Source organism: Sphingobium wenxiniae (genome assembly GCF_007830065.1).
GTDB lineage: Bacteria > Pseudomonadota > Alphaproteobacteria > Sphingomonadales > Sphingomonadaceae > Sphingobium > Sphingobium wenxiniae.
Genome location: NZ_VLKK01000015.1, coordinates 1 through 55832, shown reverse-complemented (window position 1 = coordinate 55832; position 55832 = coordinate 1). Strand labels below are relative to the sequence as shown.

51 protein-coding genes and 1 pseudogene are annotated in these 55832 nt (G+C 64.6%); 32 read left to right on the top strand and 20 right to left on the bottom strand.

From position 1 onward, the window contains the following. Nucleotide 1: 1 nt before the first annotated feature. The 7 genes from IQ35_RS16135 (at nucleotide 2) to IQ35_RS16110 (ending at nucleotide 6913) form a co-directional block, all read left to right on the top strand. The gene (locus tag IQ35_RS16135; RefSeq protein ID WP_145074866.1) at nucleotides 2-895 is read left to right on the top strand and encodes a hypothetical protein; all 894 of its coding nucleotides are present in this window, start codon (nucleotides 2-4) and stop codon (nucleotides 893-895) included. A gap of 169 nt (nucleotides 896-1064) precedes the next feature. Continuing rightward, on the top strand, nucleotides 1065-3215 hold the full coding sequence (locus tag IQ35_RS16130) for a catalase (RefSeq protein ID WP_145074863.1): 2151 nt from the start codon (nucleotides 1065-1067) through the stop codon (nucleotides 3213-3215). 14 nt (nucleotides 3216-3229) lie between these two features. Further along, complete coding sequence (locus tag IQ35_RS21095) at nucleotides 3230-3376, top strand: hypothetical protein (protein WP_158636682.1); 147 nt, start codon at nucleotides 3230-3232, stop codon at nucleotides 3374-3376. Nucleotides 3377-3522: 146 nt separating this feature from the next. Then, on the top strand, nucleotides 3523-4062 hold the full coding sequence (locus IQ35_RS16125) for a glycoside hydrolase family 108 protein (protein ID WP_145074860.1): 540 nt from the start codon (nucleotides 3523-3525) through the stop codon (nucleotides 4060-4062). Between the two features lie 12 nt (nucleotides 4063-4074). Further along, on the top strand, nucleotides 4075-4347 hold the full coding sequence (locus IQ35_RS16120; RefSeq protein WP_021245188.1) for a 3TM-type holin: 273 nt from the start codon (nucleotides 4075-4077) through the stop codon (nucleotides 4345-4347). A 190-nt stretch (nucleotides 4348-4537) separates the two neighbouring features. Then, complete coding sequence (locus IQ35_RS16115; protein WP_145074857.1) at nucleotides 4538-5455, top strand: EamA family transporter; 918 nt, start codon at nucleotides 4538-4540, stop codon at nucleotides 5453-5455. 222 nt (nucleotides 5456-5677) lie between these two features. Next, the gene (locus IQ35_RS16110) at nucleotides 5678-6913 is read left to right on the top strand and encodes an MBL fold metallo-hydrolase (RefSeq protein ID WP_031291140.1); all 1236 of its coding nucleotides are present in this window, start codon (nucleotides 5678-5680) and stop codon (nucleotides 6911-6913) included. Between the two features lie 178 nt (nucleotides 6914-7091). Here the strand turns inward: IQ35_RS16110 and IQ35_RS16105 are convergent, their stop codons facing one another. After that, on the bottom strand, nucleotides 7092-7595 hold the full coding sequence (locus tag IQ35_RS16105; RefSeq protein ID WP_031291139.1) for a DUF3617 domain-containing protein: 504 nt from the start codon (nucleotides 7593-7595) through the stop codon (nucleotides 7092-7094). 126 nt (nucleotides 7596-7721) lie between these two features. Further along, nucleotides 7722-8300, bottom strand: a complete 579-nt coding sequence (locus IQ35_RS16100) for a DUF3617 domain-containing protein (protein WP_021245184.1) — start codon at nucleotides 8298-8300, stop codon at nucleotides 7722-7724. Nucleotides 8301-8366: 66 nt separating this feature from the next. Here IQ35_RS16100 and uvrB point away from each other — a divergent pair, with 66 nt between their 5' ends. Then, nucleotides 8367-10550: an excinuclease ABC subunit UvrB gene (gene uvrB / locus IQ35_RS16095; protein WP_145074854.1), complete on the top strand. Its 2184-nt coding sequence runs from the start codon at nucleotides 8367-8369 to the stop codon at nucleotides 10548-10550. Nucleotides 10551-10621: 71 nt separating this feature from the next. Here uvrB and IQ35_RS16090 read toward each other — a convergent pair whose 3' ends face one another. Continuing rightward, nucleotides 10622-11020, bottom strand: coding sequence for a DUF1489 family protein (locus tag IQ35_RS16090; RefSeq protein WP_021245182.1), 399 nt, complete (start codon nucleotides 11018-11020; stop codon nucleotides 10622-10624). Between the two features lie 22 nt (nucleotides 11021-11042). Then, nucleotides 11043-12488, bottom strand: coding sequence for a magnesium transporter (gene mgtE / locus IQ35_RS16085; RefSeq protein WP_021245181.1), 1446 nt, complete (start codon nucleotides 12486-12488; stop codon nucleotides 11043-11045). 169 nt (nucleotides 12489-12657) lie between these two features. Between mgtE and IQ35_RS16080 the strand changes: the two genes are divergently transcribed. Beyond that, nucleotides 12658-13110 carry a peptidylprolyl isomerase gene (locus IQ35_RS16080; protein WP_021245180.1) on the top strand — a complete coding sequence of 151 codons (453 nt, stop codon included), beginning with the start codon at nucleotides 12658-12660 and terminating at the stop codon, nucleotides 13108-13110. On the opposite strand, the gene IQ35_RS16075 is transcribed toward IQ35_RS16080, so the two are convergent. Both IQ35_RS16075 and IQ35_RS21590 read right to left on the bottom strand, forming a co-directional pair. Next, nucleotides 13097-13792 (bottom strand): hypothetical protein, encoded by a 696-nt coding sequence (locus IQ35_RS16075; RefSeq protein WP_021245179.1) that lies wholly within the window; start codon nucleotides 13790-13792, stop codon nucleotides 13097-13099. The genes IQ35_RS16080 and IQ35_RS16075 overlap by 14 nt on opposite strands. 5 nt (nucleotides 13793-13797) lie before the next feature. Continuing rightward, nucleotides 13798-14352, bottom strand: coding sequence for a single stranded DNA-binding domain-containing protein (locus IQ35_RS21590; protein ID WP_242003373.1), 555 nt, complete (start codon nucleotides 14350-14352; stop codon nucleotides 13798-13800). 311 nt (nucleotides 14353-14663) lie between these two features. On the opposite strand from IQ35_RS21590, the gene IQ35_RS16065 reads away from it, so the two are divergent. Continuing rightward, a complete protein-coding gene (locus IQ35_RS16065; protein WP_145074852.1) occupies nucleotides 14664-15218 on the top strand; it encodes an outer membrane protein in 555 nt (184 codons plus the stop codon). 190 nt (nucleotides 15219-15408) lie between these two features. On the opposite strand, the gene ppc is transcribed toward IQ35_RS16065, so the two are convergent. Further along, nucleotides 15409-18111, bottom strand: coding sequence for a phosphoenolpyruvate carboxylase (gene ppc, locus IQ35_RS16060; protein ID WP_145074849.1), 2703 nt, complete (start codon nucleotides 18109-18111; stop codon nucleotides 15409-15411). A gap of 113 nt (nucleotides 18112-18224) precedes the next feature. Between ppc and IQ35_RS16055 the strand changes: the two genes are divergently transcribed. Both IQ35_RS16055 and IQ35_RS16050 read left to right on the top strand, forming a co-directional pair. Next, nucleotides 18225-19679, top strand: coding sequence for a helicase HerA domain-containing protein (locus IQ35_RS16055; protein ID WP_145074846.1), 1455 nt, complete (start codon nucleotides 18225-18227; stop codon nucleotides 19677-19679). Next, nucleotides 19676-20143 carry a low molecular weight protein-tyrosine-phosphatase gene (locus IQ35_RS16050; protein WP_021245174.1) on the top strand — a complete coding sequence of 156 codons (468 nt, stop codon included), beginning with the start codon at nucleotides 19676-19678 and terminating at the stop codon, nucleotides 20141-20143. The genes IQ35_RS16055 and IQ35_RS16050 overlap by 4 nt, the downstream gene beginning before the upstream one ends. Nucleotides 20144-20215: 72 nt before the next feature. On the opposite strand, the gene IQ35_RS16045 is transcribed toward IQ35_RS16050, so the two are convergent. From IQ35_RS16045 to IQ35_RS16020, 6 genes are read right to left on the bottom strand one after another with little or no spacing between them, the layout of a single operon-like run. Continuing rightward, a complete protein-coding gene (locus IQ35_RS16045) occupies nucleotides 20216-21253 on the bottom strand; it encodes a Gfo/Idh/MocA family protein (protein WP_184204978.1) in 1038 nt (345 codons plus the stop codon). After that, a complete protein-coding gene (locus tag IQ35_RS16040) occupies nucleotides 21250-22260 on the bottom strand; it encodes an MDR/zinc-dependent alcohol dehydrogenase-like family protein (RefSeq protein WP_199739973.1) in 1011 nt (336 codons plus the stop codon). The genes IQ35_RS16045 and IQ35_RS16040 overlap by 4 nt, the downstream gene beginning before the upstream one ends. After that, nucleotides 22257-23378: an inositol-3-phosphate synthase gene (locus IQ35_RS16035; RefSeq protein WP_021245171.1), complete on the bottom strand. Its 1122-nt coding sequence runs from the start codon at nucleotides 23376-23378 to the stop codon at nucleotides 22257-22259. Before IQ35_RS16035 ends, IQ35_RS16040 begins: the two co-directional genes overlap by 4 nt. A gap of 16 nt (nucleotides 23379-23394) precedes the next feature. Next, a complete protein-coding gene (locus IQ35_RS16030; RefSeq protein ID WP_081659727.1) occupies nucleotides 23395-24375 on the bottom strand; it encodes a glycosyl hydrolase in 981 nt (326 codons plus the stop codon). Beyond that, the gene (locus tag IQ35_RS16025; protein WP_021245169.1) at nucleotides 24315-25139 is read right to left on the bottom strand and encodes a TIGR04290 family methyltransferase; all 825 of its coding nucleotides are present in this window, start codon (nucleotides 25137-25139) and stop codon (nucleotides 24315-24317) included. The genes IQ35_RS16030 and IQ35_RS16025 overlap by 61 nt, the downstream gene beginning before the upstream one ends. Further along, complete coding sequence (locus tag IQ35_RS16020; protein WP_242003372.1) at nucleotides 25136-25741, bottom strand: histidine phosphatase family protein; 606 nt, start codon at nucleotides 25739-25741, stop codon at nucleotides 25136-25138. Before IQ35_RS16020 ends, IQ35_RS16025 begins: the two co-directional genes overlap by 4 nt. Nucleotides 25742-26038: 297 nt before the next feature. Between IQ35_RS16020 and IQ35_RS16015 the strand changes: the two genes are divergently transcribed. The 8 genes from IQ35_RS16015 to IQ35_RS15980 are packed head-to-tail and all read left to right on the top strand — an operon-like array spanning nucleotide 26039 to nucleotide 34274. Further along, a complete protein-coding gene (locus IQ35_RS16015) occupies nucleotides 26039-27151 on the top strand; it encodes an SDR family NAD(P)-dependent oxidoreductase (protein ID WP_021245167.1) in 1113 nt (370 codons plus the stop codon). Further along, entirely contained in the window at nucleotides 27148-28230 is a 1083-nt protein-coding gene (locus IQ35_RS16010; protein ID WP_021245166.1) for an SDR family NAD(P)-dependent oxidoreductase, read from the top strand. The genes IQ35_RS16015 and IQ35_RS16010 overlap by 4 nt, the downstream gene beginning before the upstream one ends. Further along, nucleotides 28227-29309, top strand: a complete 1083-nt coding sequence (locus tag IQ35_RS16005) for a glycosyltransferase family 4 protein (protein WP_021245165.1) — start codon at nucleotides 28227-28229, stop codon at nucleotides 29307-29309. The genes IQ35_RS16010 and IQ35_RS16005 overlap by 4 nt, the downstream gene beginning before the upstream one ends. Then, the gene (locus tag IQ35_RS16000; RefSeq protein WP_145074840.1) at nucleotides 29306-30427 is read left to right on the top strand and encodes a CgeB family protein; all 1122 of its coding nucleotides are present in this window, start codon (nucleotides 29306-29308) and stop codon (nucleotides 30425-30427) included. Before IQ35_RS16005 ends, IQ35_RS16000 begins: the two co-directional genes overlap by 4 nt. Next, on the top strand, nucleotides 30424-31530 hold the full coding sequence (locus tag IQ35_RS15995) for a CgeB family protein (protein WP_021245163.1): 1107 nt from the start codon (nucleotides 30424-30426) through the stop codon (nucleotides 31528-31530). The genes IQ35_RS16000 and IQ35_RS15995 overlap by 4 nt, the downstream gene beginning before the upstream one ends. Beyond that, complete coding sequence (locus IQ35_RS15990; protein WP_145074836.1) at nucleotides 31527-32606, top strand: CgeB family protein; 1080 nt, start codon at nucleotides 31527-31529, stop codon at nucleotides 32604-32606. Before IQ35_RS15995 ends, IQ35_RS15990 begins: the two co-directional genes overlap by 4 nt. A gap of 28 nt (nucleotides 32607-32634) precedes the next feature. Further along, a complete protein-coding gene (locus IQ35_RS15985) occupies nucleotides 32635-33678 on the top strand; it encodes a GDP-mannose 4,6-dehydratase (RefSeq protein WP_021245161.1) in 1044 nt (347 codons plus the stop codon). Nucleotides 33679-33698: 20 nt separating this feature from the next. Continuing rightward, on the top strand, nucleotides 33699-34274 hold the full coding sequence (locus tag IQ35_RS15980; RefSeq protein ID WP_021245160.1) for a DUF1003 domain-containing protein: 576 nt from the start codon (nucleotides 33699-33701) through the stop codon (nucleotides 34272-34274). Nucleotides 34275-34281: 7 nt separating this feature from the next. On the opposite strand, the gene IQ35_RS15975 is transcribed toward IQ35_RS15980, so the two are convergent. After that, on the bottom strand, nucleotides 34282-35028 hold the full coding sequence (locus tag IQ35_RS15975) for a Crp/Fnr family transcriptional regulator (protein ID WP_021245159.1): 747 nt from the start codon (nucleotides 35026-35028) through the stop codon (nucleotides 34282-34284). Nucleotides 35029-35271: 243 nt separating this feature from the next. Between IQ35_RS15975 and IQ35_RS15970 the strand changes: the two genes are divergently transcribed. Together IQ35_RS15970 and IQ35_RS15965 are read left to right on the top strand one after the other, a co-directional pair. Then, nucleotides 35272-37422: a catalase gene (locus IQ35_RS15970; RefSeq protein WP_145074833.1), complete on the top strand. Its 2151-nt coding sequence runs from the start codon at nucleotides 35272-35274 to the stop codon at nucleotides 37420-37422. Nucleotides 37423-37586: 164 nt separating this feature from the next. Further along, the gene (locus IQ35_RS15965) at nucleotides 37587-38225 is read left to right on the top strand and encodes a Crp/Fnr family transcriptional regulator (protein WP_021245157.1); all 639 of its coding nucleotides are present in this window, start codon (nucleotides 37587-37589) and stop codon (nucleotides 38223-38225) included. Between the two features lie 20 nt (nucleotides 38226-38245). On the opposite strand, the pseudogene IQ35_RS21935 reads toward IQ35_RS15965, so the two are convergent. Then, nucleotides 38246-38530 (bottom strand): annotated as a pseudogene (locus tag IQ35_RS21935) (FAD-dependent oxidoreductase); the annotation flags it as partial. Nucleotides 38531-38550: 20 nt separating this feature from the next. Here IQ35_RS21935 and IQ35_RS15960 point away from each other — a divergent pair. Then, the gene (locus IQ35_RS15960; RefSeq protein WP_242003371.1) at nucleotides 38551-39978 is read left to right on the top strand and encodes an aldehyde dehydrogenase family protein; all 1428 of its coding nucleotides are present in this window, start codon (nucleotides 38551-38553) and stop codon (nucleotides 39976-39978) included. Nucleotides 39979-40081: 103 nt separating this feature from the next. On the opposite strand, the gene IQ35_RS15955 is transcribed toward IQ35_RS15960, so the two are convergent. Next, complete coding sequence (locus tag IQ35_RS15955) at nucleotides 40082-40888, bottom strand: ATP-binding protein (RefSeq protein ID WP_242003375.1); 807 nt, start codon at nucleotides 40886-40888, stop codon at nucleotides 40082-40084. A gap of 147 nt (nucleotides 40889-41035) precedes the next feature. Between IQ35_RS15955 and IQ35_RS15950 the strand changes: the two genes are divergently transcribed. The 3 genes from IQ35_RS15950 to IQ35_RS15940 all read left to right on the top strand — a co-directional run bounded on the left by IQ35_RS15950 (nucleotide 41036) and on the right by IQ35_RS15940 (nucleotide 44583). Continuing rightward, nucleotides 41036-42499 (top strand): TonB-dependent receptor domain-containing protein, encoded by a 1464-nt coding sequence (locus IQ35_RS15950; protein WP_145074824.1) that lies wholly within the window; start codon nucleotides 41036-41038, stop codon nucleotides 42497-42499. Nucleotides 42500-42772: 273 nt separating this feature from the next. Further along, the gene (locus IQ35_RS15945) at nucleotides 42773-43453 is read left to right on the top strand and encodes a Fe2+-dependent dioxygenase (protein ID WP_145074822.1); all 681 of its coding nucleotides are present in this window, start codon (nucleotides 42773-42775) and stop codon (nucleotides 43451-43453) included. Continuing rightward, nucleotides 43450-44583, top strand: a complete 1134-nt coding sequence (locus IQ35_RS15940) for an alpha-hydroxy acid oxidase (protein WP_242003370.1) — start codon at nucleotides 43450-43452, stop codon at nucleotides 44581-44583. The genes IQ35_RS15945 and IQ35_RS15940 overlap by 4 nt, the downstream gene beginning before the upstream one ends. A 69-nt stretch (nucleotides 44584-44652) precedes the next feature. Here IQ35_RS15940 and IQ35_RS15935 read toward each other — a convergent pair whose 3' ends face one another. From IQ35_RS15935 to IQ35_RS21090, 4 genes are all read right to left on the bottom strand, one after another. Beyond that, on the bottom strand, nucleotides 44653-45312 hold the full coding sequence (locus IQ35_RS15935; RefSeq protein ID WP_145074816.1) for a TetR/AcrR family transcriptional regulator: 660 nt from the start codon (nucleotides 45310-45312) through the stop codon (nucleotides 44653-44655). Nucleotides 45313-45484: 172 nt separating this feature from the next. Beyond that, entirely contained in the window at nucleotides 45485-47878 is a 2394-nt protein-coding gene (locus IQ35_RS15930) for a TonB-dependent receptor (protein WP_158636681.1), read from the bottom strand. Between the two features lie 236 nt (nucleotides 47879-48114). Continuing rightward, the gene (locus IQ35_RS15925; RefSeq protein ID WP_145074810.1) at nucleotides 48115-49443 is read right to left on the bottom strand and encodes an MFS transporter; all 1329 of its coding nucleotides are present in this window, start codon (nucleotides 49441-49443) and stop codon (nucleotides 48115-48117) included. Continuing rightward, a complete protein-coding gene (locus IQ35_RS21090; RefSeq protein WP_158636680.1) occupies nucleotides 49433-49756 on the bottom strand; it encodes a hypothetical protein in 324 nt (107 codons plus the stop codon). The genes IQ35_RS15925 and IQ35_RS21090 overlap by 11 nt, the downstream gene beginning before the upstream one ends. Before the next feature lie 139 nt (nucleotides 49757-49895). Here IQ35_RS21090 and IQ35_RS15920 point away from each other — a divergent pair, with 139 nt between their 5' ends. From IQ35_RS15920 to IQ35_RS15895, 6 genes are all read left to right on the top strand, one after another. Then, nucleotides 49896-50657 (top strand): enoyl-CoA hydratase/isomerase family protein, encoded by a 762-nt coding sequence (locus IQ35_RS15920; protein ID WP_145074807.1) that lies wholly within the window; start codon nucleotides 49896-49898, stop codon nucleotides 50655-50657. Continuing rightward, on the top strand, nucleotides 50654-51700 hold the full coding sequence (locus tag IQ35_RS15915; protein ID WP_145074805.1) for an acyl-CoA dehydrogenase family protein: 1047 nt from the start codon (nucleotides 50654-50656) through the stop codon (nucleotides 51698-51700). The genes IQ35_RS15920 and IQ35_RS15915 overlap by 4 nt, the downstream gene beginning before the upstream one ends. After that, the gene (locus IQ35_RS15910) at nucleotides 51693-52928 is read left to right on the top strand and encodes an acyl-CoA dehydrogenase family protein (protein ID WP_199739972.1); all 1236 of its coding nucleotides are present in this window, start codon (nucleotides 51693-51695) and stop codon (nucleotides 52926-52928) included. The genes IQ35_RS15915 and IQ35_RS15910 overlap by 8 nt, the downstream gene beginning before the upstream one ends. 26 nt (nucleotides 52929-52954) lie before the next feature. Next, a complete protein-coding gene (locus IQ35_RS15905; protein ID WP_145074802.1) occupies nucleotides 52955-54481 on the top strand; it encodes an AMP-binding protein in 1527 nt (508 codons plus the stop codon). A 15-nt stretch (nucleotides 54482-54496) separates the two neighbouring features. Further along, entirely contained in the window at nucleotides 54497-55294 is a 798-nt protein-coding gene (locus IQ35_RS15900) for an enoyl-CoA hydratase-related protein (protein WP_145074799.1), read from the top strand. After that, a partial coding sequence (locus IQ35_RS15895) for a CoA transferase (RefSeq protein ID WP_199739942.1) occupies nucleotides 55291-55832 on the top strand: 542 nt, incomplete at its 3' end. The genes IQ35_RS15900 and IQ35_RS15895, both read left to right, overlap by 4 nt.

Sequence of the window (55832 nt, the reverse complement as noted above, 5' to 3'; positions counted from 1 at the left end):
AATGTCGACTTCCTATGAGTCCGCGACCGTGCCTTATGATAGGCCGGCCGCCTTGCCGTTGCGTTCGCGCTTGTCGTGGCCGGCGATATTTGCGGGCGTAACCCTGGCGATCGCCATCCAGCTCGTGCTGGCCCTGCTCGGCACAGGGATCGGCTTCAGCCTTGTCGATCCCGTGAAGGGCACGACACCCGGAGCGAACAGCTTCGGAATCGGTGCTGGCCTATACTGGGTCGTGAGCATGATGATCTCGTTGGGCGCCGGCAGCTACGCGGCGGCTCGCGTAGCGGGCGCTCACGACCGCTTCGATGGGCTGGTTCACGGCCTGACGATCTGGGGCCTGACTTCCATCCTCACCGTCTATCTGATCACCTCGGCTGTTGGCGGCATCATCGGCGGCGCGTTTCGCACCGTTGGCGGGGTGGCATCGACCGCCGGTCAGAGTGTAGGCGCGGCAGCCCCCGTCATTGCCAGGGCTGCGAGTGTCGACGATATCGATATTGGCAATGAAGCGGCCGCCTATCTGACGAGCGTTCCAGCGGACCCGGCAGCGATGTCGCCGCAGGAAGCGCAAAAGGAGGTCGCCCGGCAGTTGCCCGACCTCGCGGCGGGCGGCACCAAAGGCGCGCAGGCTGAAAGCCGGATCGTGGCGATCGTCGCCGCGCAGCAGAAGATCAGCGCCGCCGAAGCTCGCCAGAAGGTCGAAGCCGCCAAGGCGCGTTTCGTCGCCGCCAAGAATGATGCCGTCGAGACTGCGAAGACGACCGTCGATACTGCTGCTGGCGGTGCTGCCGGCACATCATTCCTCGTTGTCCTCGCGCTCATCATCGGCGCCGCATCTGCCGGTTTCGGCGGTATCGTCGGCGGTCGCCGCGAGCAGATCGTTGTCCGCCAATAGGCCAGGAGTGCCACGGCTGCCGCTCGACGAGCCGGCAGCTGTGCCAGACAGGAACCTATGCCGAAATGACGTGTTCTATGTAGTAGAAGAAGCGGGACCCCGGGTGATCGCCGATGATCATCGCGACCGGGGTTCTCGTCAGATCGATAATATATAGGGGAGAGCCAAGATGGCTGAATCCGAAGTTTCGCCCAGCCGGACGAATTCACTTCATCATCATGCGCCGGGATCGGGGCAATCGTCACCTGAAACCACTCTCGGCATTGGTGGGGAGCTTCACCAGAATGTTCCCGCCGGCGCCGACCATGAAGATGGCATTTCCCACTTGACCGATAATTTCGGCCATCGCATCGCCGACAACCAGAACAGCCTGCGCGCCGGCGAGCGCGGCCCGACGCTGCTGGAAGATTTCGTCCTCCGCGAGAAGATCTTCCACTTCGACCATGAGCGCATTCCCGAACGCATCGTTCATGCGCGCGGATCGGGCGCGCATGGCGTGTTCGAATGCACGAAGGCGATCCCCGATATGACCAAGGCGTCAATCTTCCAAAAGAAGGGCGATAGCTGCCCGGTCTTCGTCCGCTTTTCGACCGTGGCGGGCGGCGCGGGATCGATCGACACACCGCGCGACGTGCGGGGCTTCGCGGTCAAGCTATATACCGATACGGGCAATTGGGATCTGGTCGGCAACAACATCCCGGTCTTCTTCATCCAGGATGCCATCAAGTTCCCCGATCTGGTCCATAGCGTGAAGATGGAGGCCGATCGCGGCTATCCGCAGGCCGCCTCGGCACATGATACCTTCTGGGATTTCATCGGCCTGATGCCCGAATCGATGCACATGATCATGTGGGCGATGTCGGACCGAGCGATCCCCCGCTCGCTCAGGATGATCGAGGGCTTCGGTGTTCACACCTTCCGCCTCGTCAATGCGAAGGGCGAAGACCATTTCGTCAAGTTTCACTGGAAGCCGGTGCTCGGCATCGAATCCACCACATGGGACGAGGCGGTGAAGATCGCCGGGGCCGACCCCGATTTCCACCGCCGCGACCTGTTCGAAGCCATCGAGGCCGGCGACTACCCGCAATGGGATCTGGGCGTGCAGGTCTTCGACGAGGCATGGGCGGCAAAGCAGCCTTATGACGTGCTCGACGCGACCAAGCTTATCCCGGAAGAAGAGATTCCGGTCGAGATCATCGGCCGCATGACGCTCAACCGCAACGTCGACAATTTCTTCGCCGAGACCGAGCAGGCGGCCTTCCTGCCGACCAACATCATTCCCGGCATCGACTTCACCAACGATCCGCTGCTGCAAGGGCGTCTCTTCTCTTATCTCGACACGCAGAAGTCGCGGCTCGGCACAACCAACTTCCATCAGATCCCGATCAACGCGCCCAAATGCCCGTTTCACAATTTCCAGCGCGACGGGATGATGCAGACGCTGGTGCCTACGGGCCGCGCCAACTATGAACCGAACAGCCTGGCCGAAGCGGGCGAGGACGCGGGACCGCGCGCCTGCCCAGAGACTGGTTTCACCACTTTCACCGCCAATGATGAGCGCAATGATCCGACCCAGAAGCTCCGCATCCGTGCGGAACTGTTCGCCGATCACTACAGCCAGGCGCGGCTCTTCTACCGCTCCCAGACAGAAAACGAGCGGGCGCACATCGCCTCGGCCATCGTGTTCGAGTTGTCCAAGGTACGGCTGGAGCATGTTCGCGCGCGGCTTATCTCACGCCTGCGCAATATCGACGAGGATCTGGCGAAACGCGTCGCGGCGGGCCTGGCCATCGACCTGCCCGAAAAGGCAAAGGCGGCCAGAGCGCCAATCGACATGAAGGCGTCCGACGCGCTGTCGATCCAGAAGCAGGCAAAGGAGACGCTCAAGGGGCGCAAGGTGGGCATCCTCTTCGCCGAGGGATCGGACAAGGCGTCCATCGACTCGCTGAAAGGCGAGATCGAGAAGGCAGGCGGCACCGCCTTCCTGGTTGCACCGAAGGTCGGCGGCATCAAGGTCAAAGGCGGCATCCTGAAGGCCGATGGGCAGCTTGCCGGCTCGCCTTCCGTGCTGTTCGACGCGGTTGCCGCCATCCTGACGCCTGACGCCGCCGAAAAGCTGACCAAGGACGGAGCGGCTGTCCAGTGGTTCATGGATGCCTATGCTCATTGCAAGACCATAGCCCACTGCAAGGGCACGCAGATCCTGCTCGACAAGGCCAATGTCGAGCAGGACGACGGCGTGGTTCCGGTTGAGAACTTCATGAAGGTTGGCGTGAAACGACACTGGGCGCGCGAACCCAAGGTGCGCGATCTCGCCTGAAAGGGAGGACGGACATGGCAGCTCAATTCACCATGGACGATGCCCGCTCCTCGCTGCTGGAAGCTGGCGAGCCGCTTGTCATAGCCATTTACGAACAGGCGGAGGAAACGGGCTTCGACATCGCCGTGAATGAGGCGAAGGCCGGCCGAAATCGAGAGTGAGATGGCGAAGTGCCGCGGTTTTGCGGGTGGCTTCTCTCCCCCCTCCTATTTTTCCTATTTTCGGGCCGCGCGCGGTTTTTGCTGTCCTACAGGGAACCATATGGGATAAATGATTCGCCTTTCCGGGGACATGGGGACAGGCGGGCATGGACATTGGGACACTGATCGAAGAGGTGATCGAGCGCGAGGGCGGATACAGCCATCATCCGGCCGATCGCGGCGGGCCGACCAACTGGGGCATCACGCAAGGCGTGGCGCGGGAGAACGGCTATGCGGGCGACATGCGGACAATGCCGCGCGCGGTCGCGGAAAGCATCTACCGGCGGCTTTACTGGGAACGGCCGGGCTACGCCTTCGCCGCGGAGATCGCGCCGGACGTGGCGGCGGAGCTGTTCGATACCGCGGTCAACATGGGGCCGGCGGCGGCGACGGGATTCCTGCAACGGGCGCTCAATGCGCTGAACCGGAACCAGAAGGATTATCCCGACCTGACCGTCGACCGGCGGATCGGCGCGAAGACGCTGGCGGCGCTGGGCGCCTTCATGGCCCTGCGCGGGCGCGGGGGCGAGCGCGTGCTGCTGAAGGCCGTCGAGGCGTTGCAGGGCGAGCGCTATATCGCGCTGGCGGAAAGCAGGCCCGCGAACGAAGCCTTTCTCTATGGATGGCTGGCGAACCGGATCGGTTAAGGAGAGGATACCATGAGCAGGCAGGAACAGGCGATGGACGCGGACGACGCCTGGGTCAGGCGGGCGCGTCCGGCCTTTCTCTATGTGATGTACGGGCTGCTGCTGTGGTCGGTGCCGATGGGGCTGATCGCAGGCGTCCGTCCGCGGATGGCGGCGGCCATCGTCGAGGGGATGCGCGCCTATCTGGAGGCGCTGCCCGAGCCGCTCTACGCGCTCTTCGGCACGGGCTATCTGGGCTACACCGCCGCGCGGGCATGGGGGAAGGCGAAGGGGCTGGAGCGGTAGGCGGGTTGGATGGCGGGAGCGGTCCGGCCATGCCTTCCCATTGATCCTGCGGCAAGCCAGGCCGAGCCGAGCGGGCGGCGGGCATGGTCTTTGCGAAAAGGGTCATGTCATTTGCAAATTGCGCAAGCGCCCTGCGGAAAGCGGCGAACGCCGAAGGTGACGCGCGGCGCATTTGGGCTATAGGCGGGGCATGATCTCTTCTCCCCTCTGGTTGCCCGCCACGTTGATCGCGGGTGGGATGCAGGCGTGGCGCACGGCCGTGCAACGCCGCGTGGGCAAGAGCCTGTCGATCAACGGCGCGGGGCTGGTCCGCTATCTTTACGGCCTGCCCTTCGCGCTGCTGATGCTGGCGGCTTACCGCCTGGCGTTTCCGGCGCCCCTCCCCTCGGCCGGCAAGCTGTTCCTGCTCCTGTGCCTGGCGGGCGGGCTGGCGCAGATCATCGCCACCAACCTGTTGCTGATGGCCTTCCACCACCGCAATTTCGTGGTCGGGACAGCCTATTCGAAAACGGAGGCGGTACAGGGAGCCATCCTCTCCTTCCTGCTGATGGGCGAAAGGCTGAGCGCGCTCACCCTGGGCGGGATCGGATGCGGGGTGGCGGGCATCATGCTGCTGTCCACGGGCGGACGGCGGATGGGGCCGCTGGATTTCCTGAAGGCGCTGGGCCAGCCGGCCGCGCTCTACGGCATGGGTTCGGGCTTCTTCTTCGCCCTGACGGCCATCGGCATCCGCCGCGCCGCGCAGGAGGCGGGCGGGAGCAGCCCGATCCATGCCGCGCTTCTCGTGCTGGCGGCGACCGTGGCTCTCCAGACCGTGATGCAGGGCGGCTATCTGCTGCTGCGCGAACCGGGCGAGATGCGGCGGGTGCTGGCGAGCTGGCGGGTTTCGGGGCAGGTCGGGTTCCTGTCGGCGGCGGGATCGGCCTGCTGGTTCACCGGCTTTGCCACCGCGCCGGTCGCGCTGGTCCGGATCGTCGGGCAGGTCGAAGTCGCCTTCACGCTCGCCTTCGGCCATTTCTACCTGGGCGAGCGCATGAAGCGCAGCGAGGTGACGGCGCTGCTGCTGGTGGCGCTGGGCGTCGTCCTGGCGCTGGCGGGCGCGCTATGATCGATCGGGACAGGCGATCCTGTCCACGGTCATGCGGTCGAATTTTTTCCCACTGAGGCGCGGGAAGCGCCCTTTCGGCGCGCTCTTGTTCTTCGCGTCGCCGCGTGAATCGGCCGGATCGGGATTGAATCGGACCATGCGCGCCGGGGGCATAAGCGCGCGCCCCTTGCCGCGCCGCCAAATCGCGCTATGTCGCTGATCTGGCAAAGGTTCGGAGAGCGCATGGGTCGCCTGTTCAGGAAAATCGCCGGAGGGCTGGGCCTCGCGCTGCTGTTCCTGCTCATCGCCCTGTGCCTGGCGATCACCATCGTTCCGCCCTTCCTCGACCGCATTTATTATGAGGGGCCGGCCAGCCGCCATTTCGACGGCGCGCATTTCTTCAATCCCGATGGGGAGGACGATGCCGCGCCGCGCGGCCGCAACCTGCACATTGCCATCGCCCGCTATCTGATGGGGCGCGACGAGCAACCCGTCTGGCCCGACACCATCGCGGTGACGCCGACGCGCCCCGCCCCCTTCGCCGCGCCGCGCGGCATGGTGGCGACATGGGTGGGCCATGCGACGGTGCTGGTGCAGGCGGCGGGCCTCAACATCCTGACCGATCCGATCTGGTCGGATCGCGCCGGGCCGTTCAACCTGATCGGTCCCCGGCGCGTGGCGCAGCCGGGCATCCGCTTCGACGACCTGCCGAAGATCGACCTGATCGTCATCAGCCACAATCATTACGACCATCTGGACATTCCCACGCTGAAAAGGCTGTGGGACCGCGACCGGCCCAGGATCGTCACCGGCCTTGGCAACGACGCGATCCTGAAAGCCGCCGGCATACCGTCCACGGCGCTGGACTGGGGCCGTTCGATCAGCGGAGCGGCGCTGGGCGGGCTGAGCGGGCTGGACGGGCTGAGCGCCGACACGGTGATCCAGTGCGAGAATTACGAGCATTGCCCCGACTATCGCGTCCATGTGACGCGCAATCATCATTGGAGTTCGCGCTGGGCGACGGACCGCAACCGGGCCTTATGGTCCAGCTTCGTGATCGAGACGCGCGCCGGGAACATCTTCTTCGCGGGCGATACCGGCGCGGGCGACATGATGTGGCCGGAGGAAGCCGCCCGGCTGGGTCCGATCCGGCTCGCCATCCTGCCCATCGGCGCCTTCCGCTTCCAGAAGGGACAGATGGAATCGGGCGCGCATATCGGCCCGGAACAGGCGGTCCGGGTCTTCGAGCGGCTCAAGGCGTCGACCGCGATCCCGGTCCACTGGGGCACGTTCCGCCTGTCCTACGAGCAATGGGACACGCCGCCCCGGATGCTGGAGCTGTTCCTGCGATGCGAGGGGATAGAGCGCAAACGCTTCGCCCCTCTCAGGATCGGCCAGTCGATCCCGGTGCCCGCTTATACGCCCGTCGCGCGGGGCGCGAAACGCTGCGACCGGCGGGCGATCGCGGCGCTGGAATAGCGGTTTGCGGGTTGCGCCTGTCCCTCTTCCCATGGGGAGGGCGCGAAAACCCCTCATCCAACGCCGCCTGGCCTCCTCCGACTCAAGGCCGGGGTCGGCAAGGCTGCATATCCTTCTCCCGCAAGGGGGAAAGGGAAAGAAGGGGGCCTGAATCAGCCGCCCTCGGGGCGATCGGTCCCTAGACCTTCGGACAGTCGCCTACGCGCTTGCCATTCAGATCGTGCGTGGTCCGCAGGGTAGGCTGGCCGCCCACCGTCTTCGTCATCGTCGTGCCCAGCGTCAGCGTGTCGGCGGTATAATTGCCCTCCAGCGCGATTTCCGAGGTGCCGTTTCCAGCCTTGCAGGACAGGGTGGCGATCAGCCGTCCCTTGCGGAGCAGCTTGTCCTTGTAGGTGCAATCCTTGCCCTCCGTCCCGGCAAGGGCGTTGGCGTCGGGCACGCCCGCCGCGTCGACCGCGATGCAGACCTTGTCCTCCTTCACGTCCTTGAGCGCGGCCTGATATTCGGCGGGCGTCACCGTGGGCGTGTTATAGCCGGTCGTCTTGCGGGTCAGCGCCCATTCGCCCGCCTGCATCAGGATGGGCGCTTCTTCTGCTTCCGTATCCGGGGCGGGGCCGCTGCCGCACCCCGCCAGACCGAATGTCATCACAAGCGGCAGCGCCGCCAGAACGGTAGAACGCATCATCCTCTCCCCTGTTCTCTTACGGAACGACAAGGAAGCTCAACCCTTCGGGCGCAAAGTGCAAGCGAAAATACGCCTTCCGCCGTCGCCCTGGCGGGCGGAGGCGGGAAAGGCGGGCGGCCGGGATCAGGAACAGGCCGCGCCGATCCACTTTCCGGCCGTCCGCGCCTTCATCGCCATGGTCATGCCGCCGGGCCCGCCCGCCATCTTCATGTCCATGTGCATTTCATAGCTTTCGGGCGCGTAGCTGCCCGTCATCACCGCATCCATCGTGCCGTTTTCGCCCTTGCACGACACCTGCCCCTTCACCGTGCCGCCGCGCGCGTCGAAGCCGCCATAGGTGCAGTCATTGTTCTCCTGACCGGAGAACATCCTGCCGCTGGGGTTGGCGGCTTCTTCGGGCGTGAGGCAATATTGGATCGAGGACTGGCTCATCATCTGCTTCATCCGGTCCTTGACCTGCGCCGACGCGCCGGGCGTGTGCGACAGGTCGATGTCCTCCAGCGTGAAGCTGCCTTCCCATTGGCCGGGCTTGAGCTGCACCTTGTCGACCTCGCCCTTGACCTCTTCGCGGCTCATGCCGTCGGTCGCGGCGATGCCGCCCTGTCCTTGCGCCTTCCCGCCCGGCTTCTCGCCGCACGCCCCGAGCATCAGCGCGGCGGAGGCGATGGCGGCCGCGATGGCGGTCCTGGGGGCTTTGTTCATGGCTGATCCCTGTTTTGATATGCGGACGGTTGCGGCCCGTCTTGGGGAAGACCATATCAAGCGGCGATGACAATTCAAATCCGCACATCGCTGGCAGAGCCGGAAACAGGCGAAGGCTTCGTCCCCCACCGTCCCGTGCGCCCGGAAAAGAGCGAGGGCGGCAGGCCGTTCAGGCTCGTTTCCGACTATGAGCCGTCGGGCGACCAGCCCGGCGCCATCGCCGAACTGACGGCCGCCGCGCGGGAAGGGGAGCGCGATCAGGTGCTGCTGGGCGTCACCGGCTCGGGCAAGACCTTCACCATGGCCAAGGTGATCGAGGCGTTGCAGCGCCCCGCGCTGGTGCTCGCGCCCAACAAGATCCTGGCGGCGCAGCTTTACGGGGAGTTCAAGAGCTTCTTCCCGGAAAACGCCGTCGAATATTTCGTCAGCTATTACGACTATTACCAGCCCGAAGCCTATGTGCCGCGATCCGACACCTATATCGAGAAGGAGTCGAGCGTGAACGAGGCCATCGACCGGATGCGCCATTCCGCCACCCGCGCGCTGCTGGAACGGGACGACGTGCTGATCGTGGCATCGGTGTCGTGCCTTTACGGCATCGGATCGGTCGAAACCTATTCGGCCATGACCTTCGCCATGAAGAAGGGCGGGATAGAAGACCAGCGGGAGATCATCCGCAAGCTCGTCGCGCTGCAATATAAGCGCAACGACGCGGCCTTCGCGCGCGGCAATTTCCGGGTGAAGGGCGACAATCTGGAGATTTTCCCCAGCCACTATGAGGATACCGCCTGGCGCGTCAGCTTCTTCGGCAACGAGATCGAGGAGATCGTCGAGTTCGACCCGCTGACCGGCAAGAAGGTCGCGAGCCTCGATTATGTGAAGGTCTTTCCCAACAGCCACCACGTCACCCCCGGCCCGACGCTGAAACAGGCGATGGAGGCGATCCGGCATGAACTGGCCGAGCGGCTCAAGGAGCTGACCGCCGAGGGCAAGCTGCTGGAGGCGCAACGGCTGGAGCAGCGGACGAATTTCGACCTGGAGATGATCGCGGCCACCGGCGCCTGCGCGGGGATCGAGAATTATTCCCGCTTCCTGACCGGCCGCCTGCCGGGCGAGCCGCCGCCGACGCTGTTCGAATATCTGCCTGAAAACGCCCTGCTGTTCGTGGACGAAAGCCACCAGACCGTGCCGCAGATCGGCGCGATGGCGCGCGGCGACCACCGGCGCAAGATCACGCTCGCCGAATATGGCTTCCGCCTGCCGAGCTGCATCGACAACCGACCCCTGCGCTTCAACGAATGGGACGCGATGCGGCCCCAGACCGTCAGCGTTTCCGCCACGCCCGGCCCGTGGGAGATGAACCAGACCGGCGGCGCGTTCAGCGAACAGGTGATCCGCCCCACCGGACTCATCGACCCGCCGGTCGAGATCAAGCCGGTGGAGGATCAGGTGGACGACCTGATCCATGAGGCGCGGGAAACGGCGAAGAAGGGATATCGCACCCTCGTCACCACGCTGACCAAGCGCATGGCCGAGGACTTGACCGAGTTCATGCACGAGGCGGGGATCAAGGTCCGCTACATGCATTCAGATGTGGAGACGCTGGAGCGCATCGAGCTGATCCGCGACCTGCGGCTGGGCGTGTATGACGTGCTGGTCGGCATCAACCTGCTGCGCGAGGGGCTGGACATTCCCGAATGCGGGCTGGTGGCGATCCTGGACGCGGACAAGGAAGGTTTCCTGCGGTCCGAAACGTCGCTGATCCAGACCATCGGCCGCGCGGCGCGCAATGTGGATGGGCGCGTCATCCTCTATGCCGACAGGATCACCGGCTCCATGGAGCGGGCACTCAACGAAACGTCGCGCCGCCGCGAGAAGCAGCAGGCATACAACATGGAACACGGCATCACGCCGACCACGATCAAGCGCCATATCGGCGACATCATCGCCCATGTCGCGAGCAAGGATCAGGTCACGGTCGATACGGGGATCGAGGATCGCCCGCACCTCGTCGGCCATAATCTGCGCGCCTATATCGAGGATCTGGAAAAGAAGATGCGCGCCGCCGCCGCCGATCTGGAGTTCGAGGAAGCGGGCCGCATCCGCGACGAAATCCGCAAGCTGGAGGCCGAGGAGCTTGGCCTGCCCGCCGACCAGCAGGTCGCCGCGCCAAGGGGCCGCGCGAACGAAGGCAAGCCGGGCACGCGCAAGCTGCGCTACGGCAAGACGCAGCGGAAATTCGGGCGATAGGACCTTGGAGGGACGAGGGATCGGGGAAATGTCCCCTTATCGCCGGAACGCCCCGCGCCGCGCGGAGCGGATCATACCAGTCCCAGCCTGGACAATTCCCCCAGCAGCGCGGGCGGCATGGCGTCAAGATCGTCCGCCTCGCCCGATCCCAGGTCCGGCGGCGCGTCCTTTTCTTCCAGATAGCGCCAGCCCTGATGCGGGCGTTTGGGCATGGCCCGCACCGGAACGAGGCGGGGTTCGAGGCGAATCCAGAAACGGCCCTGCCCGGTTTCCTCGAAACCCAATATCGGGCTGCGGCCGACGAGCTGGCTGCTGTGTATCCAGTAGAGGGAGCCGCCCGCCAGTTCCTCGAAACGCTTGGGCATGTAACGGGTGCTGGTCCGCGCTTCGCCCGCATGGCTTTCCAGCCAGGCGCGCAGGGCGGCGGGACTTTGCGCGCCGAATGCTATCTTGGTGAGGTGAAGGGGCATGGCGTCAAGATGAGCGCGGATTTCAGCCCGTCAATCCCGCCGCGCTCGCCAGCCCCAGGAAAGCGAAGAAGCCCATCGAATCGGTAATCATGGTGACGAAGATCGACGACGCCACCGCCGGGTCGAGGTTCATCCGGTCGAACGCCAGCGGCACCGCCGCCCCGGCCAGGCCCGCCGTCAGGATATTGGTCATCATCGCCGCCGCGATCACCGCGCCCAATGCCCCGTTCTGGAACACCAGCGCCACGCCGACGCCCAGCACCGCCGCCACGGTCACGCCATTGAGCAGCGCCACGCGCATCTCGCGCAGGATGGTGCGGCGCGTGTTGGTGCCGGTGATCTGGTTGGTGGCGAGCGCGCGCACGGTGACGGCCATGGTCTGGCTGCCCGCATTGCCGCCCACGCCCGCGACGATCGGCATCAGCGTGGCGAGCGCCACCATCCTTTCGATGGTCCCTTCGAAAATGCCGATGATGGTGGAGGCGACCAGCGCGGTCAGCAGGTTGGTGAGCAGCCAGCGCACGCGCGCGCGATAGCTGTCCATCACGGGTTCGTTGATGTCGCCCTCGCCCGCGCCGGACAGGCGCAGGATGTCCTCGCCCGCTTCCTCGGAAATGATGTGCACGATATCGTCGACGGTGATCATGCCGACCAGCCGCCCGCTGCCGTCCACCACGGCGGCGGAGATGAGGGCATATTTCTGGAAGCGCAGCGCCACTTCCTCCTGGTCCATGTCGACCGGGATCAGCGTCTGTTCCCGCTTCATGAGGTCGGCCATGGCGACGGAACGCGGGCAGGTGAGAATCCACGAAAGCTGGCAGGTGCCGATGGGCTTGTGCTGCTCGTCCACCACGAAGATTTCCCAGAAATCGGTGGTGAGGTCGCTATTGTCGCGGAGGTAGTCGATCACCTGCCCGACGGTCATATGTTCGGGCACCGCGATCAGGTCGCGCTGCATCAGGCGCCCGGCGGATTCCTCCGGATAGGAGAGCGCGCTTTCGATGGCGGCGCGGTCTTCGGGATCGAGCGCATCGAGGACGGCCTGCTGGTCGGCGTCGTCCATGTCCTCGATGATGGCGACGGCGTCGTCGGTGTCGAGTTCGCGGGCGAATTCGGCGACCTGTTCGGGCGCGAGCGAATCGAGCAGGCCGTCGCGCACATAGTCGTTGAGTTCGGAGAGTACCTCCGCGCCGACAAGATCGCCCAGCGCGGCGGCGACTTCCCCGCGCCGTTCGGACGGGGTGAGTTCGAGAAGATCGGCGATGTCGGCCGGGTGCAGCGGCGACACGAGTTCGCGCGCGCGTTCGCTCTCGCCCTCCTCCACCGCGTCGAGCACGGCGGACACGAAGTCGGTTTTCAGCCGGTCATCCTCGTCATGGCGGGAATCCCCCGCCTGATCGACGACGGCATCGTCGTCAACAGGCTGTTCGCCCGGCCGGGGTTCGGCCAAATCGCCGTGATCGCTCATCGCGTCCCCTACTGTCCGGTTCCTGTAACATCCGGCCGCTTTCGCTCATGCGGAATCGAATTGCAATGGGGTTCGGGGGACGAACGGAGCGTCATGTCCCTAAATGCTTCCATCCCGGTCCCAAGCCTTTATATGACGGCCATCGACCCTTCCCTACAAAGAGGACATCATGGCCGACGAAACGCTTACCCTCACCCTCGACAGCGGCGGCGACGTCGTCATCAAGCTGCGCCCCGATCTGGCCCCCGGCCATGTGGAGCGCATCACGTCGCTCGCCAAGGACGGCTTTTACGACGGCGTGGTGTTCCACCGCGTCATTCCCGGCTTCATGGCGCAGGGCGGCGATCCGACCGGCACCGGCATGGGCGGGTCCAAGCTGCCCGACATCAAGGCCGAGTTCAGCCGCGAGCCGCATGTGCGGGGCGTGTGCTCCATGGCCCGCGCAACGAACCCGAACAGCGCCAACAGCCAGTTCTTCATCTGCTTCGACGACGCGACCTTCCTCGACGGGCAATATACCGTCTGGGGCGAAGTCACGTCCGGCATGGAGCATGTCGACGCCCTGCCCAAGGGCGAGCCGCCGGCAACCCCCGGCAAGATCGTGAAGGCTACGGTTTCCTGACCATGCCGTCGGTGGGGGAGATGGCGTTGGCCGCCGCTTCCCCCGCCGGTTCTTCGGGCGCGGCATAAGGCCCGATCGATTCGATGTGCCAGCGGCGGTCGGCTTCCGACGATCCGGGCACGTCGTTGACGCGGCGCAGCGTCACCTGCCGCAAGGTATACCAAGGCTTGCCGGTGGCGGCGACGCGGCCATAGACCTGCACCGGGACCGTCACATAGAGGGAGCCTGCCGCGCCCTCCACATCGCCGGGCACGCCGACATTGGCGTGGATTTCGCTGAAACCCCGGAAGCGGGCGGCGAAGAGGACATCCTCCTCCGTCCCGATGGGGCCTTTTTCGTTCCACAGATCCTGCGCATCGTCGAAGCGCTTTTCCTCCAGCAGGCCGTAATAGCCCTGCACCACCTGCGCCGCGCCCTGCGCGCTGTCGGGATCGATGGCGTCCTCGTTCACCGGTTCGGACGAAACGGGAAGGCCGCCGGGCGATCCCGGCGGCGGGGGCGCAAGCGGTTCCATCAGGGCCTGCGCTTCGGCCCGCACATCATTCTGCACCTGCACCGCATTGGCCCCGTTGGCCAGATTGTCGATCGCGCTTTCCTCACGCCCGTCGCAGGCGGCCAGCGTCAATGTGCCCAGAAGAAGAACCGTTCCCTTTTGCCATCCCATCGGTCCATCGATCTCCATATCGTTCAATTCGGGTTCTGCCTCCGCGAACCGCGCGGCTGCCGCTGGCCGCCATCGGGACGCGGCATCGGCGCCTCGGGACGCGCCTGCGGCCGGGGCGAGGTTACGGCATCGCGGCCGCCGCGCCAACGGCCTCGATCGCCGTCGTTCGTTTGCGGGCGAGTCGCCTGGGGGCGTTGGGGCCGATTGTTCCAGTTGCCCTCGCCCCGTCCGCCGCGATCCCGATTCTGCCAGCGGTCGCGATCCCCGCCGCGCCAGCGGTTGTCGCCGCCATGCGTCGCGCGGCGGCCTTCCCAATAGCGGCGCTGCCCGTCATTCCAGCGATGACGCCGACCGCCGCGATCATAGACATAATAGCCGCTGCCGGGGTAATAATAGCCGTCATACCAGCCATTATAATAGCTGGGATCATAATAGCCCGAATCCCAGTAATTGCCGCCATAATAGCCGCTGCCCACGCCGACGCCGCCATAATAGCCGTCGTCATAGGCACAGCCGGCCACCATCAGGGCGCCCGCCAGACTTATCACCGCGAACAAGGGCCGTTTGAACAAGGCCATCGCCTTTCTCCTCAGACGTTATCGGCCATCCATAATGGCCGGCGGTTGAATTGACCGTGAATGGCTGGGGGATGAAGCAGTTGTTTATCGGGGGTTCAGAAAAATCGGTTCCTGTTCATCTTCCCGACAGAAACCGTTGTATTTGTGCCGCAATTTCCCGGCGAGAGCAGGTTTTTCCTGCCTTCAGGAAACCTTCAAGGGCGCTGGCGGATTTCCTTTCCATGCTCCTGGGGCGCTTTGAGCGCACGGGCAGGCCGGGGGTCCACACCCCGGACGCGATTTTCCTTAAAACCAGAAAAAAGGGTCGTTTCATGAACAGACTGCTTTTCGCGGCGGTTGCCGCTGCGTCCTTCATTCCCGCCGCGGCGGCGGCGCAGGACGATGCAGGCTCCCCCCGCCGCATCGAACCCTATGTCGGCGTGATGGGCGGCGTGGACAATTATGACAGCGAAACCGGGAAGGAAGGCATTCCGCCCGTCGGCTACAAGGGCCGCATGGTCGAGGGCGTCGCGGGCGTGAACTACAATGTCGCCGGGCCGCTGGTCGTCGGCGTCGAAGGCACCGCGTCCAAGGGCGTCAGCGGCGACGTGGACTGGGAATATGGCGCGGCGGGCCGTGTCGGCGTGAAGGCGGGCAAGGACAGCCTGATCTTCGGCAAGGTCGGCTATCGCTGGGTCAATTTCGACGCGCTGGGACCCGACAGCCCCGATTTCCACGGCACCACCTATGGCGCGGGCGTGGAAGTGTCGGCGGCGGACCTCGGCAGCTCGGCGGCCAGCAGCCCCGTCCGCCTGCGTTTCCAGGCGGACACGCTGGGCAATTTCCGCTCCATCCGCCCGATGGCGGGCGTGGTCGCCAAATTCTGACATAAGGTTCGGGCGGGCGTCCCGTGCGCCCGCCCACCCATTCCTCTCCGGAGGAGTCGAGGACGGGTCAGCCATTCGGACTGCGGCTGACCCGTCCTCTTCCGTTTTCATGCGCGGCGTCGGCAGGCTTTCAGGCAGCAGACGGCACCAGACGCGCAACGCCTGCGGCTTATTTCTCCGCGCATAGGCGCTAACCGCTGTTCCTGAGCGCGGTGGCGATGGCGTTGATCGACAGTTCGATGCCCTCCTTGATGCGCGGATCGTCCTCGCCCGCGCGGTGGCGCTTGAGCAATTCGACCTGGAGCAGGTTCAGCGGCTCGATATAGGGCAAACGGAGCCGGATGGATTCGTCGAGCTTCGGATTCTTTTCCAGCAGGCGCGCCTGGCCGGTGGCCGCGAGCAGGCCGTCATGCGTCATCGCCCAGCCGTCCCGGATGCGGGCGAAGATATCCCCGGCGCGCGCCTGATCCTCCACCAGCGGCAGATAGCGCGCGGCGATGCCGAGATCGGACTTCGCCAGCACCATTTCCAGATTGGCGAGCGCGGAGCCGAGGAAGGACCAGCTTTGCGCCATGTCGGCGAGCAGCGCCTTGTCCTCGAACCCCGCGAGCGCATGGCCGACGCCATACCAGCCCGGCAGCATCACGCGCGCCTGCGACCAGCTGAACACCCAGGGGATGGCGCGCAGATCCTCGATCCGCGAGCTTTTGGTGCGGCTGGCGGGGCGCGACCCGATCTTGAGGCCGGAGATTTCCTGAATCGGCGTCAGTTCGCGGAAAAATTCCTTGAAGCCCTCCGTCCCATAAACAAGGTCGCGATAGGCGGCGAAGGCGGCTTGAGAGAGTTCGTCCATCGCGGCGGCGAAGCGGGCGGCGTCGCGCGGCGAGATGCCCTCCGGCTCCAGGCTGGCGAGCAGGGTGGCGCTGGTCATCGCCTCCAGATTCGCCATGGCGACGTCGCGCGTGGCATATTTGGCGGCGATCACTTCGCCCTGTTCGGTGATGCGGATGCGGCCCTGCACCGTGCCCCTGGGCTGGGCCTGGATCGCGGCGAAGGACGAGCCGCCGCCGCGCCCGACCGCGCCGCCCCGGCCGTGGAAAAGCTGCATCGCCGCGCCCGCCTGCGCGAAGACCGGCTCCAGCGCCTTGCTCGCCTTGAACAGGCCCCAGGTGGAGGTGATGTAGCCGCCGTCCTTGTTGCTGTCCGAATAGCCGATCATCACTTCCTGATGGCCGCGCGCCTTCACCACGCCGGAAATCTCCGGCAGGCCGAAATAGGCGGACATGATCTTGGGCGCGGCCTCAAGATCGGCGATGGTTTCGAAGAGGGGCACCGCCATGATCGCGGCCTGCGGCGGATCGCCGTCCGCGCCCGCGCGCCAGAGGCCCGCCTCTTTCAGGAGGATGTTCACTTCCAGGAGGTCGGAGACGCTTTCCGCCTTGGAGATGATGTAATGGGTGATGCATTGCGGGCCGTAGATGCGGTGCGCCTCCGCCGCCGCCTCCACGATGGCGAGTTCGGAAGCGGTTTCCTCCGAATAGTCGGAAAAGCGGGTGCCGAGCGGCCGGTTGCTCGCCAGTTCCCGGCGCAAGAGGGCGATGCGCGCAAATTCGTCGAGGCCGGCATAGTCTTTCTCGACGCCCGCCCGGCTCAGCAGTTCGGCGACGACCCGCTCGTGCACCTCGCTGTTCTGCCGCATGTCGAGCGTGGCGAGATGGAAGCCGAAGGTTTCGACCGCGCGGATCAGACGGCCCAGCGCGCCCCCGGTGGCCAGCGCGCCGTCGCCTTCGTTCGCAAGGCCCTGCGCGATGGTGATGAGATCGCGGCGGAAATCGGCGGGGCCGTCATAAGGCTCCCCCCTGAGCGCGGAGGGGCGCGGCGGCGTGTGGCCGGTGCGGCCCAGATAGGTGGCGGCGAGGCGGGCATAGATGCCCGAAATGGCGCGGCGATAGGGTTCGTCCTGACGGCTGGGGGACGCGTCGCCGCTCGCTTGCGCCAGATCCATCACAGGCTGGGGCACATGGGCGAGTTCAGTCGAAAGCGACAGTTCCGCGCCCAGTTCGTGCACCGCGTCGAGATAATAGCCCAGCGCCGACTGGCAGGCGCGCGACAGGGCGAAGCGAAGCTGCGGCGCCTGGACGAAGGGATTGCCGTCGCGGTCGCCGCCGATCCAGGAGCCGACGCGCAGGAAGCTGGGCGGCCGCGCCTCCAGCACACGTTCCCACCGGGCGTAGAGCGCGGGCAGGGTCGGCAGGAAAATGTCGCGCAGATAGGTCAGGACATTTTCGATCTCGTCCGCGACGAACAGCTTTTCGCGGCGCAGCGGGCGCGTCTGCCACAGCAGCGCGATCTGGCGCAAGATCGCCTCCTCCAGATTTTCGCCCTCGTCGGTTTCCGTGCGGCCCGCGTCGCGCAGGCGCATGAGGTCGGCGATGCGGTTGCGGTGGTCGATCATGCTCTTGCGCCGCACCTCGGTCGGGTGGGCGGTGAGCACCGGCACGACCAGCGCGTCATCGAGCAGCGCCATGACCGCGTCGCGGCTGACGCCTTCGTCCTCCAGCCGCCCGAGGGCGGAGGCGACGTCCGCGCCCGGTTCGGCGGCGACGCCCTGCCGGTCTTCGGCAAGGTTGGCGAGCATCGAGAAGAGCATGAATCCGCGCACGAAGGACAGCGTGTCGTCGAGACTCAAGGCGTCGAGGCCGGTGTCGGTGACGTCCGCGCCCTGGATGCCGCGCGCCCGGTCGACCGAGGCGGAGCGGATATATTCGGTCTGCTTGTAGAGCTTGTCCCCGCCATAGGCGCGGATGACGTCGCCCAGCAGACGGCCGAGGTAGCGGATATCGGGGTTTTGCGTGACCGCCGGAGCGCCCGCCGAAGGTGCAAGAGTCGCCATGGGAAAGGACGCTGCACCGCACCATGAACGGGGTCAAGGGAAACATCCCCTTTGCGCCGCTTCGTTGCGGCAGGGCTTGCGCGGGGGACACAGGCTGGGCCAAAGGACGAAGCGTGACCGCCAGTATCAGCATAGGAACGGACGGCGCGGGCAATCCCGTGCTCGTCGACGTGGAGGAATTGCTCGCGACCCGCCTGCTCGTGCAGGGCAATTCGGGGTCGGGCAAATCGCATCTGCTGCGCCGGCTGCTGGAGGAAAGCGCCCCGCTGGTGCAGCAGGTGGTGATCGATCCGGAAGGCGATTTCGTGACGCTGGCCGATGAATATGGCCATGTGGTGATCGACGCGGGCGACTATAATGAGCGCGAGATCGGCAAGATGGCGACGCGGATTCGCGAGCATCGCGCTTCAGTGGTGCTCAGCCTCGAAAGCCTTGAGCTGGAGGCGCAGATGAAATGCGCCGCGACGTTCCTTTCCACCCTGTTCGACGCGCCGCGCGACCATTGGTATCCCGCGCTCGTCGTGGTCGATGAAGCGCAGATGTTCGCGCCGGTCGCGGCGGGCGATGTATCGGACGAGGCGCGGCGGCTGAGCCTTGCGGCGATGACGAACCTGATGTGCCGGGGGCGCAAGCGCGGCCTTGCGGGCGTGATCGCGACGCAGCGGCTGGCGAAGCTCGCCAAGAATGTGGCGGCCGAGGCGTCGAATTTCCTGATGGGGCGCACCTTCCTCGACATCGACATGGCGCGCGCCGCCGACCTTCTGGGCATGGAGCGGCGGCAGGCGGAGCAGATCCGCGACCTGGAGCGCGGGCGGTTCCTGGCGCTGGGTCCGGCGATCTGCCGCCGCCCGGTCGCGGTCAGGATCGGTTCGGTCAAGACCAGCACGCGCGGCGGCACGCACAAGCTGATGCCGCCGCCCGCCGCCGCGACCGGGGACATGCAGGAACTGCTGTTCGCGCAGGTGGAGGAGGACATGGCCCTGCCCGCGCCGCCGCCCCGGCCCGAACCCGCGCCGCTCCCCGCCGAAGAGGTGATGCGCGCCCTTGCCGCCGCGCCTTCGGCCAAGCCGGCGGAGCCGGAGTTCGACATGGGCGAATCCGACGGCGTGATCGTCGCGGTGCTGGAGGAGATCGTCGCCGACCTTGGCGAGGCGCTGCCCGGCCTATCGACGCTCTATCAGGATTTCACCGTGCGCTGCCGCATGAAGGGGCTGAAACGCGCGCCCATCGACCTGCCCGCCTTCCGCAAGCGTTTCGCCATGGCGCTGGCCGGGATGACGGACGCGGCCGACCCGCGCTGGGAGAATGCGCTGCGGGCGGCGGCGCCTCTGCCGGAGGATATGCTGGCGCCGTTCCTGCTGATCGCGCGGGCGGCGATGCAGGGCTTGCCCTGTCCCGACGATGCGAAGCTGGCGCGGGCCTATGGCACCAGTTCGCCGGGACGGGTGCGGCGGCTGATCGACTATATGGAAAGGCAAGGCGTGATCGTGGCGCGGACTGATTTCGGCGGGCGGCGCTCGATCGGCGTGCCGCAACTGGGGCTGTCGACGGCGGCGGCGGAGGGATGAGCGAGCCGTCCGTCCTGTTCGTATGCCTCGGCAATATCTGCCGGTCGCCGCTGGCGGAGGCCGCGTTCCGGGCGGAGGCGGAGCGGGCGCGGCTGACGGCGGAGGCGGATTCGGCGGGCACGGGCGACTGGCATATCGGCTCCCCGCCCGATTGGCGGGCGCAGGCCGTGGCGCTGCGCCATGGGATCGACATCAGCGGCTATCGCGGGCGGCAGGTGCGGGCGGAGGACTTCCATCGCTTCGGCCATATCTTTGCGTTGGACGGGGCAAATCTGCGCGACCTGCGGCGCATCCGCCCGGCGGACGGCACGGCGCGCCTGGGGCTGCTCATGGACCTTGTGCCGGGGCGCGAGGGAACGAATGTGGCCGATCCCTATTTCGGCGACGCGGCGGGATTCGACGTCACATGGGACGATGTGACGCGCGCGGCGGCGGCCCTGGTGGCGAAGCTGCTGGGGCGCTGACTCCGACATTTTGGAGCACGCGCGCCGACGGTCGCAATCAGCGATGCCGGGCCAAGGCGATCCGTGCGCTGTTCATCCGTCCGGGGCAGCGGCGTATATGCCGTCGAGCACCGCCGCGACGCAGGCGAGCCGCTCGCAGTCCGGATCGAATCCGGCGGACCGCGCCAACCGGTCAGCCCAGGCGGCCGCCATATACCCGCCCCACGCATCGCCCGACGTCGTCAGCGTCTCGCGCGTCGTGCCGCGGAACAGATCGGCAGTGAAATCGTAGAAGGAGCCGCCGACGTTGCGGAACGCCGCACCGGCCCGATCGCCATGAAATTCCGCCGCGATGACGGCATCCTGCCCGGCATGGAGATGCCAGGAACAGGCGATCCGAATCAGCCTGCCGCCGGCGAGCCGGATGGTGGCAAGGCCGTGATCCTCCACCTGCGCCGCGCGATCGGACAGGCGGCGGCCCTTGCTGAACAGATCGGCGCTGATGCCTTCGACCTCGGGGAAGCCGAGCGTCCACAAGGCCAGGTCGATCAGATGCACCCCCAGGTCCATCATGCAGCCGCCGCCCGACAGCAAGGGATCGTAGAACCAGGGTTTGTCCGGGCCATAGGCATTGTGGAAGACAAGATCGACGGCGTGCACGTCGCCCAGTTCGCCCGCAACGACCCTGTCCCTGATGGCGCGCATGCCGGCGGTCCCGCGGTAGGAAAGATCGACGCCGAGCAGGCGATCCGCCCGGCGCGCCGCCTCGATGACTTCCTGAACCTCCATCAGGGTCCGACCGAGCGGCTTCTGGCAGAATACAGGGATGCCCCGCTCCAACGCACGGATGGACTGCTGCGCGTGGAGGGCGCTGGGCGTCGCGATGACCAGCCCGTCGAGATCCTGATCGAGCAGCGCGTCGAACGAATCCAGCCGCGCCGCCCGGGGAGCGAGGCGCGCGGCCTCCGCGCTGTTGCCGGGCAAGGCGTCGGCGATCGCGGCGACCTCGACCGTTCCGGCCCCGATCATGGCTTCCATGCGATGGCGGCCGATCCAGCCGACCCCCAGGAAGCCGATGCGCGGCAGCGACAGAACCGGCGCCGCGGCGGCAGGAGCGGACAGGGGCGTCATAGCGTTATGACCGCTTTCACGAAGCCGCCAGGCTTGTCCCGCGTCGCATCCAGTGCTTCCCCCAGCTTTTCCAGCGGATAGACGTGCGTGTAGAGCGGCGCGGGGTCGAGGCGGCCCGTGGCGACCGCATCGACGGCGGCCCGCACGCCTTGCGCATAGACCAGCGGATCCCGCTCATGCGCATTGACGACATCGATGCCGCGCCAGTTCCACAGCCACATGTTGACTTGCCGGGGACCGTCCTGATGATAGCCGGCGATGACGAGCCTGCCGCGCTCGGCCGTCAGTTCCCCGGCCAGGTCGAGCGGCCATTGCTTGCCCACGGCTTCGATCACCCGTTCGCACAGGCGCCCGCCGGTCAGGGCGCTCACCTGGTCGATGATGCCCTGATGATCGTCCATCGCGATCGTTTCGCGGGCGCCGAAGCGGCGCGCGAGGTCAAGCGAAGAGCGGCGTCGCGAAATGGCGATCACCCGCGCGCCCGCGTCGGACGCGAGCCTGGCGAGGATCGCGCCCAGGAAGCCGATGCCGATGATGGCAACCGTCTGCCCGGCCCGAATGTCCGAGCGGCGGAAGATGTTGAAGGCGCAGCCCAGCGGCTCGCCCGGAAATATCGCGCCATCGAGCGCGGGCGGCAACGGCACCACGGCCGTTTCGTCGGCAATGTCATATTCGGCGTAGCTGGCATGGGAGAGCGCCGCCACGCGCTTCCCCGGCGCCACCTGCGTCACGCCCGCGCCGACCGCGTCGACCACGCCCCATCCTTCATGGCCGAGCGAGCCGGGGGCGGTGGGGAACTGCTGCCATTCGGGACCGGCCCATGGCGTGAGATTGGACGCGCAGACCCCGCATCCTTCAAGCCGGATGCGCACCTGACCGAGGCCCGGTTCCGGCCGGGGCACATGGTCCACGCGGATTGCGCCGGGGCCGGTCACGACCGCCGCGCGCATCGTGACGACAGGCGCATCCGCCGAAGCGTTCCGCTCGATTGCCGCGAGGCCGCTCATTCCGCGGCCACCGCCATCACGCCTTCTCCGTTGATGAAGGCTGCCAGCGCCTCATGCGCCTGATCGTCGGTCATCTGGCGCGGCGGGTGCTTGCAGAAATAGGCGGCCGCCGGGTGGATCGGACCGGCCAGCCCGCGATCCATGGCGAGTTTGGCGCAGCGGATCATATCGATGGCGACGCCCGCCGAATTGGGGCTGTCCTCGACCGACAGGCGCAGCTCCAGATTCATCGGCACGCCGCCGAACAACTGCCCTTCCATGCGCAGGAAGCAGACCTTGTTGTCGTTCTGCCAGGCGACATAGTCGGACGGGCCGATATGGATATTCTCGTCCTCCAGCCGCGTCTCGGCCACCGACTGCACGGCTTCGGTCTTGGAGATCTTCTTCGACTTGAGCCGCGTGCGATTCGACATGTTGAGGAAGTCGGTATTGCCGCCGGTGTTGAGCTGATAGGTGCGGTCCAGCTTCACGCCGCGCTTTGCGAAGAGGTCGGTCAGGACGCGGTGGACGATCGTGGCGCCCAGTTGCGCCTTGATGTCGTCGCCGATGATCGGCACGCCCGCCGCGGCAAAGCGTTCCGCCCAGACCGGGTCGCTGGCGATGAAGACGGGGATGTTGTTGACGAAGGCCACCCCCGCCTCCAGCGCGCATTCGGCGTAGAATTCGGTCGCCTGCTGCGAGCCCACGGGCAGATAGTTGAGCAGCACGTCGACCTCGGCCGCGCGCAGCCGCTCGACCACCCCTTCCCGCCCTGCTTCGGGTGCATCGGCCGGCAGGAAGGTGCGGTCGTCGGGATAGTCGGCCATATGTTCGGCAAAACCGTCGAGACGCCGGCCCATTTCCACCGTCACGCCGATCGGCTTCACGTCCGGGCAGAAGACCTGCGTGCAATTGGGCCTGGCGAAGACGGCTTCGGCCACGTCGCGGCCCACCTTGCGCCGATCGATGTCCCATGCCGCCGCGACGCGGATGTCGCACGGACGATAGCCGCCGATTTCCCAGTGCATGAGGCCATGGTGATCGTTGCTTTCGGCACGATAGTGCGACAGGCCCTGCACCAGCGAACTGGCGCAGTTGCCGACGCCGACGATGCCGATGTTGATGGGATGTGATGGCATGGGGATTCTCCCTCGTTCAGGCGGTCCGGGCGATCGGCGGCGCGGCGCGCGCGGACGCGTAGCGGTCGATCATCCAGGCGCAGAAATCCGCGAAGGCCTGCGGCTCGTGGACGGCGCTGGTGTGATGGGGCGCGATCCCCAGATGCTCGGGCGTGAAACAGAAAGTGACCGTGACATCGAAGTCCGCGAGCGCTTCCATCTGCCGGTCGAACCAGTCGATCGCGCCGGGACGGAAGCTGTCCGCCCAGGACAGGCCCGTCCGCAGATGGCGCACGCCCAGCCGCTTCATCCAGGCGACCGCATCGTCCAGGCGCGGGTCCTCGAAGTGGAACCATTGCATGAGGCCCATGTCGCCGGCGACCCTGCCATATGCCTCCAGCGCGGGCTTGGGCGTGCCGTCGGCGCGGATCAGGCCCATGTAGAAATGGCGGTAATAGCTGGAACCCTCCGCCTCGCGGTGGCGCGTGGTCGCGCCCCATTCCTGCGGCAGGTCGAACAGGCTGTACCAATAGACGCGCGGCACCCGGCCGATCAGCAGTTCGGCCGTGCGGTCGATGCCGAAGACCTGCACCTCCTCGGCCCCGAAGGAACCGACGCCGACCTCCGTGACCCAGACCGGCTTTTCCGGCACGACCGCTTCTATCTCGCCGATCTGCTTGGGCCAGTCGTGGATCGACCAGAGATTCCAGTCGAGAGGAAAGCCATGCACCGCAACCACATCGACGGCATCCAGCGCACCATGGCCCCGCATCCGCTTCACCCAATGCGGATCAATCGGCGACATGCCGCCCAATATGCGCGTGACGGCGGGATTGACATCGCGGATCGCCTTGCCCGCGCGGATCACCATATCGGCATAGAGCGACCAGTCGGGATCGATCTCCATATCCCAATGCGACTTGTTGTTCGGCTCGTTCCAGATCATCGCGGCTTCGATCATGCGTCCTGCTCCTCCTGCGGTCCGGATGCCGGATAGACGGCCGCGCTGCCCATCCATTCCCCATAGGGAAGGGATGCGACGCGGCAGAGATAGACTTCATCTTCCGGCTGCGCCTCGATCGTGAAGCCGGCGGCGCGCAGCATCGCCTGGCTGCACGCGGCGTTGGGCGCCCACCAGTTGGTCCAGTCATGGGCGAACTTCTTCTCGATGAAGTGCATGCGCGGATAGGCCGGATTGTCGAAGAAGCCCGGCGGCCGGCTTGTGCCGGGCACATGGAACGGGTGGTCTTCGGGCACGTTCAGGACGTCGGCCGAACCCTGCTGCATCGTCTGGAACAGCATCAGATCGCCCGCGACATGTTCGCGGATCAGGTCGAGCGCCAGCAGCGGATGGCGCAGATGGTAGAGAACCCCCATGAAGATGACGAGATCGAAACGGCGGCCGAGCCTGCCCACGTCATAGACCGACAGGTTGCGAAAGCCGATGCCTTCAAAACCCAGGGCTTCGGCGGCGAACCGCGCCTGGGCAAGGTAGCGTTCGTCCGAATCGATGCCCAGCACTTCCGCGGCGCCCCGGCGCTTCATCTCGATCGAATAGAAGCCGGCATTGCACCCGATGTCGAGGACCGACTTTCCGGAAAGATCGGCCGGGAGCGCCGCTTCGAACCGGGCGAACTTGAACGCGGGATAATCCCCCAGGAAATGGTCGGGCGCCGTTTGCACGGCCCCGATGCGCAGATTGTGGAACCAGGGGCCGAGCGCCTCGATCCGGCGGCGCATCTCGAATGTGTCGGCATGGCTCTGTACGATCTTCGCTGTCATGCGGGCACCTCGTTGATGCGGGTCACGCGCGCGCCGCCGGCGCCGATCTCAACGGTGCTGATCGATCCGGGATCGATGTCGAACCGCAATATGTCGTCGAGACTGCGACCCAGATAATGGGCGATGGCGCCGCGGATGATGTCGCAATGCGTCACGCACAGGACCGTCCCGCCCGCACGCGCCCGCGCATGCTCCTCCAGATGCCGGACGATCCGCCGGACCGCCTGCATCATCGTCTCGCCGCCCGGAGTGGAAGCGGCCGAGCGGCGGCGATTCCACGCATCCCAAAGGACGTCGCCGTCCAGATCGGCGAAGCTGCGGCCGTTCCATGCGCCGAAGTCGACCTCGTCCAGCGCATCGACCATGTCCACCTCCGCCGCATGGGCCGCCGCTATGATCGACGCCGTCTCCAGCGTGCGCGTGCGCGGGCTGGCGTGAATCGCGAACGGCTTCCCGAGCAGCGGCCATGCCGCGACGCGGGCCGCCTGCTTCCGGCCGACGGCGTTGAGGCGCGCGGCCCCGGCGCGTCCGCTCAGCAGCTTTCCATATTCCGTATGCACGCCATGCCGTACGAGATGGAAGCGGGTGGGAGAGTCAAGCATCAACATAGATGCCACACAACCAACCCCGAACCGGTAAAGTTCCATATCTGATATAATTGATAAAGCCGTTATTATTTCCAATTATACATAACATTAAATAAGATCACCTGGTTTATCTTAAGATAACATAGGTTATTACATCTGAACATACCCTATACGGGTCTATATTGCGTTTCATTGTTGCTTTGTACCCGGAACCAAGCGGTAGAAGAAGATGTTCCTCCTGCCACTACCGCTGCGGCCGTCCAGATCCCGCCCGCATCGGTAGCCAGCAACAGGTCCAAGAGAGGAACGCTCGTGGAGAACATACTCGTCACCGGTGGCGCAGGCTTTATCGGCCGGCAGGTTTGCCGGGAGCTGCTGACACGCGGCCATGCGGTCCGGGTGCTCGACAACCTGATCGAGCAGGTTCACGGCAATGAGGAGCGCCCGGCGGATCTCGATCCCCAGGTCGAGCTGATCCGCGCGGACGTGCGCAACGGCAATGCGGTGGAGCGCGCCTTGCAGGGCGTGGACAGCGTCATTCACCTTGCCGCGGAAGTGGGCGTCGGCCAGTCGATGTACGAAGTGGAACGCTACACCTCGGTCAACGATGTGGGCACCGCCGTCCTCTTCGAACGGCTGATCGATCATCCGGTGCGCCGCGTCGTCACCGCGTCTTCCATGAGCATCTATGGCGAAGGGCTCTATCGCGACCAGGACGGCCAGCCGGTGCAGGATGCCGAGCGCGGCGCGGTCCGCGACGACCAGAAGGTCTGGGAACCGCTCGACCGCCTTGGCCGGCCGCTCGCGCCGGTCGCGACCCCCGAATGGAAGCGGCCCCATCTCGCGTCGATCTATGCGCTCAACAAATATGTGCAGGAACGCACGACCCATATCATGACCGCGCCCTATGGCATGGAGGGCGTCTGCCTGCGGCTCTTCAACGTCTATGGGCCGGGCCAGGCGCTGTCCAATCCCTATACGGGCGTGCTCGCGATCTTCGCGTCCCGGCTGCTGAACGGGCAGAAGCCGATGATCTTCGAGGATGGCGGCCAGCGGCGCGACTTCGTGCACGTAAGCGACGTCGGCCGCGCCTTCGCCGATGCGCTCGAACTGCCGCAGGCGGCGGGCGGCACATTCAACATAGGGTCGGGCCGCGACCGCTCCGTGACCGAAGTGGCGCAGGCCCTCGCCGCCGCGATGGGGAAGAACGATGCCGAGCCGGAGATCGTCGGCAAGGCACGGACCGGCGACATCCGCCACTGCTTCTGCGACACGACGCTGGCGGCCGAAACGCTCGGGTTCCATGCGCGGCAGGATTTCGAGCAGGGATTGGCGGAGCTGGCGGAATGGGTCGCGCGGCAGACCGCCGACGACCGCGTGGCGGAGGCGCGAGCGGAACTGGAAGCGCGGGGACTGGTCGCATGAGCCGCCCCGATCCGCGACCCGTCCTCGTCACCGGCGGCGCGGGTTTCATCGGCTGCAACATTGCCGACCGGCTCGCAGGCGAAGGGCATCAGGTCATCATCTATGATTCCCTGGCCCGACCCGGCGTGGAACGCAACCTGCTCTGGCTGGAGCAGCGGCACGGCGCGCGGATCGCGCCCGTCATCGCCGATATCCGCGACGATGCGATGCTCGACCGAATGGTCGCGCGCGCCAAGGCGGTGTTCCATATGGCCGCGCAGGTGGCCGTGACCACCAGTCTCGCGGACCCGCGCCGGGATTTCCAGGTCAATGCGCTCGGCACCTTCACGCTGCTGGAAAGCGCCCGCCGCTGCGCCGCTGCGCCGCCCGTGATCTTCGCGTCCACCAACAAGGTCTATGGCGGACTGGAGGATCTGGAGTTCGAGCTTGCCGGCAACGCTTATCAGCCCGCCGACGCCGCGTTGCGCGCCCATGGCATCGACGAGAGCCGGCCGCTCGATTTCCACACGCCTTATGGCTGCTCGAAGGGCGCGGCCGACCAATATGTGCTGGACTATGGCCGCAGCTTCGGCGTGCCCACCGCCGTCCTGCGGATGAGCTGCATCTACGGCCAACGGCAGATGGGAACGGAGGATCAGGGCTGGGTCGCGCATTTCCTCATCAGCGCGATCGAGGGACGGACCATCACGCTTTACGGCGACGGATGCCAGGTGCGCGACATATTGGACGTGGGCGACGCCGTGGACGCCTATCTCGGCCTCTGGCGCAACATCGACCATGTGCGCGGGCGCGCCTTCAACCTGGGCGGCGGCGCGGACAATGCGGTCAGCCTGCGCCGGATCCTCGACCATATCGGGGATTGCCTCGACCGTCGCCTCGATATCGAAATGTCGGACTGGCGCGCGGGCGACCAGCGCTATTTCGTCGCCGACACCCGCGCCCTGACGCAAGCGATAAATCCCGGGCCGCGCAAACCCTGGCGGCAGGGCGTGGCCGATCTCGCCGATTGGCTTGTCCGGGAGCGGCAAAACGGGCCGGTGACGGCAGGCGCATCCTTGCGGATGGAGAAGGCGCTTTGACCCGCGCGCGCCATATCCTGCTCACCGCCGACGCGCTCGGCGGCGTGTGGCAATATTCCACGGGCCTGGCGGCCGCGCTGCTGCCCTTGGGCTATGAGGTGACGCTTGCCGTGCTCGGCCCGGCGCTGGACGAGGCGCAAAGGGCGAGCACCGCCGCCATTGCGAACCTGCGCCTGATGCAAACCGGCCTTGACCTCGAATGGCTCGCCGACGAGCCGGACCGGATGATCGGCGCCGAACGCCGGCTGGCCGAAATGGCCGGCGATCTGCGCGCGGACATCGTGCAGTTGCACAGCCCCGCCCTGGCCGGCGCGGGACGCTATCCATGCCCTGTCGTCGCCGTGCTGCACAGCTGCGTGGCGACCTGGTGGTCGGCGGTGCGCGGCGGCCCGCCGCCGCAGGATTTCGCCTGGCGCACGGCGCTGGTGGAGAAGGGCCTCCGGCAGGCGACGCTGTCCATCGCGCCCAGCATGGCCTTCGCCGCGGCCGCCCAACGGCAATATGGCGTCGCGCCCGTGCCGGTCCACAACGGCCGGACCCTGCCGGTGCAGCCCCAGGCCGCGCAGGACTGCATCTTCACGGCCGGGCGCCTGTGGGACGAAGGCAAGAATGTCCATGTGCTCGACGAGGCGGCGAGTCACCTCAGCGTGCCGTTCAAGGCCGCGGGGCCGACCCGTTCTCCGCACGGCGAGAGCGTCGCATTCGGGACCCTCCACCTGCTGGGCGTGCTCGATGAAGCGGCGCTGGCGCGCCATCTGGGCGCGCGGCCGATCTTCGTCTCGGCCGCGCTCTACGAACCCTTCGGCCTTGCCGTCCTCGAAGCCGCCATTGCGGGCTGTCCCCTGATCCTGTCCGACATCCCGACCTTCCGCGAACTGTGGAACGGCGCTGCGCTGTTCGTGGACCCGCGCGATCCCCGCGCCTTTGCCCGCGCGATCGAGGGGTTGATCGAGGACAGGGCGGCGCGCGCCGAAGCGGGCCGACGCGCACGGGAACGCGCGCAACGCTACACGCCCGCCGCCATGGCCGGCCGGATGGCCGCTCTCTACGATCAGGTCCAGAGCAGGGCGGCGGCATGAAGATCGTCTATTTCACCCATTCGCTGCTTTCCTGCTGGAACCACGGCAATGCGCACTTCCTGCGCGGCGTCCTGCGCGAACTGGCGGCGCTCGGCCACGATGTCGTGGCGCTGGAACAGGAGGGCAACTGGAGCCTGTCGAATCTCCTCGCCGACCATGGCGAGGGGGGCCTGACCGCCTTTCGCGCCGCCTATCCCGATCTGCGCGCCCACAGCTATCGCCCCGGCGCGGACGTCGATATGCTGCTGGACGGTGCCGATCTGGTGATCGTCCACGAATGGAACGAACCGGCCCTTGTCGCGCGGATCGGCCGGGTGCGCGCGAGGAACGGCACATTCACGCTGCTGTTCCACGACACCCATCACCGGGCCGTCTCGGACCCCGACGCGATCCGCGCCTGCGACCTTGACGGCTTCGACGGAATACTCGCCTTTGGCGAGGCGCTGTCCGAGGTCTATCGCCAATGGGGCTGGGGCGAGCGGGTCTGGACCTGGCATGAAGCGGCGGACATCCGCCATTTCCACCCCCCGGCGCGGGAGAGCGAGCGGAACGGTCTCGTCTGGATCGGCAATTGGGGCGACGGCGAACGCACGACGGAACTGGAAGAATATCTGTTCCGGCCCGCCTGCGCGGCCGGCTTGCCGCTCGACATCCATGGCGTGCGCTATCCCGGGGAGGCGCTGGGAATACTCGGCCGCTACGGTGCGCGTTATCACGGCTGGGCGCCCAATGCAGCGGCGCCGGACATCTTCGCGCGGCACGCCGCCACCGTCCATGTGCCCCGGCGCTATTATACCCGGCTCCTCCCGGGCATCCCGACCATCAGGGTGTTCGAGGCGCTGGCATGCGGCATCCCGCTTCTGTCCGCGCCGTGGAGCGACGCGGAAGGCCTTTTCCGGCCCGGTGAGGATTTCCTGTTCGCAAAGGACGGCGCGGAGATGACGCGCCGGCTGCGCGCGGTCGCCTCCGATCCCGGCCTGCGCGCGGCGCTGGCGCGGAGCGGACTGGAAACGGTGCGGGAACGGCACAGCTGCGCCCACCGCGCGCGGGAACTTCTGGCCGTGGTCGATCCATTGCAGCCGTCGATCCGGCCTCAGCTTGCAGGGAGCATCGCATGAAGATCGCCTTTTACGGCTCAAGCCTGCTGTCGTCCTACTGGAACGGCGCCGCAACCTATTATCGGGGCATCCTGCGCGAACTGGCGGATCGCGGGCATGAGGTCGTCTTCCATGAACCCGATGCCTTCGATCGCCAGCAGCATCGCGACATGGACCCGCCCGATTGGGCGCGCGTCCGCGTCTATCCAGCGACGGCCGACGCGCTGGTCGGCGTCATGGACGCGGCGGCGGAGGCCGACGTGGTGGTCAAGGCCAGCGGCGTCGGCATATTCGACGATGAGCTGCTGGACGGCGTCATGCGGCGCGCCCGGCCGGAGGCCCTGCGCATATTCTGGGACGTCGACGCGGCCGCCACCCTGGACGACATGCGGGCCGTGCCGGACCATGCGGTCCGCCGCGCGCTCCCGAACCTTGACCTTGTCCTGACCTATGGCGGCGGCGATCCGGTCGTGAACGCCTATCGCGCCATGGGCGCGCGGGACTGCATTCCGGTCTATAATGCGCTTGATCCGACGAGCCATTTTCCGGTTCCGCCGGATCAGCGCTTCGCGGCCGATCTCGCCTTCCTGGGCAACCGCCTGCCCGACCGGGAGGCCCGCGTGGAGGAATTCTTCCTGAAACCGGCCGCCTTGCTGCCGACGCGGTCCTTCCTGATCGGCGGCAATGGCTGGGACACGAAGGCGATGCCGGCCAATGTGCGCCACCGGGGCCATGTCTACACGGCCGAGCATAATGCCTTCAACTGCACGCCGCTCGCCGTGCTGAACGTCGCGCGCGACAGCATGGCGCATATCGGCTTTTCGCCGGCCACGCGGGTTTTCGAGGCGGCCGGCGCAGGCGCCTGCCTCATTACCGACGCCTGGGAAGGGATCGAGATGTTCCTGCAGCCGGGCGAGGAAGTGCTGGTCGCGCGCGATGGTCAAGATGTGGCGGATCATCTCGCCACGCTCACCCCCGAACGGGCGCGGGCCATCGGCCGCGCCGCGCTCGCCCGGGTCAGGGCCGAACATAGCTACGCGCTACGCGGCGCGCAGGTCGACGCGATCCTGCGCGAGCATATGGGCCGGACCGCGAACCGGCAGCATCAGATGGAGGGCGCATGAAACTCGTCGTTCTCGGCCTCAGTCTCTCCTCGTCCTGGGGCAACGGCCACGCTACAACCTATCGCGCGCTGCTGTCGGCCTTTGCGGCGAGAGGGCACGACATCCTCTTTCTGGAGAGGAACGTCCCCTGGTATGCCAGCCAACGCGATCTCGAGGCGCCTGACTATTGCCGGCTCGATTTCTACGCCGATCTGCCGGCGCTGGAAGACTGGCGAGGCGAGATCGCGTCGGCCGATGCCGTCATCGTCGGCTCCTATGTGCCCGATGGTGTTGCCGTCGGCCAATATGTGCAGCGCCATGCCCGGTCGGTCACGGCCTTCTACGACATCGACACGCCGGTAACGCTGGCAGCGCTCAGGGCAGGACATTGCGATTATCTGTCGGCGGAGCTGATCGCTGGCTACGACCTCTATTGCTCCTTCACCGGCGGCCCCACGCTCACCCTGCTGGAGGATCGTTACGGCTCGCCATTGGCCCGTGCGCTCTACTGCTCGGTCGACACGGACATGTATCGCCCGGCGGATGTGCCCAAGCGCTGGGACCTTTCCTATCTCGGCACCTACAGCGCGGACCGGCAGCCGACCCTGGAACGCCTGCTGATCGAGCCGGCGCGCCTGCTGCCCGGCAAACGCTTCGTCGTGGCCGGGCCGCAATATCCCGAAGACATCGACTGGCCGGCCAATGTGGAGCGCATCGATCATCTGCCGCCCAAAGATCATCCCGCCTTCTATTCGGCTTCCCGCTATACGCTCAATGTCACGCGCGCCGACATGATCGAAGCCGGCTGGTCGCCCTCGGTGCGGCTGTTCGAGGCGGCCGCGTGCGGCACGCCGATCATCTCCGACATATGGCCGGGCCTCGATGCGCTGCTCGCGCCGAACCGGGAAATCCTGTTCGCCGACAAGCCCGAGCAGATCATCCTGTGGCTGCACGAAGACCGGGCGCGCATCGGCGACGCCGCACAGGCGCGCATCCATGCCGAGCACAGCGCGGCCACCCGCGCCGCACAACTGGAGGCGCATCTTAACGAAGCCGCGGCGATGCGGACGCAGGACAGGATTGCCGCTGCGGAATGAACCACACCCCGCGAGAAGGAAAAGACCGATGAAGGACAGACAGGATGTGGCGCTTGTTGCCGGGGGAGCGGGGTTTATCGGATCGCATCTGTGCCGGGCCTTGCTCGACAAGGGATTCGAGGTGATCTGCATGGACAATCTCCAGACGTCGCGCGCGATCAATCTGGAACGGCTGGAGAGCGAGCGCGCCTTTACCTTCTTTCGCGCCGACATCGTCGACCCGTTGCCGGACGCCGTGACCCGGCGACGGGATATCAGCCGCATCTACAATCTCGCCTGCGCGGCATCGCCGCCGCAATATCAGGTCGATCCGGAACATACCATGTTGACCAACGTGGTCGGAACCGACCGGCTGCTGCGGCTGGCCGAACAGAACGGCGCCCGTTTCCTGCTGACATCGACCAGCGAGGTCTATGGCGATCCCGAGACGCACCCGCAAAGGGAGGATTATCGCGGCTGGGTCAACTGCACCGGCCCGCGCGCCTGTTATGACGAGGGAAAGCGCGCCGCCGAAGCGATCGCGTTCGACTTTGCCCGGCTGGAGCGCGCGGAGGTGAGGGTGGCGCGCATCTTCAACACCTACGGCCCCAACATGCATCCGGATGACGGCCGCGTGATTTCCAACCTTCTCTGCCAGGCGCTGTCGGGCGAGGACATCACGATCTATGGCGACGGATCGCAGACCCGCAGCTTCTGCTTCGTGTCCGACATGGTGGACGGCCTCATCCGGCTGATGGAGGTCGACATGCCCGACTCCAAGCCCGTCAACCTGGGCAATCCCGAGGAATATACGATTCTCGAACTGGTGGAGCGGATCGTCGCTGAAACCGGAACGACATCGGCGGTAATCCATCGGCCCCTCCCCGTGGACGATCCGCGCCGCCGCAGGCCGGACATCCGGCGCGCCCGGACATTGCTGGACTGGGAACCGCGCATCCTGCTCGACGAGGGGTTGCGCGTCACCTGCGACTTCTTCGCCGAGGAAATCTGCGCCCGCCATGCCGAACATGGCGGCGCACGCGCGGGCCTCCTCCTTTCCTCGCCGCTCCGCACCCCGTTGGCTGCGGAATAGCGGCGGCGGGACAGGCGCGCATGCCCCGTTCCGCTGAAGACGACGGCAAGCGGGAACAGCTCACCGTCCCGCCGCCCGGTCCGTCCGGCATGGCCCCGGCGCTGGAACGCAACATATACGCCCTGCGCGAACGGCAGCGGCGGGAAGAGGGCGAGGCGAGCCGGGAGGCGCGGATCGCGAACGCGATCACCCGCTTCACCGGCAGCCTGCCCTTCGTATATCTGCATCTCGCCCTGTTCGGGGCGTGGATTCTGGTCAATCTGGGTTTCGTTCCCGGCGTCCCCCGGTTCGATCCGACCTTCGTGATCCTGGCGACCTGGGCTTCGGTCGAAGCGATCTTCCTGTCGACCTTCGTTCTGATCAGCCAGAACCGCGCGGTCGCGATGGCGGAGGGACGCGCGGCGCTGGATCTCCAGATCGGTCTGCTGGCCGAGCATGAGGTGACGCGGCTGGTTCGCCTGACCGCGTCGATCGCCGCACATCTGGGCATCCCCGAAGCGTCCGATCCCGAGTTGGAGGAACTGGGGCGCGACGTCGCGCCCGAGGCCGTGCTGGACGCGCTGGAAACCAATAAGGACGATCCTCCTTCCCGATGAAGGCCGCTCAGGACAGCCGCCAGCTTTCATCCATCGCGAGATAACCGCCGTCAAAGCTCCCTGCCGCCGCGAGCCGGTCCCAGTCGGGCACCTGCACGTCCCGGCCCTGAATGATGAGCAGATTGTCGCGCCGAAGGCCGCGGATGATGCGGTTCATATGCACCGGCGTCATCCCGAGCGCGTCCGCGAGCTGCGTCTGGACAGCGGACAGCGGAAACGCGGTGCGGCGGCCGAGGCCGGCGCGTTCCATCCGCACGCCAATCTCGCAAAAGAGATGGGCCGTCCGCATGCGCGCATCGCGGCGGCCGATGTTCACCACCCATTGCGAGGTGATGGAACCGTCGGCGACGCAATCCCGCCAGAACGCCTCCGCAATGCCGGGATAGGCATGGACCAGATCGAGCAGGTCGCGATGGGCGACCTTGAGGATGGCAAGGCGCGCCGACAGCGCCTGAAGCGCCCACTCCACCTTGGGCAGCATCAGCGAATATAGATCGCACATGTCGCCGGCGATGTGGATCGCCGTAATCTGACGATGCCCATTGTCCAACTGGCCGAAGCGGGCGGCAAAACCGGATACGATCAGGCAGGAAAAATCGGTCAGCTCGCCCGGCCTTATTATATCGCGATGCGGTTCGATTTCCGCTTGCCGCCCTTTTATCGAGAGGATTGCGGCCTGCTCCTCCTCGTTAAGGATGGAGCGCTGCTGCAGCCGCCTGAGGAACAGACGGAGGGCGGGGTGACGTGATGACATGGGCATATCTCCGGCCAGGCCGGGCAGCGTCGGTAAGGAACATGCCAGCGCCTTGAATGGATGGGGAAGTGCAGGCTCCGCAATTTGCGGCTTCGTTGAAACGAACGACCCTCGGCACGTTTCCCCCGGCGTCGAAGTTTATAACATGTGTTGGCCGCACCGGAACCATGATGCTGCTCACGTGTATCGGCTAGGACTTTCCGGCACCCGGCCCACCCCCCCGTGAACGCGAGGAGAACGCGCATGAGCAAAATCGGAGAAGACACAGGCGCCAAGAGCAAGGCGCGGACCTTCGAAACCGAAGTCGGCGGCGGTGGTGAACTGCACCAGATCGCGGGCAAGAAGGATGAGACGCTCACCACGCAACAAGGGGTTCCGATTGCCGACGACCAAAATTCCCTGAAGCTCGGCGAACGCGGCCCCACCCTGCTGGAGGATTTCCATTTCCGCGAGAAGATATTCCATTTCGATCACGAGCGCATTCCCGAACGGGTCGTCCACGCGCGCGGGTTCGGCGCACACGGCACCTTCACCCTGCATGAGAGCCTCTCCGAGTTCACCACGGCGAAGATTCTGACCGAAGTGGGCGAGCAGACGCCGATGTTCGTGCGGTTTTCCACGGTGGCCGGCAACAAGGGATCGTTCGACCTGGCGCGCGATGTCCGCGGCTTTGCCGTCAAATTCTACACCAAGGAAGGCAATTGGGACATTGTCGGCAACAACATTCCGGTCTTTTTCATCCAGGACGCGATCAAGTTTCCCGACCTGATCCATGCCGCCAAGCAGGAACCGGATCGCGGCTTTCCCCAGGCGCAGACCGCGCATGACAATTTCTGGGACTTCATCAGCCTGACGCCGGAATCCATGCACATGATCATGTGGGTGATGTCGGACCGGGCGATCCCCCGCTCCTTCCGCTTCATGGAGGGATTCGGCGTCCATAGCTTCCGCCTGATCGATGCGCAGGGCAAGGGCAGCTTCGTCAAATTTCATTTCAAGCCCACACAGGGCCTGCAATCGGTGCTGTGGAACGAGGCCGTCAAGATAAACGGGGCCGATCCCGATTATCACCGCCGTGACCTGTGGGATGCGATCGATCTTGGCAGCCCCCCGGAATGGGATCTGGGCGTGCAGATCTTCGACGACGATTTCGCCGAAAGGTTCGAGTTCGATGTGCTGGACGCGACCAAGATCATTCCCGAGGAGCAGGTGCCGGTGCGGCGCATCGGCACCTTCGTCCTGGACGCCCATGTCGAAAATTTCTTCGCGGAGACCGAGCAGGTCGCCTTCTGCACCCAGAATGTCGTGCCAGGCATCGGCTTTTCCAACGATCCGCTGCTGCAAGGGCGCAATTTTTCCTATCTCGACACCCAGTTGAAGCGCCTGGGTTCGCCCAACTTCACCCATATTCCGATCAATGCGCCCAAAGGCTGTCCGGTGCATAATTTCCAGCAGGACGGCCATATGGCGATGCGCAATCCCAAGGGGCGCGTGAATTATGAGCCCAATAGCTGGGGCGGGCCGCGCGAAAATCCCGATGCCGGCTACCGTCATCTTGCCGCGCAGGAAAGCGGGACGAAGCAGCAGACGCGCTCCCCCAGCTTCGCCGATCATTATAGTCAGGCACGGCAATTCTTCATCAGCCAGACTCCGATAGAGCAGAAGCATATCGGCGACGCGCTGGTGTTCGAACTGTCGAAATGCGAACGGCCCGACATTCGCGCGCGCATGGTCGGGCATCTGCGCAACATCGACGAGAGCCTGGCCAAGGCGGTCGCGGGGGGCCTTGGCCTGCCCGCCCTGCCCGATGCGGCGCCGGCCGCGGTCGCACCGCGCGCCGACCTTCCGCCTTCCGATGCGCTCTCGATCGTCAAAAACGGTCCCGAAAGCTTCGCGGGCCGGAAAATCGGCATTCTGGTCAGCGACGACGCGCCCGCGGAACTGGTCAAGGCACTGGTGAAGGAGATAAAGGCTGTCGGCGCGGTGTATGAAATCGTCGCGCCTCATGTCGCGGGCGCGAAGCTGGACGACGGCAGCATGGTGGAGGGCAAGCAGAAGATCGATGGCGGGCCTTCCGTTCTCTATGATGCGGTGGCGCTGATCCTGTCGCCCGACGGCGCGGCGCAACTGGCGCAGGACAAGACCGCCAAGGACTTCGTCAGCGACGCTTATGCGCATTGCAAGTTCATCGCCTATGTCGACGATGCGCTGCCGCTGATCGATCGCGCCGGCATTGCCGAACCGGACATGGACGAAGGCATGGTGCGGCTTGAAAAGGCGAGCGACGTCCCGCCGTTCCTGGCCATGTGCGCGCAGCTTCGGCTATGGGAACGGGAATTCAAGGTCGACCTGGACGCCGCCGGATTCCTCGACGCCCAAAGCAGCGCAGCCTGAACGCGGGGCACCGGTCGGGCGCCCGGTGCGCCCTCATCGATGCGGCCAGCCGTTTCATAGGGGCGGCCGCCCTTCCGCCTGATTGGCCCGGAGAAACATATGTGATTCTCCGATAGAATAGTTTGGTTACGATGATACCGCCGGGGGGCTTAACGGGGACGACCATGTTGAGCCAAGTTGCACCAAGCGAAGATCTTGTCTTTTTCCGGCCGCACCAGTTCCTGGCGCGGGAGAATGAGCAGCCCGACGGCCTGTTTCACATCCAGGAAGGATGGGCCTGCCGCTATCGTATGCTTTCCAATGGCCGTCGGCAGATCACGGCGTTATATCTGCCCGGAGACTGCTGCGAACCATGTTGGGCGCTTGGACGCCCATCCACGCAACCTGTCGTCGCGCTGACCAATATTCGGGCCAAGAAGGCTCCGTGCCGCATGTCGGGCGCTCTCTTCGCCGATAGCCGACAGAGCTTCTGGAAAAGTCTGGCCGACAGCTATGAGCGGCAAGCCAACTGGCTTGTCACGCTGGGACGAAAGACCGCGATGGAACGGCTTTCGCATCTCTTGCTGGAGCTGTTTGAGCGTATGCGCCAATCAGGGCTGGCCTATGGGCAGCAGTGCGCGCTGCCGCTCACGCAGATGGACATTGCGGACATCACGGGATTGACGCCCGTGCATGTCAACCGGACATTGCAGGCGATGCGCGCACGGGGACTGGTGGAGTTGCAGGCAAAATGGCTCCGCATCCCCGATCTTGGCATCCTGCGGGAGATCGCCGCCCTGGACGCGACGGAGACGCTCGCCTGAGCGATCCGGTCATGACCATCTCGATCAATCGCATGAACGGTGCTATGGGTTTGCACGGCGATGCCATTGGCAAGACGGGTTTCCGGCTTGGACACGAAGGGAATCGCGGTTTGCGGGTCGAGCAAGAAAATCGTCGAAAGCAGAGGCCGCTCGTAAGGCGAATGCCGCTCCGCGCCGGGCAGCGTGATCACGCGGGGAAAACCTGCATCACGCACTGCCCTGGCCGCGCATACGCCCGCCTGACCGGCGCCGACGATCCATGCGACGGCCCAAATCCGGCGGCGCCCGGACCTGCTGGCTGGCAAACGGAACGGAATCTGCGACTGTGTTGAAACCTGTCTATCCGCTTTATCTGAACAACGAGGCGCAGCAGCCCAATGCCGACCTCGAAGTGACCGACAAGTTCAGCGGCGAAGTGGCGTTCCGCTGCGCCCAGGCCGACGCGAAGACGATCGAGATGGGCATTCAGGGTGCGGTCGAGGCTGCTGAGCCGATGGCCCGGATGCCCGCCTATGAGCGGCAGGCGGTGCTCCAGCATTGCGTCGACCGCTTCAGGGAGCGCTTCGACGAACTCGCTTATGCGTTATGCGTCGAGGCGGGCAAGCCGATCAAGGATTCGGAAGGCGAAGTCGGCCGGCTGATCGACACATTCCGCATAGCCGCGGAAGAATCGGTGCGAATGACGGGCGAGGTCCAGCCGCTCGACATCAGCCCCCGCGCCAAGGGTTATCAGGGAATATGGAAACGGGTGCCGATTGGACCCTGCTCCTTCATTTCGCCCTTCAACTTCCCTCTCAACCTGGCCGCGCACAAGATCGCGCCGGCGATTGCGGTAGGTTGCCCCTTCGTGATGAAGCCCGCCAGCCGCACGCCGCTGGGCGCGCTCATCATGGGCGAGGTGCTCGCGGAGACCGGCTTGCCCAAGGGCGCCTTTTCGATCCTTCCAGCGCATCGCGAAGGCGCGGATCTCTTCACCACGGACGACCGGCTGAAGCTCCTTTCCTTCACGGGATCGCCCGATGTAGGCTGGGACCTCAAGGCGCGTTCGGGAAAGAAGAAGGTCGTGCTCGAACTCGGCGGCAATGCCGCGGTGATCATCGACAAGGATGCCGATCTCGACGATGCGCTCGACCGCGTCATCTTTGGCGCCTTCTACCAGTCGGGGCAGAGCTGCATCGGCGTCCAGCGCATCCTGGTCCACGCACAGGTTTATGATCGCTTCCGCGACATGCTCGTCGCCAGAACGAAGACGCTGGTCGCGGGCAATCCGCACGATCGCAATGTCTTTATCGGACCGATGATATCGGAGGGCGAGGCACAGCGGCTCGATGGCTGGATTCAGGAAGCCGTTGCCCAGGGCGCGAAGCTGCTCTGCGGCGGGAGGCGCGAAGGCGCGATGCTGGAGGCCACATTGCTTGAAAATGTCGATCCTTGCAGCAAGATCAATATCGAGGAGGCCTTCGGTCCGGTCGCCTTCCTGATGATGTTCTCGGACTTCAATGACGCGCTCGCCATGGTCAATGACAGCAAGTACGGGTTGCAGGCGGGCATCTTCACGCGCGACCTTTTCCAGATGTTCGATGCTTGGGACCGGCTCGACGTCGGCGGAGTCGTCATCAACGACGTGCCCAGCTACCGCGTCGACAACATGCCTTATGGCGGCGTCAAGGATTCGGGTCTAGGCCGCGAGGGGGTTCGATTCGCGATGGAGGATATGACCGAGATCCGGAACCTCGTGATCAGGCGGAACTAGGAGGGGCGTGAAGGCCCGGGCGGCAGTCGCGATCTCGATCCAGGGACCGTCCCAGCCCCATTTTTGATTTTAGCGCCTTCGCTTCGGGGCCGGTGCCCGTGGATCAAAGGGTAATGGTTGCCCGTAATCCGCCGCGTCTTCGATTCTCGAGACGGATACTCCCGCCAAGCCGGGTGATGGAACGGCGGACGATCGCCAGACCAAGACCGGCGCCGCCGGTGTTCCGATTGCGCGAGCCTTCGAGCCGCCGAAACGGCTCGAAGACCATGTCGAGCTGATCGACTGGAATGCCCGGCCCCTGATCCTCGACGACGATGCGGACGCCGTCATCACCTTGCGAAAGACGGATCTCGGCCTGCCCGGCATGCCGGATGGCATTCTGGACGAGATTGTCGATCGCGCGCTGGAGCTTGATCGGCCGTGTCACCAGTTCGAGGCTGGCAGGCCCCTCATAATGCACGGCGCTTCCCATATCCTGCGCATCGTGAACGATGGTGACGACCAGCGAGGCAAGATCGATCAGACGTTCTTCTTCGGGGTCGGCGCCGCGCAGGAAATCCAGGATCGAACGCATGAAGGCTTCCATCTCATCGATATCGTGACCGATTGCGGCGCGAAGCTCCTGGTTCCGGACATTGGCCGCGCGTAGCCTCAGGCGCGCGATCGGCGTGCGCAGGTCATGCGACACGGCCGCCAAAGCCTGTATTCGTTCATTGACCTGATCGAGCAGGCGCGCCTGCATCGCGTTGAACGCGGCCGCAACGCGACGGACCTCGCGCGGGCCTTCCTCGGCAGCCGGCGTGACGTCCTCCCGGCCCACCCGGTCGGCCGCGTCCGCCAGCTTGCGAAGCGGCCGGCCGAGCAGCCGCGCCAGTATCAGCGCCAATATCGTGACGCAGGCCACCAACATCAGCACCGCGCCGATATGGCCGTGGAGAGGCCTGGAGGTATCGAGATAGCCGGCGGCGCGAAAGGTCATCCACGAGCCGTCGCCTAGCTGCCACGCGCCCGCGAGGGACGTGCCGGCCGTCGATAGCCATATGGCCCGCCCTTCAAGATCGGGCTGAATGGCCCGGAGAGTCCGGGAAACCACGGCAAGGTTCGGATCAGCGCCGGTGGCGGATGGCGCCTTCGGTCGCCAGGCGAGAACAAGCGGCTCGCGCCACAGGTCAGCCCGCTCAAGCTCGACCGCGACAATTTCTACGGGTTCGCCAACCGCGATTTCCGCGAGACGGAGGGGCATTTCGGTTCGGCGGTGCTGGAATATGATATCGTTGACGGCATCACGCTGCACAATTCCACCCGCCTCGTTCGCACCGCCAACGAATATATTTTCAGCCGCCCGAGCTTCAACACGACGACGGCCACGCCCGCGACCGGCCTCGTCGTGATCGATTTCCGTTCGGCCAACATCCTTACCGAAGGCTTCCTCAACCAGACGGATCTGCGCGGCAAGTTCGAGACGGGCGGCATCGAGCACAGCTTCATCGCCGGCATCGAATATAGCGAGGAAAAGCAACGGAACCGGCCAGCCTGGGCGCAGGCGCCTGGCTCCGGCACGCTGTTCCAGCCGCTCAACAACCCCGATCCCTATGCCGCGTTCAACCCTCTCGTGAAGACACCGTTCACGACACCGGCGGTGCCGATCAAGCACGAAACCAAAGCGGCCTTCCTGTTCGATACGCTGAAATTCTCCGAACAGTTCCAGCTTAATCTCGGCATCCGCTACGACGACTATGAAGTGTCGGACGGCACGCGAACCGCGAAGAACGACTTCTGGAACTATCAGGCCGGCATCGTCTACAAGCCGGTGCCGAACGGCAGCATCTATCTTTCCTATGGCACATCGTCCAATCCCTCGGGCGAATGCGCCGGCATGGCCGGCGGCGCGGAAGGCGCGGGCGCCTGCACGCTCAACGCCAACAACGTCAATCTGAAGCCCGAGCGCGCCAAGAGCTGGGAACTGGGCACCAAATGGGATCTGCTCGACGAGCAGCTTTCGCTGACCGCAGCCCTGTTCCAGACCGAGAAGACCAATGCGCGCGCCACCGACCCGGTCACGGGAACCGTTCAGTTGATCGGCAACAATCGCGTCCGCGGCTTCGAGGTCGGCGTGTCGGGCAATATCACGCCGGAATGGAACATCTTCGGCGGCTATACCTATCTCGACGCCAAGCTGCTGGACGATGGCGATGGAAACAACGACGGCAACAGGATCAAGTTCGTCGCTCCGCACAGCTTCAGCATCTGGACGACCTACAACGTCACGCCGGAGGTCAATATCGGCGGCGGCGTCAACTATACGGGCACGCGCTATGTGAATGATGCCAACACGCAGAAGTTCAAGCCTTATGCCCGCGTGGACGCCACGATCGGATATAAGGCGAACGAAAATCTGGACCTTCGCGTCAACGTGCAGAATCTGACCGACAAGCTCTATTATGATGCTTCACATGTGGGCATCTTCGCCAATGTGGCGCCGGGCCGGTCCGCCTTGCTGACCGCGAATCTGCGCTACTAGGCCTTTGCGAGAAGGCTATCCGTGGGCCTGCGGGGGGCCTCCCCCGCAGGCCCGTTTACACCATCAGGATAACCGCCAGGCACAATAAAGCACCAAGGATCGAAGCGAACGGCGCTTTGAGCGCGCGGCGCCGGCCCCTGCCCCATCGCGAAGGAGCGACCGTCATGGTAAGGAGGCTCGTGGAAATCCCGTTCATGTTGCAGGATCAATGAAAATAGAAACAATCCCCGATGCCGATTGCCGGATAATCCGGCCGCTGGAATCGCCTGAATCATGATGCTCCAGATTCCGGAACTCCTGTCCGACGCGGATGTCAGGCAAGCTCGCGAAGCCCTGGATCGGGCGGCATGGGAAGATGGCCGCGCAACGGCGGGGCGCCAGGCCGTCAACGTGAAGAGCAACCTTCAACTGCCGCTCGACAGTCCGGCGGCTCGCGACCTGGGCAATCTCATTCTCGACCGGCTCGGCCGAAGCCCGCTATTCATCGCCGCGGCCTTCCCGCTTCGGGTGCTGCCACCACGCTTCAACCGCTATGAAGGCGGCGGCGCCTACGGCAATCACATCGACAATGCGCTGTTTCGCGTGCCCGGCGCCGATTCCTATGTCCGCACCGACATATCCTGCACCCTGTTCCTCAACGATCCGGGCGAATATGAAGGCGGCGAACTGGTCGTCGAGGACAGCTATGGCGATCATCGGGTGAAGCTGCCTGCGGGGGACATGATCATCTATCCAGGCACCAGCCATCATCGCGTCACGCCCGTCACCCAAGGCGCGCGGCTTGCCGCCTTTTTCTGGACGCAGAGCCTGGTTCCGTCGGAGGTTCAGCGCAAGACGCTGTTCGAACTGGACGCGGCGATCCAGCAGTTGAGCGCCGATCATCCCGATCATGCGTCGGTCAACCCGCTCACCGGCGTCTATCACAATCTGTTGCGGCAATGGTCGGTCACATGACCGGAACGCCCGCGCCGCAACCGCCTTTGACGGCTATTCCTGGCGATCTGCAAAGCCTGTCCGATTATGAGCGGCGCGCCGAACGGCATATGCCGCTTGAAACATGGCATCATATCCAGGCCGGCGCGGGCGCGGGCACCTCGCTCGCGGCCAACAGGATGCAGTTCGACCGATATCGCCTTGTGCCTCGAATGCTGACGGACATGCAGGGCGCGACGACCGGGATGGAGTTGTTCGGCCTGCGCCACGCGGCCCCCATCCTGCTTGCGCCTGTCGCCTATCATCGGCTCGCCCATCCGCAAGGCGAACTGGCGACCGCCAGCGCCGCGACCGCGCTCGACACGACGATGGTGGTCAGCACGCTGTCCAGCATCCCGCTGGAAGACATAGCGCAAGCCGCCCGAGCGGCAGCCGTTGAGCTAGGCCGGACCGCGCCGCCTCCTCTCTGGTTCCAGCTCTATGTCCAGCCCGACCGCGCCTATACGGCCGAGTTGATCCATCGGGCCGAGGCGGCCGGTTATCAGGTTCTGGTGTTCACGGTGGACGCATCGGTAAAGCGATCCGACTTCACCTTGCCCCCCGACGTCGATGCCGCCAATCTTCGCGGCATGCCGAGGCTGTCCCAGAACGCCAGCGCGGCCGGGGGGCAGATCGTTTTCGGCACGCCGCTGCTCGATGCAGCGCCCACATGGGAGAGCCTTGCCTGGCTTCGCACGGCCACGAAGCTGCCGATCGTGGTGAAGGGATTGCTGTCTCCCCATGATGCGAAGCGGGCGGTCGAGCACGGGGCCGACGGGATCATTGTCTCCAATCATGGCGGGCGGGTCCTCGACGGCCTTATTCCGCCGCTCGACGCGCTGCCGGCGATGGTCGAGGCCGTGGAGGACAGGATACCGCTGCTGCTCGATAGCGGCGTGCGTCACGGCACGGACGTCCTCAAGGCTCTGGCGCTTGGCGCAAGAGCGGTGCTGATCGGCCGTCCGCAGGTCCATGCGCTTGCGGTGGCCGGGATGCAGGGCGTGGCCCACATGCTCCATATCCTGCGGGCGGAGCTTGAACTGGCGATGGTGCAAACGGGATGTGCGCGCCCCGCGGCAATCCAGCGGCATCATCTGGCAGACGGCAGCTAGCTGGCGCATTGCGCGCTTTATCGCCTAACGTCCGCCATGTTGCCGTCCCTATGGGCGGGCGTGCGAAGCTCACCAGTCATCGCGAGCAACCCGCGTGTCCGTCGTTTCATCCAACATAATGAACAATCGTTCCGCCACGAAATCTATGGCGGCGTTCTTGTCCAGTTCGAAGTCCGGCCGGGACGCAGCACCGCAGAACTGTTCGATCAGCATGATCGCGAAATCCGCTTCAACCTCCCTGCGCGGCCGCGCATCAAGCGGCATACTGTCCAGATCGAACGCAGGATAGCGCGTGCCAAGCATCGCGATCGTTCGCGCCCGATGCTCGCTCAACAGGATGCGCACCTCATCTGCGAGCACAATTTCTCCATTGAACAACCCCAGGATGCCATTGTGCTTCTCGACATCGCTCAGATATTTGGCCAGCCAAGCTCTCACATTTTCGAAAGTGAGGGTCGGAAGCTGCAAGAGCTGCGCATATATGTGATCGGTGGCGCGCAGGCTCTGGGCTATGAGTTCCACCAGCAAGGCGTTCTTGCTGGGATAATACAAATATAGTGTCGCGCGCCCGATGCCCGCTTCAACAGCGATATCCTCCAGCGATACCGTCCGTACATCCGCGCGATAGAAACATATACGGGCCGCCTTTCTGATCCGTGCCCGGGTGACCAGTTTATGTTCTTCACGCAACGAAGGTCGATTGCGTTTCGAACCCTTTTTTACTTCCATGGCCTTCCTTCAATCTCTTTTGCGTTACGGACGCCGCCCTGGCGCTCCTCACCTTCACGGGACGCTCCGCAGGATCCGCCATGACGGAAGTATACAGGCCATAGCCGCATGGCAATCAGCCACATTTGGCCGCATCCGCCGCGCGGCTTGAAACCGCGCGGCGGTAGAGCCGTTAGAACGCGTAGCGCGCTTGCAGTCCAAATGTGCGGGGCGTGCCAGGATTCTTTACCGAAAATCCCAGGGCCTGTACATATTGACCGCCCGGGAAATAGTGCTTGTCCGTGAGGTTGCGGACCCAAATGCCTAGATCCAACTGCGTTCCGCCGACGCGCTCCCAATCTAGGCGGGCGTCAAAGGTTGTATAGCCGTCGATGATGGCGTTCTTCCTGACGGATTGGGGCGGGGTGCCGTCGGTATCGGTGACATTGGTGGGGTTGAAGGACGGCGTGCCATCGGCCGCGACGCTGGACGAGACGTAGGACCCGCTGAGCTGCACGAAAAACCGTCCCAGCGACTCATCCACCGGGATCTGCAGCCGAGCGTTTCCGGATAATGTGTGGCGCGGTGCGCCGGCGAATGGCGACGCCGTGAAATCCAGCACCGTTCCGTCTGGATTGGTCACGATGAACTTTTTGTATTTGGCATCGGAGAACGCATAGGAAACATTAAGTTCCAACAACTCGAAAGGGCGAAACATCTGCTCGATCTCTATGCCCCTCACGCGTGCGGACTGCACGTTCAAGATGACCGAACGGGTGACGAAGATATCACTGCCGGTCGCGGGATCGACGACGAGTTCCTGCGTGCTGGTACTGCGCTGCGCGCCTTTGAAATCGCCGGTATACAAGGCGATATTCGTCCGCGCCTTAGCTCCGCCGATCCGATAATCGGCCTTGAGCCCCAGTTCATAGTCGGTCAGCAACTCGGGCTGGTAAGGCAGGAATTCGACCGGGGCCCGGGGTGCGTTGAAGAAGCCGCCCGCGCGATACCCTTTCCGCGTAGCCAGATAGGTCAGCAGATTATTGTTGATCTTGTAATCGACCGAAAAATTATAGGTCATTTTGGAGAATGACGCATCGACGGTCTTCTCGCACGGATTGAGCACGCCTGCAGCCGGCAAAGCCCCTGCCTGAAGGCGGCAGGTCACGGTCAGATCCCCCACCCCGCTAAAGTCACGGCCGGTATAGACGCCGAGAATGTTCTTGCCACGGTTGGTCATCTGGCGGCGGTCCCACGTATAACGTAGGCCAGCGGTCACAGAGAAACCGTCGATCCCCGGAATCTTGTAAGTCATCTGTCCAAATAATGAGTAGCTACGATTGATGGCATCGAGATCGGATGCCGATGTCGAACCCAGGGTCGGCGTAAACTGAAGCTCGTGCCCTTCCTCTTCGAAGAAAAATCCGCCGAACTGGTAACTCAGTGTATTGTCGAACGCTGTACCGAGCAGCTGTATCTCGTTGCTGACCTGATTCATCTTGATCTTGTTCGTCGCGTACAACACATCCTTCGCTGTACCATCAATGTCGAACGTGACGAACGCGTTCAGGTGGCGATACCCGAATATGTTCTTGAGCGTGACCCCGCCGATCTCAGCCGTCGTGATGTTGGAGATTTGATAGGCCTTGATGTCGATGCCATTGCGGTCGACATTCGACGTGGTCGCATTCCACTTTTGTCCGTCCAGCTTATCAAGTTCGGCGCACATCCCCGCAACCTGGTTGCTGATACCTGCAGGATCGCAGGTCGCCAGGCGATAGGCAGTACCTGCTCCGGTCTGATGAAGCGCATCCAGCACTGTCGTATTGGTCACACCGCTGGTGGGCGTTAGCTTGACGGAAAAGCGAAAGGCATCGGTATTGTCATCGTCGACCGAATAGCCCTTGCCCACCACGGGCATATAGCCGTCACGCTCGCTATGCCGCCCAGACAGACGGATTTGGATCGCGTCGTTGACGGGAATGTTGATGGCGCCTTCGATTTCCCGCAGGTCATAGTTGCCTGCGCCGACCTTGAGGTAGCCGGTAAATTCCTCCGTCGGCGCCTGCGGGGTGATCAGCAGCGCGCCGCCCGTCGAATTGCGGCCGAAGAGCGTACCTTGCGGCCCCTTCAGCACCTGGACGGATGCCAGGTCATAGAGCGCCGCGTTGCCTCCCAACATGCGCATGTTCGGCACCTCGTCGAAATAGACGACGACTGATGGATCGAATGTGATGTTTCCGAGATTTTGCCGCTGTGAGCGGAGTGTCAGAGACACCGACTTCGAGGATAGTGCTGAAGGCTGGAATACAAGCCCCGGAGCAACGCGCACCAGGTCGGCGATCTCCGTCACGTTCGCGCGCTCGATCTGTTCGGTCGACAAGGCGATGATCGCCTGCGGCACATCCTGCAGCCTCTCTGCGCGCCGACGCGCGGTCACGACGATGTCATCGGTCGCGTCCGATGCCTGCAGGGCATTTTCCGATGCTGCTGCGTCGTTTGCAGGCTGCTCCTGCGCCCATGCGCCTCCGGATGCACATGCCGCCGCCAGCGCGACCAAGCTCGCGCGAAAATCCTTCTTGTTCATTTCACTCCCCTTAAATCGGCGCCGGCGACTTAACTGCCGCCGATCGCGCCTCCAGTCGCACATAGTTATTAATACCACAATCCGATATATGGACGAGAGTACAAATTTTGGCCATACGTCCGGAATCCTCCGCCGGTTTCAGTTCTGCAACGCCAGAAGATCAGGAGAACGGGTCGGCGCCCTCCAGATTTCGGGCCGATCGCGGACCGGATAATCCTGCTACGTGATGGCGCCCCTCATAGACTGTCGGCCACAGCCTGGCGCGCAGGCGCCCGCCCCATCCAAAATGCCGTTACCGCCAGCGGTCCGAATATGGCGTAGGTCAGCATGAGCGAACTACCCACCCTGTCCGGGTTGCGAAACAGAAAGTCGGTAAATGCCGCGACCATGCTTGGGCCGGTGCACAAACCGATCACATTGATCACGAACAGGTAAAGCGCCGACGTTCGGGCCCGTAGTTCAGGCGGCGTGATGATCTGAAGATGAGCGGCCGCCAACCCGCTTATCGAAAACAGCATATAACAAATCCCGGCAAATATGATCGATATCACCAGTGAATTGACCAGGAATGTGCACACCCCGACAACCGTCAGTGCAAGGGTCGCGATAAGCGCGTAGCGAAAATGCGCGTCGGTCGTGCCCCTGCCGAACCATCGGTCGGCGATAGCGCCGGCGGATAGAAATCCTGCCACGCCCCCTATGGCGGTAGAGAGGGCCAGAATGTTCCCGATAGCCGCCATGTTAAGATGAAAATGACGGACCAGATAGGTGGGAAACCATGCCGCATGGCCATAGGCGAGGAGCGTCACTAGGCCGAACCCGAAGAAATGCCATGTCAGGTACGCACGTCGAACGCGCAAGAACGCCCCGAACGTACTGTGCGGGCGTTCGGAGATAGCCACAGCCGGACGATCGGCGCGAGAGGATATGAGGAAGACGATCGGCGCGATGACAATGCCTGGCAGGCCGAAAAGGATGAAGGTCGCCTGCCACGGCTCGACTTCTCCGATAATCGGCAACATGACCGATCCCATGGACGCCATCCACGCGATCACCATACCGCCCAAGGATAGCGAAATGGCCCCGCCCAGAATTGCGCCTATGCCGTATACGCCAATTGCGAAGCCCAGCCTCTCTCGCGGAAACAACATGCTCAGCATGGCGTAGCTGGCAGGAGACAGGACTGCCTCGCCTGCGCCGACCCCGAAGCGGGCGAGCATCAACTGGCCATATGTCCTTGCCAGCCCGCATGACGCGGCGCAAACCGACCAGAGACTGATACCCCAGTAGACAACCTTACGGCGGGAAAAACGGTCGAGCAACCATCCGGTCAGCAATCCGCAAGTCGCATAGAATAGGCCAAACGCCGTTCCCTGCAGCAGGCTGATCTGAAAATCACTGATCTGAAGGCTTTGTTTGATCGGCCCCACCATCAGAGAAATGAGGTTACGGTCGATCATGGCAATGATGTATAGAAACTGCATGATGAACACCGCTCGCCATGCGCCGCTGGCGTTTGGCTGAATACCGGCCCGGCTGTCTGTTCTTTTCGGATCAGAATACATATCGGGCTTCTGGTCCGGAGGTTCTGTGCGCGCCCGGGATGGTCGTCATGGGGTTCGACCCAGTGACGTTGACCCCGGCAATCACGCGGCCCTGTTTCGTATGATTGCGCGCAAACGCTCCGGCAACGGAGTCGCTATGGCTAAAGGACTGCTGCCGGTCGGGCCTTGCAGCGCCAGTTGCGAGCATGATGCCTGCCGGTATCACGGATTTCAATGCCATCCTCCCTCTATCGACCACCCGAATTTGCGCGTCTTTGCGGACTAGGCATTCAGCCCGGCGGCCTGCCAGGCAACCGAAAAAACCATTCATCATGGATGTGTTTCCATTTCTTGGACTCAATTCTTGATATTGACCATGTCCGTTCGGCGGGGAACGGTGGATGGGCGCAATTAAGGCGGCGTCCGGCCCCGAAGCGCCGGAAAACCCAGAACAGAATGGGACGGGGGAGAAAATGAAAAGCGTGCTAGTCGATATCGACGGACCTTTGGCGACCATCACGATGAATCGTCCAGAGCGTCGCAACGGCATGGATCTCGACATGGTCCACGCGATGCACGATACGCTGGCGACACTGGCGACCCGGCGAGACGTCACTGTCGTCATCCTTACCGGTGCCGGAGACCACTTCTGCGTGGGCGCCGACATTGGCGGGACGGAGGCGGACCCCGAAGCGGTCACGCATCGGCGGCTCGCCCCCGCATATCATTCCACGACCTTGCTGCACACCATGCCTCAGGTGACCATCGCCGCCATCGGTGGCGGCTGCGCCGGCGCGGGGCTTGGCTGGGCTGCGGCCTGCGACCTGCGCTTCGCTTCGGATCGCGCGCGTTTTTCTACCGCGTTTCTCAACGTCGGCGTCGCCGGAGACATGGGCGCGGCCTGGGTCGTACAACAGGCGGTGGGACCAGCGCGGGCGCGTGAGCTGTTCCTGTTTCCCGAAAAGTTCGGGGCCGAGGATGCCCTGCGTTTCCATCTGGTCACACGGATATTCCCAGCGGCGACCCTGCTCCAGGAAAGCCGCGCCCTCGCGCTCCAGCTTGCGGGGCGCTCCGCTTATGCGCTTGAGGCCATCAAGGCTAACTTCGTCGCCGCAGAGCGCCTTTCGCTCGAGGATTTCATCGAATTGGAAGGGGCGCGTCACATGCATTTGATAGGTAGCCGGGAAAGCACAGCCGCCTTCGAGGCTTTCGCCGGACGGGCCGGCACCGTATGAATTTCGAGCTTTCCCCGGAACAGGAAATGCTGCGCGAAATGCTGCAGCGTTTCATGACGGAAAAATGCGGTCGTGACGTGGTCCGTGCCATCGTGGACGGCCAGGACGAATGGGCTGCGGAACTCTGGAATGCCATGCAGCAGCTCGGCCTGCTCGGCATCGGCATCGACGAGATCCTTGGCGGAACGGGCGGCTGCCTCATGGAGGTCTGCCTCGTCGCGGAGGCACTGGGTCACGGCCTCGCGCCGGTGCCCTTCGTTCCGACCGCGTTGGTGTCCCAGATCATCGCCCGGTTCGGGAACGAACATCAGCGTGAGCGGCTGCTCCCCGGCATCATCGCGGGCGGCGTGAGGACGACGATCGCCGCCATCGATGGCCAGTTCGCGGACGGGACGATTTCCGGCACAGCGCCGATCGCGCTGGACGGTGCGATCGCCGACATAGCTCTTCTCGCAACCAATACGCATCTTGTCATCGTCCCGCTCGATGGGCCTCATGTCACCCGCACACCCATCGGCTCCGTCGATCGCACGCGGAGCATCGCACGTCTTTCCCTCGCCGCGGCGCCGGCCGATGCTCTTCCGGATGCGGCGCTGGACTGGTGGCAGGACGCCGCCGCAGTACTGAGCGGTTTCGAGCAACTGGGCGGCACAGAGCGCGTCATCGCGATGACGCGTACCCATGTGCTGGAGCGGCGCAGCTTCGGCCGCGCGATAGGCAGCTATCAAGCGGTCAAGCATCGCCTTGTCGACATGCATATCAAGGCGCTGATTGCGCGCGCTCATGCCTATCACGGCGCTTGGGCGCTGATGACGGATGCGCCCGAACGGCGCCTCGCCGCCGCCGGCGCCCGCGTGGCCGCCAGTGAAGCCTATCGTTTTTCGGCGCGTGAAGGACTCCAGCTTCACGGCGCGATGGGCACCTCCTGGGAGCATGATGCCCATCTTCATCTTCGCCGTGCCGAAATGCTGGGCCTGGTCTGGGGCGGCAGTCGCATATGGAAGGAGCGCGTCGTCGTCCAGTTGGAGCAGGCCCATGTCTGAGGCAATGATGGATTTCAACGATTCGCCCGAACAGGCCAACTACCGCATGCAGTGTCGAAGCTGGCTGGCTGAAGCACTGACGGATTTCGATGGGCGGCGCCCGCACTTTCCCGACTTCGACGTGCCGGAGGTCATGGCCGCCGCCCGCGCCTGGCAATCACGCAAGGCGGCGGCCGGTTACGCCGCGATATCCTCGCCGCGCGGTTATGGCGGCGGCGGCGGCAGCCGGATCGAACAGGAAATATTCGACCAGGAGGAAAGGGCTTCCCCAGCGCCCTTCACCGATGTGTTCGACATAGGCCTCGGCATGGCCCTGCCTACCATGGCGGCATTCGCGACCCCGGAACAGAAAAGTGCCCTGCTTCCCCCGCTGATCGCCGGACGCGATATCTGGTGCCAGCTTTTCTCGGAACCCTCCTGCGGTTCGGATCTGGCCGCCGTCCGCACCCGCGCCATCCGGGATGGGACGGACTGGATACTCGACGGGCAGAAGATATGGACGTCCTACGCCCAACATGCGGATTATGGTCTCATCCTAACGCGTAGCAATCCGGACGTACCCAAGCACAAAGGGCTTACCTGTTTCTTCATCGACATGCGCGCGCCGGGCGTCGAGGTGCGCCCGATCGTGCAGATGGCGGGCATTGCCGAATATAATGAGGTATTCTTTACCGGCGTTCGCGTCCCTGACGCGCAGCGCTTGGGAGAGGTCGACGGCGGCTGGTCGGTCGCGCTGTCCACCCTGATGCACGAACGCACGCTGGGCGGCGCAGGCAAGGTCCGTGGCCTGACCATCGCCGACATAATCGAGGGCGCCCGCAAACTGCAGATCGGCGATGTGCCCGCGCTGGCGGACGGGGCGGTACGCGAACGGATTGCGGACTGGTGGATCGATATGGAGGGTATCCGCCTTAACTATTACCGCGCACTGACCTTGCTAACACGGGGGGAGACGCCCGGTCCGGAGTTCTCCGCCGGGAAGCTGATGAGCGGCCGCCAGGTGCAGGAGATGGCCGCCTTCATGCTCGACCTCTCGGGGCCGTCGGCCATCGACATCGGCGATGACAGCGACAGCGCGGGTCTGGCCATGGAATGGCTGATGGCGGCGCGGCGCAGGCTGGCGGGCGGCGCCGACGAGATCATGAAGAACATCCTTGCAGAACGCGTACTCGGCCTGCCCGTCGAACCGCGACTGGACAAGGACATCCCTTTTCGCGACCTTTTCTGAGCGGTACGCCCGCATTGGAGCATGACATGTCCCTGAATCATTTTGCCGGCATCAATCCCGACAAGCCCGCCGTGATCATCGCCGACACTGGCGAAAGCATCAGCTTTCGCGACCTGAACGATGCATCGGCCGCTCTCGCGCGGCGCCTGCGCGTCAATCTTGACGAAGGTGATCGCGTCGCCATCCTTCTGCCTAACGGCATATCCTATTTCATCGCCGCTTGGGCCGCGCGCCGTGCCGGGCTGCGTTATGTCCCTATCAACTGGCATCTGCTGCGCGATGAAACCGCCTACATTGTCGATAATTCGGATGCGCGCGTCGTCATCTCGAACATCCAGATGCGCGAGATCGCGTCCTACGCGGCAGGTCGAAGCCCATCGGTCAGGGCTTGCTATTCGATGGACGAATCTTTCGACGGCTTCCTGGCGATGAATGAAGGGCCTGAAGCGCCCGCGATCGAAGAGCGCGAAGGCGTTCCGATGTTCTACTCGTCAGGGACCACTGGCGCGCCCAAGGGCATATTGCAACCGCTGCCCAACGCCCCCTTCGGCCAGAACGCCCGTGTCGAGGATTTGATGGCTGCCGAATATGGCTTCGATGCCGATAGCATCTATCTCTCGCCTGCCCCCCTCTATCATGCCGCCCCGCTCGCCTGGACCATGGGCACTCAGGCGTTCGGCGGAACAGCCATCGCGATGCGCAACTTCGATGCGGAGGGTGTGCTCGCCGCAATCGACCGTTACCGGGTAACTCATGCACAGTTCGTGCCCACCCATTTCATTCGTATGCTCAAATTGCCCGAAGCGGTTCGGTTTCGCTATGACCTGTCTAGCGTGAAGCTCGCGCTCCATGCCGCAGCACCCTGTCCGGCCGAGGTAAAGGAACAGATGCTCGACTGGTGGGGTCCGGTGATCGAGGAATATTACGGCGCGAGCGAAGGCGGCTTCACCCGTGCGAGCGCGAAGGAATGGCGCGAGCGCCCCGGCACCGTAGGCCAATCGCGGCTTGGCCCGATCCATATTCTCGACGACCGCGGAACAGAACTGCCCATCGGCGAGATCGGCACCATCTTCTTCGAGGGCAGCACCAGCTTCAGCTTTCACAAGGAGCCCGAAAAGACACGCGAGCATGTCGATCCGCGCGGATGGTCTGCCCCTGGAGATCTCGGTTATATCGATGCCGACGGCTATCTTTTCCTGGCCGATCGCAAGAGCAACATGATCATCTCGGGCGGCGTAAACATCTACCCGCAGGAGGCTGAAAACGTCCTTGCCCTGCACCCCGACGTCTCGGATGTCGCGGTCATCGGTATCCCTCATCCCGACTTCGGCGAAGAGGTGAAGGGTGTGGTCGTACCTGCCGGTCCGCTCGCCGATGCGGCCGATCTGGAGGCGCGGCTCATCGCCTATTGTCGCGAACGGCTGGCGCATTTCAAATGCCCCCGCTCGATCGATTTCGTCGACGATCTGCCGCGCCTGCCTACCGGCAAACTGCGCAAGCGCGAACTGGTCGAACGCTATGCGAGCCGGACTAAGCGGGCGGCGCGGCATTAACTGGGAAGGAAGATCATGGCGGTCGATTTTGAACGCGACGGGTCAATCGCGACGATTACCATTAACCGGCCGGAGGCACGCAATGCGCTGGATGTCGACAATTATGTCCAACTCGCCAATGCCTGGCGCCGGATACGCGACGACCCGGCGATCCGTGTTGCTATCATCACAGGCGTTGGCACCAGCTTCTGCGCGGGTGCCGATCTCAAGAGCCTGATCCCGCTGGTCACATCCGACAGCACGATGCGCGGCGGCACGGACAGCGAGGCCCTGCCCGCAAGCGACGTGAATACCGGCGTGCTCCGCCAGTTCACGCTCAACAAGCCCATCATCGCGGCGGTCAACGGGTTCTGCGTCGCCAGCGGCATGGAAATGCTGCTGGGCACCGATATCCGCATCGCCGCCAGATCGGCATCCTTCGGCCTGCCCGAAGTGTGCCGCGGCCTGTTCGCATCGGGCGGCAGCACCGTGCGTCTGCCCCGCCAGATCCCTTTCATCCACGCCATGGACATATTGCTGACGGGCAGAAGAATAAGCGCAGACGAGGCGCTTTCCATGAACATCGTGAACAAGGTCGTGCCGGACGACGAACTGATGACCACTGCCCGCGATTATGCCAGGATGATCGCCGCCAACTCGCCCTTCGCCGTGCAACAGACCAAGCGCAGCGTGATGGAGGGGCTGGGCATGGAGCGCGATGCTGCTTTCGACAGCGAACAGGCGATCGGTTCGGACGTGTTCGGCCATGTCGATGCCCGGGAGGGCCCACTTGCCTTCGTGGAGAAGCGCGCCGCTGTCTGGAGCGATGAATGATGGATCGTTATTCCGCGCCGCAAGGCCCGCTGACCGGGATCAGGGTGATCGAATTCGCGGCGATCGGCCCCGCGCCCTTCTGCGCGATGCTGCTTTCGGACATGGGCGCCGATGTCGTCCGGATCGATCGCACGCTGCAGGACGCCTTTCCCGATCCCGTGACGAATCGCGGCCGGGCGGCGGTCCATCTCGACCTGAAATCGGACGCCGGCCGCGCGGCCGCTCTGGACGCCATCGCGCTGGCGGACGTGCTGATCGAGGGATATCGTCCCGGCGCCATGGAGCGTCTGGGCCTGGGTCCGGATGCGGCGCTCGCCCGCAATCCGCGACTGATTTACGGCCGGATGACCGGCTGGGGCCAGACCGGGCCGCTGGCCGACCGGGCGGGCCACGATATCAACTATATCGCGATCACCGGCGCGCTCGAAGAGATAGGCGAAGCCGGCGGCCGGCCGATACCGCCCCTCAACCTGGTGGGCGATTTTGGCGGTGGGGCGCTTTATCTGGCCTTCGGCATCGCCGCGGCCCTTGTCGAGCG

Excerpts from the sequence above, each read along its gene's own strand:
- ppc (WP_145074849.1), bottom strand. The coding sequence starts at position 18,111 with ATGGCGACTCTTGCACCTTCGGCGGGCGCTCCGGCGGTCACGCAAAAC.
- IQ35_RS16000 (WP_145074840.1), top strand. The coding sequence starts at position 29,306 with ATGAAGATCGTCTATTTCACCCATTCGCTGCTTTCCTGCTGGAACCAC.
- IQ35_RS15990 (WP_145074836.1), top strand. The coding sequence starts at position 31,527 with ATGAAACTCGTCGTTCTCGGCCTCAGTCTCTCCTCGTCCTGGGGCAAC.
- IQ35_RS16135 (WP_145074866.1), top strand. The coding sequence starts at position 2 with ATGTCGACTTCCTATGAGTCCGCGACCGTGCCTTATGATAGGCCGGCC.
- IQ35_RS16040 (WP_199739973.1), bottom strand. The coding sequence starts at position 22,260 with ATGAGCGGCCTCGCGGCAATCGAGCGGAACGCTTCGGCGGATGCGCCT.
- IQ35_RS15945 (WP_145074822.1), top strand. The coding sequence starts at position 42,773 with ATGATGCTCCAGATTCCGGAACTCCTGTCCGACGCGGATGTCAGGCAA.
- IQ35_RS15935 (WP_145074816.1), bottom strand. The coding sequence starts at position 45,312 with ATGGAAGTAAAAAAGGGTTCGAAACGCAATCGACCTTCGTTGCGTGAA.
- IQ35_RS15985 (WP_021245161.1), top strand. The coding sequence starts at position 32,635 with ATGAAGGACAGACAGGATGTGGCGCTTGTTGCCGGGGGAGCGGGGTTT.
- IQ35_RS15930 (WP_158636681.1), bottom strand. The coding sequence starts at position 47,878 with ATGAACAAGAAGGATTTTCGCGCGAGCTTGGTCGCGCTGGCGGCGGCA.
- IQ35_RS15995 (WP_021245163.1), top strand. The coding sequence starts at position 30,424 with ATGAAGATCGCCTTTTACGGCTCAAGCCTGCTGTCGTCCTACTGGAAC.
- IQ35_RS16080 (WP_021245180.1), top strand. The coding sequence starts at position 12,658 with ATGGCCGACGAAACGCTTACCCTCACCCTCGACAGCGGCGGCGACGTC.
- IQ35_RS15920 (WP_145074807.1), top strand. The coding sequence starts at position 49,896 with ATGAAAAGCGTGCTAGTCGATATCGACGGACCTTTGGCGACCATCACG.
- IQ35_RS16100 (WP_021245184.1), bottom strand. The coding sequence starts at position 8,300 with ATGAACAAAGCCCCCAGGACCGCCATCGCGGCCGCCATCGCCTCCGCC.
- IQ35_RS16075 (WP_021245179.1), bottom strand. The coding sequence starts at position 13,792 with ATGGAGATCGATGGACCGATGGGATGGCAAAAGGGAACGGTTCTTCTT.
- IQ35_RS16110 (WP_031291140.1), top strand. The coding sequence starts at position 5,678 with ATGGGTCGCCTGTTCAGGAAAATCGCCGGAGGGCTGGGCCTCGCGCTG.
- IQ35_RS15910 (WP_199739972.1), top strand. The coding sequence starts at position 51,693 with ATGTCTGAGGCAATGATGGATTTCAACGATTCGCCCGAACAGGCCAAC.
- IQ35_RS15965 (WP_021245157.1), top strand. The coding sequence starts at position 37,587 with ATGTTGAGCCAAGTTGCACCAAGCGAAGATCTTGTCTTTTTCCGGCCG.
- IQ35_RS16025 (WP_021245169.1), bottom strand. The coding sequence starts at position 25,139 with ATGACAGCGAAGATCGTACAGAGCCATGCCGACACATTCGAGATGCGC.
- IQ35_RS15980 (WP_021245160.1), top strand. The coding sequence starts at position 33,699 with ATGCCCCGTTCCGCTGAAGACGACGGCAAGCGGGAACAGCTCACCGTC.
- IQ35_RS15915 (WP_145074805.1), top strand. The coding sequence starts at position 50,654 with ATGAATTTCGAGCTTTCCCCGGAACAGGAAATGCTGCGCGAAATGCTG.
- IQ35_RS16035 (WP_021245171.1), bottom strand. The coding sequence starts at position 23,378 with ATGCCATCACATCCCATCAACATCGGCATCGTCGGCGTCGGCAACTGC.
- IQ35_RS16125 (WP_145074860.1), top strand. The coding sequence starts at position 3,523 with ATGGACATTGGGACACTGATCGAAGAGGTGATCGAGCGCGAGGGCGGA.
- IQ35_RS16050 (WP_021245174.1), top strand. The coding sequence starts at position 19,676 with ATGAGCGAGCCGTCCGTCCTGTTCGTATGCCTCGGCAATATCTGCCGG.
- IQ35_RS16065 (WP_145074852.1), top strand. The coding sequence starts at position 14,664 with ATGAACAGACTGCTTTTCGCGGCGGTTGCCGCTGCGTCCTTCATTCCC.
- IQ35_RS15905 (WP_145074802.1), top strand. The coding sequence starts at position 52,955 with ATGTCCCTGAATCATTTTGCCGGCATCAATCCCGACAAGCCCGCCGTG.
- IQ35_RS16105 (WP_031291139.1), bottom strand. The coding sequence starts at position 7,595 with ATGCGTTCTACCGTTCTGGCGGCGCTGCCGCTTGTGATGACATTCGGT.
- IQ35_RS15970 (WP_145074833.1), top strand. The coding sequence starts at position 35,272 with ATGAGCAAAATCGGAGAAGACACAGGCGCCAAGAGCAAGGCGCGGACC.
- IQ35_RS15900 (WP_145074799.1), top strand. The coding sequence starts at position 54,497 with ATGGCGGTCGATTTTGAACGCGACGGGTCAATCGCGACGATTACCATT.
- IQ35_RS16115 (WP_145074857.1), top strand. The coding sequence starts at position 4,538 with ATGATCTCTTCTCCCCTCTGGTTGCCCGCCACGTTGATCGCGGGTGGG.
- IQ35_RS16045 (WP_184204978.1), bottom strand. The coding sequence starts at position 21,253 with ATGACGCCCCTGTCCGCTCCTGCCGCCGCGGCGCCGGTTCTGTCGCTG.
- uvrB (WP_145074854.1), top strand. The coding sequence starts at position 8,367 with ATGACAATTCAAATCCGCACATCGCTGGCAGAGCCGGAAACAGGCGAA.
- IQ35_RS21090 (WP_158636680.1), bottom strand. The coding sequence starts at position 49,756 with ATGATGAATGGTTTTTTCGGTTGCCTGGCAGGCCGCCGGGCTGAATGC.
- IQ35_RS21590 (WP_242003373.1), bottom strand. The coding sequence starts at position 14,352 with ATGGCCTTGTTCAAACGGCCCTTGTTCGCGGTGATAAGTCTGGCGGGC.
- IQ35_RS16120 (WP_021245188.1), top strand. The coding sequence starts at position 4,075 with ATGAGCAGGCAGGAACAGGCGATGGACGCGGACGACGCCTGGGTCAGG.
- IQ35_RS21095 (WP_158636682.1), top strand. The coding sequence starts at position 3,230 with ATGGCAGCTCAATTCACCATGGACGATGCCCGCTCCTCGCTGCTGGAA.
- mgtE (WP_021245181.1), bottom strand. The coding sequence starts at position 12,488 with ATGAGCGATCACGGCGATTTGGCCGAACCCCGGCCGGGCGAACAGCCT.
- IQ35_RS16010 (WP_021245166.1), top strand. The coding sequence starts at position 27,148 with ATGAGCCGCCCCGATCCGCGACCCGTCCTCGTCACCGGCGGCGCGGGT.
- IQ35_RS16020 (WP_242003372.1), bottom strand. The coding sequence starts at position 25,741 with ATGCTTGACTCTCCCACCCGCTTCCATCTCGTACGGCATGGCGTGCAT.
- IQ35_RS15940 (WP_242003370.1), top strand. The coding sequence starts at position 43,450 with ATGACCGGAACGCCCGCGCCGCAACCGCCTTTGACGGCTATTCCTGGC.
- IQ35_RS15955 (WP_242003375.1), bottom strand. The coding sequence starts at position 40,888 with ATGTTGGTGGCCTGCGTCACGATATTGGCGCTGATACTGGCGCGGCTG.
- IQ35_RS16030 (WP_081659727.1), bottom strand. The coding sequence starts at position 24,375 with ATGGATGGGCAGCGCGGCCGTCTATCCGGCATCCGGACCGCAGGAGGA.
- IQ35_RS16130 (WP_145074863.1), top strand. The coding sequence starts at position 1,065 with ATGGCTGAATCCGAAGTTTCGCCCAGCCGGACGAATTCACTTCATCAT.
- IQ35_RS15925 (WP_145074810.1), bottom strand. The coding sequence starts at position 49,443 with ATGTATTCTGATCCGAAAAGAACAGACAGCCGGGCCGGTATTCAGCCA.
- IQ35_RS16090 (WP_021245182.1), bottom strand. The coding sequence starts at position 11,020 with ATGCCCCTTCACCTCACCAAGATAGCATTCGGCGCGCAAAGTCCCGCC.
- IQ35_RS15975 (WP_021245159.1), bottom strand. The coding sequence starts at position 35,028 with ATGTCATCACGTCACCCCGCCCTCCGTCTGTTCCTCAGGCGGCTGCAG.